Origin of the sequence: Thalassorhabdomicrobium marinisediminis (assembly GCF_003072065.1) — a bacterium.
Taxonomy (GTDB): domain Bacteria; phylum Pseudomonadota; class Alphaproteobacteria; order Rhodobacterales; family Rhodobacteraceae; genus Octadecabacter; species Octadecabacter marinisediminis.
The window spans coordinates 1-46,479 of sequence record NZ_QCYG01000013.1 but is presented as its reverse complement, the minus strand read 5'-3'; the positions used below and the strand labels follow the sequence as shown (position 1 = coordinate 46,479).

Here is a 46,479-nt window from a genome sequence, read left to right as displayed (position 1 = left end):
ATAAGCATGTGCTTAAGGCTATCCTTAAGCCTCCTTGGTCAGTCCAAGGTGTCCGGTCGAAATGGGGGCCAGTTCACTATGGAGCTGATCCAATAGCTCCAGTGTTCGGCCGATGGGAATTCCCTCGGCCGAACAGTTTCGATTTAGATCAGGACCAATCTGACAGGCGCGCAACGGCGATAGTCACAGTCAACTTCATGCAGACTGTGAGGCGGAATTAGCCATATCTGCGTAGGCCATAAGATGTTCTACGGCTTTGCGTCGCTCAGAGTTACTCGGCATTCGGAGCGAGTAGCTCTTCGCAAGTTCAGTCAGGTCTTGAGCTGCTTTTTGACGGTCAGCCGCACTGCTTTCAGTCATAGTGTCATACTCCAGCATCGATTCATCGGCCTTTGAATCACGAACGACAAGTTTTTCTACCTTGTGGTCTTCGCTCAATGTCACTTCTAAGTCCAACATGGTTTGACCGGCCAGGTGGCATTTGCGGATGACAGGGAATCCAAGCTTCGGATTGTGGCTGATCTCAAGTTTGAAATCAGCCTCATCGAGAGCCGACTTGAGCTGCTCGACGTTGTGTGCGGTGTAATGACAGTTAAGGATAGTGCCTTGCGAGTGGCCGGCGATGGCCTGCCGACGACCTTCGGAGACCCCCGCTTTGTCAAGCATGCTCGAAAGGGTTTTGCGGGAGGCATAGAAATCCTCATCGAAATCGGCCAGGCCAAGGTGATCAAGAATTCTGCGCAGATGCTTGCCGAAAGCGCTGACCACATCACCGCTTTCACTGCGCGCCAGAGCCTCGGGAAAAAGCATCATTTGATCTTCTGGAAGGTTCCGGAACCATTCTGCGAAACCAAGTTGCAACAACAGTTGGGGCACTGGCAGAATGCGCCGCGCACTTTCAGTCTTACCAGAATCTTCCGGACCCCAATTGAGTGCAAGGCAGAGTTCACCGTCTCGGACCCTCACGTCAAATTTCTTGAGGTGCAAAATCTCTTTGATGCGAGACCCGAGAGTGAGGACCAAAAGTGGAACCCAGTATGTCGCATCCCGCGTCACGACTTGCCCATTTTGCCAACGGCGGTGGATGGAAGCGCTGCCCGTGAACAACGGGCTGGTCAGGAACGCGGCGAGCCGCTCTTTGCTCCATGGAAGCCTTGTCTTCGGCTTGGTAACCCGGATAGACAATTCGTCTTCAGATTTCTGCTTTTTTATTATATTTTCCAACTTCTTATAGGATACGGCAACGGGTGCGTCCCCACCAAGCGCCCTTGTCGCTTTGAAGAGACGGTTGAGGCTATCTCTGTATTTCTCGAGCGTCTTCAATGTAAGTCGTGGCGTCAAGAGTTCAGCGAGCCGGGCTCGCTTCTCAGCTGAAGAAATGTCCTGCAAATCCCGTATCTGTTCTGTGACAATGTGGTCGTGAGCATCTGCGGCCGATATTTCTTCCGTTTTTGAAATATCAGTTCCTTGGGGCCCCTCGCCGTTTGCTTCTTTTCTGTTCGTCCAGGCATTCCGGCCGTGGGACCGCCCATTCGATCTTGGGAACCGAGAGAGCCACTCGAAGAACTCTTCTTGCCGAGCCAAGTTGATCGTCTGCGGGGGCACATTTCCGAAGAATTCGGTGTAGACACCTTTTAGAGTCTTGTTGATCCGTTTCATCCCATTGGATGGGTGCAACTCGTCAACCATCGCAAAGGCGGCATCTGCAGTTACTGGGTTGGTGACAAAGCTGTCGAAATCCGCTGCTCTATACTCTTCGAGCAATGGGCGAGCAGCATGTCGGACGTCGTCGCCGTCCAAGACGTCTATTTCGATTTCGTTGATACGCTTCTTCAAAGAAAGAGCTTGGCGTCCGAAGTCTGCGTCGATTTCGTCCGGAACATCGAGACCAACCTGCTTTGCTGCGGCGTAGAGCGAGTCTTGGACGCTCGTCCAATTTGCTTGACGTGCCGCTCGACGCAAGGACTTGTTTTCTGCCTCAAGTGCTTCAATCCGCGCGTCTAATTGATCTTCTGTTTGACCCTGGGTGGCAACAGGCAAATCCTGAATGCGCTTGAGTTGAGTGCGCAACTTCTCAGACAGGATGACTTTGATGTCTTCGGCACTCAGCGTGCCAGTAGTTAGGGCGTCCACGATATATTCTTCCTCTTGCTCGTAGACCGTGAGCAGCGCGGCTGCGCGCATCACGGCGTCGAACGGGAGGTCGGTTCCAAGTGAAAGACATAGAAAAAGGTTTGAGTGCCGGTTTGATCCGATGAGTGGGAGCCGTTTGCGAAAGTAGAAAATGCGGCCCCGGCGCATCAGGTATGGCCCGGCGGAGTAGGGGCGCTTTCGCTTGGGCTGGTATCGCGGCCGGGGCGCGCCCTGTGTCACAGCGTGTGTTACAGTTCTCTCGGACTGTGACACATGGCGCGACAAACGGGCCTTGGGAGGCCTGTCTTCTTTGGCTTTGTGGGAATAGTTGGCTGGGATGGTAGGAAACCCAGCTAACTTTGAGGGCTAACTTTAAATCATTAAAAATCAGTCATTTATGATTTAGGCAATATTCCTGAACAGTGATGTGTGTAACCTTTTGTGTAAACACCTGTGTAAACAAGCAGGTGCGGGAAAGTGTGTATTTCAAAGCGTAGAACGATGGTGTTTACATTGCCAGTCTCTTTCGGGAAGCACATCGAACAATGAATTTGCTGATGGACGTTTTGGGTTAGGCTGGCGCTAATCTTATTGTGGTGTGTCCTCTATTTTACTCGTTTGTCGTCTTTGAGGCCCGCCCCTATGGGGCCGGGCGATTTTTGCGCCGCTTGCCGCATCGCGGTTGATGGCGCGTTCGCGGGTTAGATATTGGGGGCGTTGCCCCGGTTTTTTCTTCAGCGGATTTTGGTGTTGGGGTTGGTTGAGGTGTTGTTTCTTCATGTATGTGAAAGAGGCGTTTAAGGCCGGGCCGGGTTTTTAAAGCTAATTTCGATGCCTCCTTCATGGCGGTGCATTTTCAGGCGTCGTAGTGGAAGTGTTCTCAGTAACGTGCTGAAGAAGCTGCGCAATTTCAGAGCTGCGCAACGATCTCTTCTCGACAAGCTCACTGGCGAGTGCTTCCAAGACCTGTTGATGCTGCCGCAGGATTTCTCCGGCGCGTTTTTCCGCCTTCATAATGCGCTGGCGGACACGGTCACGGATCGCTGGTGTCGCGAGGTGAAGTGCATCGGGGTTTGCGTGCCAGACCGGCCCTTCATGGCCGAGGCCGTATGCTGCCTCGATGTCCACGGCATGGCGGGTCGCAAGGGCCAGATCCGATGTTGCGGGCCCGCCCGCGCCGGCTGATACTTCGCCGAGCATGAGCCGTTCAGCTGCCCGTCCGCCCAAGGAATAGACGATTTCATCCTCGATATCGCAGAGGCGGCTTTCGCTTGATTGCGCGCGGCGATGGATTTGGCCGCCGTCACCTGTGATCATGATGCGGTCAATGGGCCCCAAGTCCAGAGCTTTGCCGATGACAGCATGCCCTGCTTCATGAACCGCAATTCGCCATGTGCGGTTGGGGTTCTCTTTGGCGGAGCCAATTTTCAATTGTTCTTCCAGCATTGCGACATGCAACAGCTTCCTTTCGTGCCGCGCGTTGGAGCGGGCAGCACGAATTGCAGCGTCAATGTCAGCCGCGCTGTGGCCCACGGCACGATGGGCGAGCTTCTGAAGCTCGTGGTCGGCAATGTCTTTGCTTAAGTCGTGGGAGAGGATCGCATACAGTGCTTCAGCATCCGGCAAGGGGACCTCGATCTTAACATCCATACGCCCTGAACGCAGCACAGCGGGATCCATGCGGTCGACATGGTTGCAGGTGCCAACGACAACAACACCTTCTCGCTGCGCGATCTGATCCATCTCTGCGAGAAAAGCCGTGATCACTTGAATGCGATAGTGGGAGGCATGGCGATCGTCATCTGTCCGCGACCCGACCGCGTCGATCTCGTCAATCACGAGGATGCACGGCGCATTGCGGCGCGCTTTGGCGAAAGTCGCGCGCATTTCGCGCAGCATATCCCCAAGATGGCCCGCTGCTTGCCATTCGCCGAAGCTGCCGGTCACTACGGTAAGCCCCGCACTATTGCCCATCGCGCGGGCCAACCATGTTTTGCCGGTGCCGGGCGCACCATACAGCAGCAAAGAATGGCTCAGCTCATGCCAAGCGGCTTTCCCGGCCTGCCAATCGAGCAGATCGGCCACGATGCGCCGCGCTGCAGTCAGTGCAATGTTGTCACCCGTCATGTCTTCAAGGCGGGGACCGTTCCCTTTGGCATCACGATGCGTCATCCTGCGCAGGCGTTCCACGGCTTGATGCAGCGCGGGGGCACGCGTGGCCGCGCAGACATCAACGGTGCCGAGAGCCTTCATGGCTGTTTCAGTCGGTAGTGCTGCTCGGACATTGCCAGCGCCAGCAAGCTGGTCAGAGAGATGCCCGCACTCAAGAAACTTCAAGAGCACATCATGCGTGACGTTTGAGAAAGCCAGAGTTGTTGGAGCAATGGCTTTCAGATGAAAGGGCAGTGTTATGCCGTCTGGTTGGAGAATAAGAACCGGCTCAATCTTATCGACGCAATCGACAAGAAGACGATCGAAGCGCGACTGTGCATTCTTCGCAAACGCAACCTCTGCCACGTCCGGCTCAATGATAAGCCATCGGGTTGGGAAGGCACTTTTCAGAGTGTCTTTGATCAGTTGCAGGTCCTCGATAGCAATGTCACGGATGATGGTAATGGCACCACATTGCGCGCTTTCCTGCTCTTGATCTTGCGAACCAAAGGCCGCTGCCAACCTGATGCCAGTCAAAAGCTGTCGAGCGGGCAGATACCGTGATGGAATATCTGCGCGCTCGGTGAATTGCGTTGCTGGAACAGGGCCTTCGAGTTTTTGAAAAAGAATATCCAGCTCGGATGGCTCTTCGTCTTCGTCGTTCAGAAAGCGCGCTGGAGCAAGGCCGTGGTGGCGGCGAAGGCGTTCAATCAGAGTGTCGGCGAATGCTGCCCAAGTGGGCGTTTTTTTGGTGAGATGGGGCATGATAAAGCCCTCCATATAAAATATGCATATGTGATCTCCGGCCGGATGACCGGAGAAACGAAAAAGATTTTCGGCATAGACTATGAGCCGCTCACGCTCGTCGGTTCAGCGAGCGCATCAAGCTCGGCGAGGATCACAGGGGTCATAGCAATATCGTAAATTTCGGATTTCACCTTGATCTGATCTGCAAAAACGGCGTGAGGGACTACGGCGTCAGGAAAGCTCTCCCGCAGCTTTTTGTGCAGGCGCTTTTCAAGACGAATGGCAAGTTGGCCAGAGTTCACGGACACCTTTCGCAAGAATTCGCAGGGCATGTCTGTGTCCCGCAGCAGCTGATGATATAGGCGACTTTCAGGATTGTTCGAATAGCCCAGCTTCACCAGCTCACGGCTGTTTGGTAGCGTGAACTGGATGGCGTAGAGATAGCTAGGTGCTGCAGGCCATTGCTCTCCGCACGCGCCACATGAGATACGCCCTGTCTGCAAGTTCGCGCGGGCGATCCGTTGTTCGTGCCCGCAGTCCGAATGGCGGTAGTGCCTGTAGTTCGGGTCGCTCTCTGGATCAGGCCCGATGAGTTCCCAGCCACGTGCAGCAGCTTCGCGCATTTCAGTTTCTTTATGGCAAATATCGCAACGAAGGTCGGTTTTACCCGCTGCCACACGTTCGGCAAATTCAAACTGACGGCGGATTTTATGACCGCACGCGGCCTCATAGAATGCGTAGTGGCGGTTATCAGGACACCGTTTAAGGAAGATCAGACCTGCGGCCTGTGCAGTCAAAACCCATTGTTTTTGCGTGCAAACAGAACACAGCGGTTGCGCGGAGATCAGCGTGAAAAGCCTGACCTTGATCAGTTCACCGCAATGTTGGCAGCGCAGCGCGAGATGAAAACGGTCAATGATGCGGGCGACAATATCGTAACCTTTGTCCCGTGCCGCCTCAATCCAGTGAGGCATGAGCTTGCCGGGGTAGATTGGGACGGGAGAGCCGGAGATCGCGAGGGTATTGGCGAAGTTGGACATGAGGAATCCTCCGAGAAACCGCAGCTACAGCGCACGTCAATGACGCGGCACAGGCAGGCGGCCTTTCTATAAAAATGTGATGAAGTGGCTCTCCCCAAATTTGAGGGGAGGGGAATTGGCCAGCTCGCTTTAGAGGGCCGTGCCCAAGTCGCTTTCCGGCGGCTCATCAGTATGTGGGCCATCGACAGGACCGCCGTCAAACAACGCCAAACTGATCATCGCATCGATAAGATGGCGTCCGTGGATCAAAAGTCCGTTGCGATGCATTGCCGTTGAAGAGATCCCAAGCACTTGAAACTTTGTGAAAAACGCTACCTGCATCTGTAGGTGTAAAGCCCGCGCGCCGCCAGGTTCTTCATGCCCGATCATTGCATCTGCAAGCAGTGCCATGCGGCGCAGCGGCTGATCCTCGCGGACCAAGACAGGCAAGCTATGCACGTTGACCAGAGCTTCCGCGAGTTCTTCATGCGCTTTTTCTGTATCCTCGGCCCAAATCGCGTAAGCCGGATCGCGGCTGTATGCGATGTCTTCGAGGTCACGCTCCGCGACGATGAACGCACGCATCGTTTTGAGAACATCACCGAATGCCAGAGACATTGGGGTTACGCGAGGGGGTTCATGCCCGTCACCGGGCGTGATAGTAAATTGTTTAGTCATCAGATTTCTCCTGTGGAATGACGATGATCAGGACCTTGGCGAGAGTTGCCGCTCTTGCCTTGGTCCGCTTAGTATGTAATTTTGTAATCAGATAGTCAAGCAGTTTTAAGGATGATTCGACATGTCTGAGCAGAAAAAGAAGATTGGCCGCCCGAAAACCGACACCAAACCGGTGATGATCCGGATGGAGCCTGAAATGATCGACGATATTGATGCGTATCGCCGAACCCTTGATGATATACCGACCCGGCCAGAAGCCATGCGGCGCATTTTGGCGGACTTTCTGGACGATTGGAAAGAGGGCGGGGGCTAAGAAGTCATCTCCGCTCAACCTTGTCAGATTTTGAAAAGCCCCGCGCTAATGCAAACGGCGACCGCATGTATTTTTGATTTCACGCCCAAGCGAGCACAAGCACGCCGCGTGTAAAATGCGACAGTCGCTTCTGACAAATTTAAAAGTTGAGCGGTCTCCCAAGTGGTTTTGCCTTGGGCGGCCCACTTAAGCACATCAAGTTCCCGTGGGGCAAGATACAGCGCGGCGCGCTCTGATGTATCACCTGCCGTCCGCGCACCGCCGGTTTGCAGAGGGGATACTTTGCCATCCTTGGCTCCGGACATACGGTGAAGGATAAGCGCCGCTGCGCCCACTGACCGTGAACCACTGATGGTCTGATCAAGCTGCATCGCCGAGCTTTGATTGATCCCAATTGGCGCTATCTGATGAGTAGTTCTGAAATCATGAAACATGTCTGCCCCTCCGTGGATTTGAGAGGCAACCCGGCGTAAAAAGCAGGGCGTTCGAAACTTTGCGCACGCACAAAGCGCCGCCACCTTTCGGGCAGAGCCTTGAAAATACGTGACAACCGCCCGGCCAGATGTAATCTTGGCGGGCTCGCGTGGTTTGGAGTTTCGACGCCCCGACGCCCCGAAGCACGGATTTGGCTGTGGACTGCCCGCAGTTCGCACGACCGCGACTCTGACGCAAATACGATACCTCTGTTTGGTGGTATTCTAATGTGAGTGAAGTGATGAAATAGTTTCGTTATTCTTTTCGAGCTGATTGGAGGGTCCGAAATGAAATTCTATTCTGCATTTTTCTGTATGGTATCTTCGCAGTCGACGGTGCTGTAACGCGGATGCCGATGATTTTCGTTCATTAATAGGTGCGCATCGCCTCACTAAATCAAGGCAGGGGGGACGCAAAACTGACCTGCCGGTAAGACGCATGCATAGTAGATGTCCCATCCTCTGATCGTCGAGAACGGCCCGGAGCCGTCACTCGACACGGTTTCGATTTTCTGCGGTTGCAGTCCGCTTTCCGGACATTCGGCACGGGAACAATATCTGGGTCAGTTCGAACTCAAGCGCTTATGCGTTGACTACGTTTGACTGGTCAGCACCCCAGCAGCCGTCAAGAGTGATTCTACAGAGACGGACGTGAACGAGCATACATCCGATTTAGACTGTGATCATGCCGGCTGCGAGAGCTGTGGCGGCGTGTCCCCAAACGAAGGGGTAGGACAATATTCACAGTTCCCTACTAAAAAATTTTACTTCACACTCTACTTCATACACTGTAAAGGCACCGAAAAACCGATGGGGAGAGACATGTCACAGCCAGCCGATGACCCACTTTTTGGCGAGGTCCCTGCAAGCGTGCCGTTGGCAGATGCTCCTTTGGTTCGCGTCCTCGCCCAGGTCAGGTTCTCCAAGATCTCCAAAATCAGTAATGAAAGCTACATCGCTGATTTCCAAGAGGCCTTGCGTTCCCAATATCCTCATGTCCGGGCTGACACGGTTCAATCTGTAGAGTTGCGTGTCTCTGGTAAAGAAATTCAACATCAGGCGGTCGAATCAACGGTGTGGAGATTTCTTGATCCTGAAAAGGTTATACAGATATCTCTGGCCACGGACTTCATAGCGCTGGAAACCGCCAAGTATATTTCAAGAGAAGATTTCCTTGAAAGAATGCACGTCATCTTGGCGGCCTTAACCACCAGCATCTCGCCGCCACTGGTTGAGCGCGTCGGTTTTCGGTATGTGGACCGACTTGTCGGGGAGGATTTTCTCGGCGAGCTCTCAACCCTCATCAGATCCGAACTTCTCAATGTGCTTCAGCCAAATTTGGCTCAGCACATAGAGATTTCGATGAGTGAAATTGTCGGCAAGACCGCTGAAGGCAAACTGATAGCACGCTATGGCTTAGCCCCGAAAGGCTTTAGTCATGATCCTGAGGTGGCGCCTCCTGTGGATGAAGCAAGCTGGGTGTTAGACGTTGACTCCTTCAGCGCCGACTGTGCTTCAACTCTACTGGAGCCCGATTCGCTTTGCACAGAGCTCGACAAAGTTGCAGCAAGGGCTTACGCTTTTTTTCGGTGGAGTATTACCGAAGAATTTATGAATCGCTTTAGGGGGGAATAGTTATGGGAATACAAGGTTCTACTATCACTGCTATGGCGTTATGTCTGCCGGTTGGTGCGATAGGTCATCCAAATTTTTCGGAAGTGATCCCCCATGAAAATCAACCGGGAATAGCTGCTCCGTTTCTTGAAAAAACGAGAGTTTCGATTTCGACAGAAGATGCAATTCAGCTGCTCAAATGGCAGAAGCTCCGCTCAGGCACATCGTCTGAAGGCATTCGCATTTCTGTGGCAGCCGACGAAGGTGCCATTGAGGCCATTGTAGAGTCTCCAAGTGAATTGACTGTCGAGCTCAAGCGCCTCAGTGGCCTTACATGGGCGCAAGTTTCTGAAGTTTTCAATGTCAAACCAAGGGCTATACATTATTGGAAAGCTGGGGAACCTGTTTCCGGTGAAAATCATGAGAAACTGGGCGCAGTTGTTGCCATGCTTCGTTTCATCGACCGAGGGACGATGGAAGAGAACAAGCGGCTGCTTCTGAGTGAGGCAGTTGACGGTAAAACGTTCTTCGAGCTCATGAAGGATGGTGCATTCCAAGCGATTAGAGATCGCGCAGGGGAAGGCATTGGCCGTGTTTCCTTTGGAGCCGTCATCACCGAGGAAGCGCGAGCAAAAAACGCACCGCTTGAATACTCTCCGTCTGAAGATCTCAGCGACGAATCTGAGGTCGAGCTTATGGCGCGTCCCAAGACCCGACGAAAGAGCATTCGCCGAGCCAAAGTATAAAGGAATATCCTGTTGCTCGATGAGGCATCTGAGGAGTTGAGCGTTGCAGATCGCCTTGCTGAATGGCAGCAAGGCGATTTCACGACTGACTGTAATGAATTTCTTTTTTGCTCTCCACCTTTTGATGCAGAGGACGAGGGGGCCGTTTTTTCGGCGGATGTCGAGGAGGAGCACCAAGGGCTCTGCGTAATTTCGCAAACCTGCGATATTGTCCGCGATCCTGAAAAGACCACCGTTTCCTATGTGACCGTTTGCCCTCTCGTTGAGCTCAAAGCTGCACATCTTTCCGCTGTTGGGAAAGGCGAAGTTCCAAGATTTGGAATGCTTGCCGGTGCGCCTGAGAATCTTGTAGTCGACTTCACACGTGCCATGAGTGTTAAGAAAGATCTCCTTGTGGAGTGGTCCAGGCAACGAGGTTGCCCCCGGGAGCTCGACTTGCAAAATTTTGCAAGATCTCTTGAGCGTTTCTATGGGCGCTTCGGCTTTCCGGATAAATTCAACGCATGCATGGACACCTTCAGGATTGCCGTGAACAAAAAGTATGGCAAGGGGTCCGATTTCGGTAAATCCCTGCGTTCGATATCGGAGTTCCGTGTTTTTCCGCATGCTGCTTGGGAAAATACAGAAGGGGTGTCGATCACAATATTGGCGATCCTCAAGGAGCCGGAGAACCGGGAAGTTAGAGATGTTGAAGTGATCAGGAAGGAGTTGAACGATCAGGCAAGCAAGATTTCTTGGTCAGAGCCGTTTTCTCCGTCTGATCCGGTGCTAAGAATTGCAACATTGCACGAGCTCTCAGCAGCAGAATACATCAACACCTATCCGCTCGAACTAAATGCTCTCTCGTTTGCCAAACGATATCGGGAAGAAGGCTGACGCACAAAAAATTTCGCCGGTCGATCATTCTCCTCGGTTAGCAACAAAATGGGATGATTGGGTGCAGTGACGTTGTAAGTGTCCGCTTTCTTCGGAAATGAGCCGCACCTTCGCATGTGCAGAGAACGACCGCTTTCCGCCCATTTCGAGGGTCCTGAAATCGCATTGGTCACCCCAGTCACACTTAGAACCCAAAGTCATCATGATCTGCGTCGGCATCTTTTTCTTGGGGGTGTTCTGGCAGATGCCTTAGATAATCCTCCTGAAACGCGAGAGCCTCTGCGCCGCCCCTCAAGACCTTCACGTCATAGGCCGAAACTCTGACAGCGCTCATATCATCAAAGACCACCACAATTGTGGTGTGGTCGCGTGCTATTTTTGATTTCCATCCGGGTGTTCGTTCAGCTGCTGCAGCGCATACGCGCCTCAAAAGCATCGCGAGTGTCAATCGATGGGATGTCCCAGCATCTTCATCAATTGGCTCATCTTCTTCTCTTGTCTGACCAGCCGATCTTGCATGGTGTTGGTCAGTGTTTCTGTTTGTCGACTCAACTCCGTAAACGCTTTGGTCATTTCCGCGTGCTGCGCCTGATACGTTTGCTGTGTTTCGATCAGCTCCCGCAGCAGGCTGGCCAAGCGTTCGCCCAGTGCTTCCCTCTGGTCGTCCGGCCTCGTCAGCAGATCGATCAGGGGGTAGAGCCCCTCCACCTTCTTGTGCGTCTGCAGCAGTTGATCGAATATCACTTTGGATGGTTCCGGCAGGTCGAGCGGTGCGTGTTGATCTAATGGCTTGGTCAAGGAGGCTCTCCATTTTTGGGGTTTGGAAGATGTCGATAAGTGCTTCGCAATCGAGGGCGTTTCGTAGTTTGCGAAGCGTGCCGCAGAAGGTGAGCCGCTCGCGTAAAGCGCGGGGTCGCCATGCTGGGCCAAGTGCGCCGCTAAACATCTGTGCGTCAGTTGAGGAAAATGCAAAGGCTTGGGTGCCAAAAGCGTTGACCTTTTCCTCTCCATGAAACGCACTATTTTGCTCCTCGAGATGTTGGTTCAAGTCAGCCAGAGTTTCGGGCTGCCTCCGAAGAAGGACTTGTTGCAGGTCTTTGTGCAACGCGGCGGGGATTGCTTCGGTTAGTCTGCGCCCTGGCGTGATGGGTTCCAGGCGGGGTAACGCATCCGGATCGAAATATGCCGGCGGGGGCAAGCCAAGCATCGAACACAGATGTTTGTGAGCGGCTTCGCTTTTCGCGGATGATCCTGTGAATGTGATAGGCCGCCCCGCGAAATCGCGAAGGACGATCGCGGTATGCACGTGATCGCAAGCCCCGTCTGTGTGGCGTTTGGCGAACCAAGGCGTCATTTCTGGATCGAGCCCAAGCATCTTCATCGCCGTTGCGACCGTCCGTTTCCAGATCTTCTTTGCCGCCTTAATCCCGACGGGTAGCGATAATGTCATGTGCAGAAATTGGGGTTCATCGGGTTGGGCGGCGGCCAAAACGCGAAACCGTTTGAACAAATCGCGATTGCTCCGGTTCGGGATCGTGCCGCCGATCGGCTCGGCTCCGTCCTTGTTGATGTAGCGATTGAGGCGATCTGGATCATTGTGAATTTGAATATACGGGCGCATGTCACTCCTCTCGAAGTCTGTCGGTAATCGCGTCACAGGCCTCAATGATTTTCCGCACCGCTTTATCGGCCCTACGTCCCGCCAACCGGCGATTGTAGCTTTCATCTTCCCCAAGGATTTCATTTGCGAGCAGTCCCAGCCGGCCAACTTGTGCCGCAATTCTGGAAAGGTCTGCAGAAGGCTCCTCCAGCACGCAGTCGATAATATACGCGGATCGAGTGCTATATCGCGCCGCCGTCTGCCCCGCCGTGATCGCAGCCTTCTGTTCAGCTGTCGGGTAAATCTTCCAAGGTGTTTCTCTCTTTGGCATACGGCTTGTCCTTCAGGGTCTGGCAATCGTCAGATGTTCAGGATGCCCACCCGGCGAGCTGTGATAACCTCACCGCTATGCCCGAGTATGGCTTCCCGAATGACCTCGGATCGCGCTCGTTTTCTGGACTTAAGGACGCAGTTCATTCTGTCATCAGTGAATATCGTCTATTCTGGACAGGTATGTCGCTTTTTTGTGGATAAAGGTCTGGGCCCACTTTGTTGCGCCATAGCGAAGGCACCGTGTTTGCCACGCTCTTCCATGAAGTTTATCTGCAACCGCTTTTTTGCACATCTGCGGCAAGGACCTAAGGAGGGGGCCCGTTTTTATGTTTTACCAAGTTTTGGTGCTGGAGGCCGTTTTTCTTTTCTGGCTGCGTTAGAAATATCGAACGACACATCACCACCCAGACGCACTGAACGGAACGCGTTTGGGTGGTGACGCGACAAAATAGTGGGGATTTTAACCATCATGCCTGACTTGCGGCTGCAAACTGTTCCATGGCTGCTTCAAGGTTTTCCAAAATTTCCGACATCAGAACTTCAGGTTCGGGCAAATTGTCGAGGTCTGTCATGGTGGCGTCTTTGAGCCAGAACAGATCAAGGCTGGCCTTGTCACGGCTGAGTAGCTCCTGCCGCGAGAACGCGCGCCACCTTCCGTCTGATGTTTCATCGCTCCATGTGGCTCTGCGCTTATGCCGGTTCTCGGGATTGTAACAGCGGACAAAATCTTCCAGATGCGCATGTGTGAGAGGCTTTTGTTTCAGTGTGTGGTGAACATTCGTGCGGTAGTCATAGAACCAGACCTGAGAGGTCTGCGGATCGGGGCTGGCGGGGCGGTTGTCAAAGAAGATCACGTTCGCCTTGACGCCTTGTGCATAGAAAATGCCAGTCGGCAGGCGCAGGATTGTGTGCAAGTCGGTGTTCTGCAAAAGCTTGCGTCGGATCACTTCGCCAGCGCCGCCCTCAAACAGCACGTTGTCCGGCACAACCACAGCCGCGCGGCCAGTGGTTTTCAGCATCGCGCTGATGTGCTGCACGAAATTCAACTGCTTGTTCGAGGTTGTCGCCCAGAAGTCCTGTCGGTTGTAAGTCAGGTCTTCGGACTCTTGCTCCCCTTCGGCATTGGTGAAACTCATCGAGCTTTTCTTGCCGAATGGCGGGTTTGCCAGCACGATGTCTACGCCCTCGGAAGGGGCCGAGATCAGTGCATCAGCAGGAGACACAAGGCTCTCGCCTGTCATTTCGCCGATACCGTGCAAATACATGTTCATAAGGCACAGGCGCCGCGTCCCCGCCACGATCTCGTTTCCCGAAAACGTGCTGTGTTTCAGGAATGCCTTTTGGTCTTTATCCAAAGAATAATTATCTGTGGAAGTCAGAAAATCACTGGCAGCCAGAAAAAAACCACCCGTGCCACAGGCCGGATCTGCGATGGTCTGGCCGGGGGCGGGGCGCATGCATTGCACCATTGCGCTGATCAAGGCGCGCGGGGTGAAATACTGACCTGCCCCTGATTTCGTGTCCTCGGCGTTGCGCTCAAGGAGACCTTCGTAAATGTCTCCCTTCACATCAGAGCCGAGCTGCACCCATTTCGTGCCGTCTACCATATCGATCAGCCGGAATAGCTTCGCCGGATCTGTGATTTTGTTTTGGGATTTGGTGAAGATCTGCCCGAGCATCCCGCGCTGTTCGCCCAGCTTGCGCAGCAAGGCCACGTAATGCGCCTCAAGGTCCGCACCGCGCTTGGTGGTGAGGGAGGTCCAGTCAAAACCCGACGGAATGCCGATATCGCGGCTATAAGGTGGTTTGCCGTATTCATCTGCCATTTTGAGGAAGATCAGATAGGTCAGCTGTTCAAGATAGTCGCCATAGCCCACGCCGTCATCACGCAGGGTGGTGCAGAAACTCCAGACTTTTGAAACAATAGGGGCGGTGCTCATGCTTCTACCTCGGTCTTATAGGCCACGCCAGACTGGTCGAGCTGTGCCGACTTGCCCATTGCACTTTCAACAATCTGGATCAGCTTGCTTTTACGGCCACTGTAAAATTGTTCAAAATCGTTCGCCCGCAGTTCGGCTTCCGGAATGTAGTGGCTGGTGAGGATTTCGTTCATCTCCTCGTCTGATAGGTTGACCTGTTTGTGCTTTTGTAGGTCGGCGAGGTAGACAGACGGTGCCTTACGCCCGATCATCCTGTTGGCCTTGTAAGCAATGGGTGTCTTGTTCACGATGGAGTTGTAAACGCTTTCCTTAATTCCCTGATCCTCACACCACGCTCGCGGGAATATGTGATGGATGTCGAGGCCCAGCTCTTCTTTATCGAGTTCTTGGATAGTCGCTTTCCAAAAGAAATCGCGCGCACCTTGCCGTATCACAAGCACATTCAGACCTTTGTAGGCGGCGCTGTTTCGGGAGCGCAGCGTGTCCAGACGGCTTTCCTGAAAAGCTGCCTCAGAAATGGTGCGGGGGAACTGATAGGTTAATTCGAAATTTTCGTCATCAAGGTCGCTGGTGAGCCATGGCATTAACTCTTCATAATCGTTTGCAATACGGGTCTCCACTGCGCCGCCGTAAAGTTCGCCAAGGACACCACACCAAAACCAACGGGACAGGCGGTCATAAATGCGCGGCTCCAACCAGCGTTCTTTGATTTGCGATAGAACTGCGGCCAATGGGATCAGCTGAGTGCGATAAGGTAGTTCGCGTGCGTTAAAGAAACACTGTTTTCGCATGAACTTTGCGACCAGCATTAAGCCTTCTTCAACCTCAGGCGCCCACTTTTGATAGTCTTCCAGGGTCAATGAGAGCACGGTTGCACGCTTTGCGCTGACGGCAGAAACGGCCTTGCCCTTTTTGCCAGCCGCGATATCGGCTTTCCGCATGCCCGAGCTTTTCAAAATCGAGATCACTTGCAGGAAATCCGCCGCCGCAAACCCTTTCAGCATCGGTTCCTTACTAAGACGCGTCGCGCGGCCCTCAAAGCCTCGCAACTTGCTTCCATACCAATCATCGCGCAGATTGAAGCCGTCGGCGGCAAAAGTAGCGGTCACCAATTCGAACACGGATAGTGGCACACCGCCTGTATTTACTTTTTCAAATACCAGGCAGACTGCCTCCTTAGACGTGGCCTTGCCTAGGGTGATAGCGGGCAGTTGATAGCTACGAAACGCGGTAAGGACCTTCTTTCGGAATGCCATAAAGTCGCTGAATTTCTCAGGGGCGTGTTCGTGCAATGCTTCCTCCCAAGCATCCGAACTGAGAATTTCCGAGCATGGGAAATGAAAGTTTGTCACCTCCAACTCGGTGGATGACAGGTCCAGCACAACATCGCGGTCGAAATTAGTCTTCAGTTTCTTGTCGGCAGGCACCGAGATAAATGCATCTTCCAACCCGCCGTCCTCCAATGCCGTGGCAATGTCGATATAGTAGTATCGGTCGATCTTCTTGCCCTTGGCATCAAAGGTCTGCACGGGTTTATTCAGCGCCAACACCTGAGTGAGCGATGTCAGGCGTTGCTGGCCGTCGAGGATCAGCCGCTCGGGTTCCGGCACCTTGTCCTTAAACGTGACATTCTCGATCGGGCGCACCTGAAACCGGACTTCTCCACCTGTGTCGAGCATCATCACTGCACCCACTGGGAACGACCGCGCGATGCTGATCAAGAGGGACTTCACATGCTCATCATCCCAGACCCAGCCGCGTTGGAAATCGGGTAGCTGGATAATCCCTTTGGTAATGTCGGCCAAAACCTGCGGCAGGGGGAGTTTGGTGCTGTCAAAAGTGCTCATATTTGGTCCTCAGGTCTAACAAGTGCGTCACTGTCGCGATCAAGTTCCCAGAACTCCACGTCGTATGGGATCATGTGAGCTTGTGTGCGGCGGAAATAACTTAAAAGGCTTTCTTTATAGCCCATGCGATGGCTGCGCTCGGCAAAGAAAATCTTGCGGTAGTCTGGCGGTGCCATGTGGAAATAGAACATGGCTTCGGCCCAGTTTTTCATCTTTGCACTGGGGATATTGCCACCTGATGTCCATGTCTGTGTTTTACATTCGACAATGATGCGAGGGTTGTCTGACCCGAGGTCAAAGGCATGGTTCTTTTTGAGGTTTCCCAACCCGCAAGGAACTTTGTGGTTGAGATTCAACTCCAGCCCGTGTCCCGCTAGAATCTTTTGTGCCCGCAATTCAAAGTCACGGCCAACTTGCGTGTTGCTGATTGCGCCTTCACGCTGGAAATTATTCATGCAGCGCCTCGCTTTTTTCGTTTCGGCTTTGGTGCGGCCTCACGTTCGGCCTTGATACGGGCAAGCAGGGCGGCGGCGGGTTCGTCGTCGGGGTCTTGGGGGGCCAACTTGCCGCTGAATGCTTGTTTGAGGATGGATTGGCGCAGGGCGTCGGCGCGTGTGAGCGCGGCGTCGATCTCGGCCTCCATCGTGTCGGCAGCAGAGAGGCGTTCGTCGAGGATACGGGTGATTTCGGATTGTTCGGCGGGGGAGCAGATGGGAATATTCAAGTCCTGCAATTCCTTCGCGCTGATATTATTCACCCCGCTTGTAGATTTTGCCTTTGCTTCGATCTGTCCGCGAATATGCGGCTCAGCCATTATGTGGGCGAGGTATTGCGGACGAAGCGAGTTAGAAATTGCTCTAAGCCGGATCAGGTATCCCGCAAATAGGTTTCCGGTATCCTGCGCAGTGACTAAGGCTGGTTTGCCAACGATGGACAGGCTCCCGTTGGAACGAACCGTAAGGATATCACCTTCAATAAGGGAGTATTGTTCTGCCTCGTTGTCGTTAAAGTCAGCTTTCTTAAGGTCGGTTGCATCTATTCGACCTGCGCCAATGTTTGGAATCCTGAGCACACCATATGCGCCGCCATCGTAGTCGCACTTCTTCGAGGTTCCATAGCTTGGGGTCTCAATCATCAGGCCAAGCGGAATTTTCGCCCAGCCGTTCAATCCCAAGTTGATGCTTGATACGGGGATGTCGCGTGGCCGTTTCGGCTTCGCAGGTTTCTTGCCTTCTTCTCCGCCGTTGCGCCACGCCTCAAGGGCGGTTTGCCAGTCGTCCAGCGCGGCCTTGTAGCGGGCGTCGCGTTCGGTTTGGATGCGGGCCAAGAGGGTTTTGGGATCTTCCAACTTATCCGCGTTGGCCGCGCGCCAATCGGCGGTCAGGCGGCCTTCAAATGCGGATTTGAGCAAGGATTGGCGGTAAAGCCCAAGTGCGGCCCGCGCCGCCTGCAAATTCTCGACCCCCTTGTCGATCCGCTCGAACATCGCCTCGATCTTGTCCACGATGCGGCGTTGTTCATTGAGGGGGGCGATGGGGAAAATACAACGCTTTAGGAATCCAAAATGGCGGGAATAGCCGCGATTGGGTAGCTTTATTGCCGAATAAAGATAGTAGTAAAATTTTGGCAATAGAAGCGGTGAGGCTGCCAGTATTTTGATGCCATCCGCACCGGGCGCAAAGTCGTTCCTCACAAATTTAAAGCAGCGGGTATGGTCTCCGAAAACAAGGAGCGGTTCATCCACATAGATAATCGTGTTTTCATCATCCGTATATCCACCGACAAACGATGCACCTTGGTCAATTACGGGCCACTTACCTTTTTTTAGATATAGCTTCTGTGGAATTTTCTTTTCCGAGGTTGAAATAACGCTGAAAACCTCATCGAATGACGCCTCTGCCCAACTATCTGGAACGACCGGTGCAACTGGGGTCCATTCGTCAGGCTTAGTGACCTGTGGCACATCAGTCATGCAGACAACGCCTCATTCATCTCATCCATCACGGCCTCCATGCCTTCGCCAAACAGCGCATACATCTGCCCCATCCCGCCCTTGCCGTCAAAGGGGGCCATGTCCAGATCGTCACGCTCGATGATGAAAGATGTCGCCAGATGGTCGCGGATCATGCGCAGCCAGTCCATCTGCTCCTCTGAAAACTTTTCGCCCGCGCCGGCGTGGTGTTTCAAAATCCAGTTCTGGAAGTTTTTGCGCACGCGGTCTGAATGGCGGGTCAGCGTGCTATCCAGCCCCGTCACCCGCCGCACCAGCGCCACCAGTGCCGTCAGATTGCCTGCGGGGCTATCGCCCTTGTAGCCCTCCAGATGCGCATAGGCGCGCCAGACGGTCAGCGGCGCAAGGCGGGGGCGGTCAGCAGTCAACCTCACCAGCAGCTCCTTGACCATGGCAAAGCTCACCTCGGCGCGGCGTGCAGGGGTGTTGAAATAGATTGTCAGCGCGGCGATCTGGTCGCGGTTGTCTTTCAGGTATTCCTCAAACTCCGATGTCATCGCCTCGGCGTTTTCGGTCACGTCCCCCGCAAAGTCGGCATTCAGCAGCGTGTCTTTGCTATCATGGTCAATCGTCTGGTCATAGTCACGGCGGATCGTGTCGATCATGTTGATCAGCGTGCCAGTGAATAGGGTTGAGACCTGTTTGATCCGCGCCTCTTGCGCCTCGTTCATCGCGGCATCGTCCGGCTCCGGGTGGCCAGCGGCCTTGGCGTCTTCCTCGACCCTATCCGGATCAATGGCATCAAACAGATCGCGCACAAGGTTGGACAGGGGCTGGCCCGCCTCCGCCGCGATCTTGTCTTTGTCCGCGGCGTCCAGTTTCGTATCCAGCCGCGACAGGCGGGAGGCAAGCGAGCTGACGGTGTCAGCGCTGCGATCACCCATCAACAGCCCCATGGCGAGGTCTTTGAACGGGATCGACGGCTTGGTGTCCAACGGCTGGCTGGCGGTCTTGATGGATTTCGTGACGCCCACGGCATCGACAATGACGTAATGGGTTTTCGCCTGCGCAGAAGGCGTAACCTTTTGCAGTGCATCAGCGGTGACGACACGGGTGCCGCGCCCCTTCATCTGTTCGAAATAGTTTTTCGATTTCACATCGCGCATGAAGATCAGGCATTCCAGCGCCTTCACATCCGTTCCGGTTGCGATCATGTCGACGGTTACGGCGATGCGCGGGTAATATTCGTTGCGAAAGGCCGCAAGGGTCGATTTCGGGTTCTTCGCACCGCCGGTAATCTTGCGGCAGAATTCATTGCCCTCACCAAATTCGGTGCGCACCATCTGGATGATGTCATCTGCATGGCTGTCGGTCTTAGCAAAGATCAGGGTTTTCGGCACTTCTCTGCGCCCTGGAAAGATCGTGGGCCAGGCATCGCGGTAGGTCGTGATGACGGTGCGGATCTGGTCGGGGGCAACGACAGAGCGATCCAGTTGGCTTGCCGCGTATTTCAGATCGTCATCCTGTGTCTCCCAACGGCGCGCGCGGGTTTGGCGCTCGCGCTTTTCCACCATCTGCTTGGCTTTTACGCTTCCTCCGCCTTTGGACATCTCGGTCTCTATCAAGAAGACCTCGTTGCCCACGTTCACTTTGTCAGCGACCGCATTCTCGTGGGTGTATTCGCTGACGACATTTTGCTGGAAGAAGCCGTAGGTGCGCGCATCCGGCGTGGCAGTCAGGCCGATGAGGAAGGCGTCGAAATATTCGATCACCTGCCGCCAGAGATTGTAAATGGAGCGGTGGCATTCGTCGATTACTACCACATCAAAGGTCTCGGGTGGTAGTTTCGGGTTATAAACAACGGGCAGGGGCTGCTTGCGCTGCCACTTTTGTTCTTCGGGGTGATCCTCTTCCGCCGCCTCGTCCAGCGGCTCGCCCTTGAGGGTCGCATACATGCGCTGGATCGTGGAAATCACCACCTGCGTGTCGCCAGCCATTGAGGGCGACGTCAGGCGTTGGACGTTGTAAAGTTCAGTGAACTTGCGGTTATCGTCGTTGGGCAGATAGGCCATGAATTCCCCCTCAGCCTGTTCGCCAAGGTTTTTTGTATCTACCAGAAACAAGATGCGCCGCGCGCCCGCGTGTTTAAGAAGGCGGTAGATTTGCGTGATCGAAGTAAAAGTTTTTCCAGATCCGGTTGCCATCTGCACCAAAGCGCGGGGTTTGACCATCTGAAGCGAGTTCTCCAGCTTGGTGATGGCAGTGATTTGGCATGCCCGTAGACCGTCTGTATTCAAGTCTGGCAGGTTTTGCAGGCCAGCGCGCAAGGATTGCGGAGCGTTCGCCCAAGCTTTGAGGGTTTCGGGTTGGTGAAACGTAAACACCTCTCGTGATCGCGGTGCGGGATCGCGCCCGTCAGTGAACCGTGTCACGACGGACGTGGCTTCGTAAACGAAGGGCAAAGGCTCGTTGTTCTTCACCCATTTCAGCTTGGCTGCCGCGTAGCCCGAGGATTGCTCTTCAACGGTTGTCAGGCGCTCGCCCCAACTGTCCGGCTTGGCCTCAACCACGCCAACGGCTTTCCCTTCGACGAAGAGGACATAGTCCGCTGGTCCAATGTCGGTCTGGTATTCCCGCACCGCGACCCCCAGCGACGCGTTGGGGTTCAGCGATGCCTTGTCCTGCACCTGCCAGCCAGCAGTGACCAAGCGCTTGTCGATTTGATCTCGAGCGATCTGTTCGGGGGTTTGGTTGATTGGATGGGGCATCGATACTGCAATTTTCTGTTTTTCAGATCATTGCCCTAAACAAGTGTGAGGGCAATCCGTATGGCCTTTTTTGGGAGCCTGACCTGACTAATGGTTTCATTTGTATAAAAGTATTGGGCTGCAAAGATGGAAAGGGTATTTTCTGAATTCGTGTGATATAATACGAACTTGTAGCGGCTCATCACTCGCATATCTAGAACAACCTCGGGAGCAACTTAATAGCCACATACAGCGGTCCCAGAGGCTTCGCATCGCGGCGATAGGTCCCTTCATTCACATCCAAGGGCCTGTGTCCCATGAGGTCGCGCCGATCGATACCGGGAACGACAAGGGTGCTGCCATCTTCCTGGCGCAGATTGATAAGCGTATCGTTTACGTAACTGCGCAGACTGGCTACACAATATTTTTCGGGATTTCCGTCGAGGCTCCGAAGCAGGGATTGGCGCCAGACGTGATCGAGACTGTCTCCGAATTTCTTATCATAGGGCGGGGGGCGACCATCCGCTTGTAAGCACATCTCTCTTACTTTCGCGGGGATTGCTTCAGGGAAAAGGAATGACTGGTGAGATGAACGTCTTCCATTAACGAATTCCATGAATCCAAGCTCGATCAGGTGTGGATGGAGCGGGACGCGCCGTTGGCTGAACCTCGTCTTGAGGCCACGCACTGTATTTTCGCGAATATGCACGAAAGGGATATCATCGTCATACCCAACATCGCTCTCGCGAAGCCCTGCAATTTCTGAACGGCGCGCGCCTGTATAGGCGAGCAGAAGGTTGATCCAGTAATGGTGATCCTTAATGAGAATCTTACCCACCTCATGCCGTCGTCCCTTGCTTTTGCAGCCCTGCCAAAGTGGATGCGCAAAGACCCGTTGGACGTCTTCCAAAACGAACACCGACCGCTTTTGAGCGTCTGAACGTTTGTCGATGGGGATCAAATCGGTCGTTTGCGGCGTAAACGGCAGCGTATTCCCCTCATTGGCGGCAAATCTGATAATACCAACGATGGTCGTCAGATGCCGTGCGATCGTTGGAGGGGACAGGCCCACAGCGATGTCCGTCCTGTTCTGGATAGTTTCCACCAGTTCCCTAAAAGTCAGGTTCTTCTGCGCATCTGATTTCCAGTAATGTTTGGGAAGCTGCTTTTCCAAAGAATGCCCGAACATATCGATATGATGCTGGCGCACATCCGTGACCATCTGCACCCCCGTGAGGTAGAGGAAAAGGCTTACGGATTTCAGTTTTTGCAGGGAGGTATCTTCTTGGGACTTTGATCTTCGGATCATCCGGACAGCCGTGCCGAATAGATCAGCACCATATGTCCGCTCAACCACGACATTCTGCGCTGTGCCGTCAAATTCGGGCTCCTCCGGCTGCTGCATGGCCTGTTCGCGTTGGACATGGATTGTTTGTGCCGTGAAGCGATCCTGGATCAAATCAACACCTTCGGTAACGCACGGCTTTTGTGTCGGTGCAGTTGCAACAGGTTCGGGTGGTATCGGGGGCAGTGCGGGCGCTTCGGAGCGTTCGGGTGTTTGATGGCCCGACAGAAGGTCTATTGCTGCCGTGCGGGCTTGCTCGCATGCGTGAACGGGAACGGCTCCCAGCGCTACATGCGCGGCCATATGCGCTTCCAGAGTGGCTTTGCGCAGGAAAAGCTTGTCGTATTGAGCAAAATCGGAACGCTTCAGGATGTCCGTAGCGCGTTGCTGAATATCCGCGTTGAACCGATCGGACATGAAGGTTGCATAGGTTTCACTGTGCAAAGACAGTGCTTCATCGCGCAGGGACGGATCAATTTGCGCCAGCCTCATCTGCGGCATCTCTTTGCACAGACCATCTTCGGCCATGCTGGACAGAATAACTGCTTTGAGATGATTCTGGCGGGCCTTGCATGCTGTCATGGACCCGTCGACATGCTCGACCGTGCGTTCGACCCTGAGGTCGCGCAGGACACGGCGTAGCTCGGCCTTGAAAAAGGCGGCTACCTCCGTTTCGGGCAGTGTCATATGAAGATCGTTGTCCAGCATTTGGTCCATGTGCGCGGTGAGCTTTGCACAGGATTTAAGGGCCAATTTGCGATCTGTCGTCCCTAAGGACAGCATCACCGGGCGTTTTTCTGTGGACAAACCGGGGAGGCGACGGCGGTAAAACCACGTTTCTCGCCGTCTGGTAAGGTAAAAAAATCTGTCCATAGTGACCTCGATTCTGGTCACTGTTCAGGAGGGAAAATTTGATCCCAAGGCGCCTCGGGCGGCTTTTTGTGTGAGCACTTGTGTAAACGCTTGTGTAAACACCTGTGTCGCAAAACCTCAGATCATCCCAGCTAATAAGGCGGGCTGCCTGATCTAAAACGATAAATCCGGAAAGTTGGCTGGGATGGTAGGATTCGAACCTACGGTACACTGTACCAAAAACAGTTGCCTTACCACTTGGCTACATCCCAGCAGCGACTTGGCTGATACGAAAAACCGCAGGGGGGATCAACCCTGAAAAACGGGTTTCTGTCATTCCGTCGCCGCGTCTTCGCGCAGCAGGTCCTCTTTCTCTTCCGACTGGCGTTCGGCGTCGATCATGCGGTCCAGCGCGCCGTCTTCTTCCGAGGACACCTCGGCCACGGCACGGCTGCCTTGGGGTTTGGGCGGCGGCGTCGGGCTGGCGGGGGTGGGCGTTTCGGCGGAGGCCTCGGCGGGCAGGAAGGGGCCGGGAAGGTCCAGCGTGTAGGTGGTGTTGGGCAGGGCGATGCCTTCATGCTCGAGCGCGAGCTTGACGAGGCGCAACGCCTCTCCCCGGGCCAGCAGGAGCGAGGTTTCGGTCTGGTCGATCCAGCCCGCCACGTTCAATTCGGTGCCCGCATCGGTGATGTCGCCCAGCCAGGCGTTGGCCTTGGGTTCGGGTAGCACGAAGGGCAGATCATGCACGATGGATTTCGCCAGATCCCGCGCTTTCGCCAGATCCGTCGCGCTGTCGATGCCCACGGTGAACAGGAACCGGCGTTCGCGGTTTTCGCTGAAGTTGATGATTCGCGCTTTGAAGACCGTCGCGTTGGGGATCCGGATGTGGTTGCCGTCGAAACTGAGCAGGATGGTCGCGCGCGAGGTCAGGCGGATCACCTTGCCCTGATCGCCGTTGATCTCGACCACGTCGTTGGGGCGGAACGGCTGGCGGATCGACAGCATGACCGAGGCGATGAAATTCTCGACCGTATCGCGCACGGCAAAGCCGATGGCCAGACCGATCAGGCCGGCGGCGCCCAGGATCGTCGAGAGGAGCGCGGTCGCGTTGAGGATGTCGAGCGCCACGACAAGGCCGATGATCACGAAGGCGATGCGCACGAACTGGCGGAAGACATCGGCGATGAAGGCATTGGGGGCAAGCCGGTCCCACGGTTGGCGCATCCGGGCCACCAGAAAGCCGATGATGGTGATAAGGCCCATCACCAGCGCGGCGATCACCAGCAGGGGCAGCACCACCAGCAATTGGTTGACGCGGGCCATGAACCGGTCGACCGCCGGATCAAGGCGGCGGGCAAGCTCGGCGGTTTCGGTGACGTCGTTGCGCACGGCGACGACGCCTTCGACCCGCGAGACGAGCGGCTCAAGCGCCTGCGCTTCGGCCATTGAGGCGGTGGTGCCGCGCAGGCGCACGATACCTTCGCGGACTGTCACGGTGACATCGTCGTAATTGCCCAGCTCGTGCAGGATTTCGCGGATGCGCACGGCGATATCGGCGTCCTGCTGGCGGGATTGCTCCGTGGTGATCGTGCCCGACGGCCCCTCCTGTGCGAGGGTCGTAAGCGCCGGGAAAAGCAGCGTGAGGGTCAGCAGACACAGCCGGAGAAAGGACATCGGATTACCCCGTTGAGGACGATTTTCGCCGATCCTAGGGGGAACGTCTCCGCCTGACCAGAGCCGCGCCTCAGATACGGGCGGGGTCGGCCTTGGCCACGGCATCCAGCGCCATGAGCGTCCGGATCACGCCGTCCATATCCGCAAGCCGGATCATGTTGGGCCCATCCGACGGCGCGTTGTCGGGGTCTTCGTGGGTTTCAAGGAACACCGCCCCGATACCAAGCGCCACGGCAGCCCGTGCCAGCACCGGCGCAAACTCGCGTTGGCCGCCGCTGGCGCCGCCCAGACCGCCGGGTTGCGCGACCGCGTGGGTGGCGTCCATCACCACCGGATAGCCGGTCTTCATCATCTCGGGCAGGGACCGCATGTCGGCCACCAGCGCGTTGTAGCCAAAAGACACGCCGCGCTCGGTCAGCAGGATGCGCCGGTTGCCGGTGGATTCGACCTTGTCCACCACGTTCGCCATGTCCCAAGGGGCAAGGAACTGGCCCTTCTTGACGTTGATCGCAGCACCGGTCTCTCCGGCGGCGAGCAACAGATCGGTCTGGCGGCTCAGGAAGGCCGGGATTTGCAGGATGTCGCAGACCTCGGCCACGGGGGCGCATTGGTCGGGCGCGTGGACGTCGGTCAGCACGGGGCAGCCGAACTCCTTGCGGATGGCGGCGTGAATCGCCAGCCCCTCGTCCATGCCAAGCCCGCGTTTTCCCGACAGGGACGTGCGGTTGGCCTTATCATAGCTGCCCTTGAACACGAATTGCGCGCCGTGCGTGTCGCAGACGCGCGCCATTTCGGTGGCAATCATGCGCGCGTGGTCCAGACTTTCAAGCTGGCACGGGCCGGCGATGATCGTCAACGGGCGGTCGTTCGAGGCCGTCACAGACCCAATTTCGACGTCTTTCATCAAGAGCTTACCTGTTCGCGAAGGATTGAAGCGGTGAGGGAGATCATCAAGTAGATGCCCGACAGGATCAAGAACGCCAACAAGGTATTTTCGAAGGCTTTGGGATAGGTCGCCTCATCCGGGGCGATGGGTGCGACGGAAATTGACATGTAGCGCACCTGCCGGTTGGCCTCGATCCGCGCGGTGTCGAGCGAGGCGCTGGCCGCCTGCACCTTTTGCACGGCGATCAGGTAATTCTCTTCCGCCTGCCGCAGCCGCGCGTTGTTCGACACGATCGACCCGCCGTCGCCGCTGGACAACTGACCGCGCAGATCGTTGATCTGGTTTTCCAGCAGGGTGATCTGCGATTGCGTGGCGTTGACCTGAGCCTCATTGGGGCGGCGGTTGTTGAGCAGGCTGGCAAGGCTGAGCCGTTCCTGATCGAGCTCGATCTGCAAGGTGGTGATCCGCTGCTGGAGCGAGGCAGTGGCACCGGTGGCGTCGGGTTGCTGGATCTCTTCTTGCACGGCGACGAGCGCGGCGAGCGCCTCCTGCCGCCGCTCTTCCGCCTGTTCCGCCTCAAGCATGGCGCCTTCCATCTGGTCCGAACGCACCCGCTGGGTCAACTGGTCCACCTGCTCTTCGGCGTAGCCGATCAGGGCTTCGGAAAACTCCTGACTTTTCTGCGGGTCGGCGGCGATAACCTCCATTTTCAGGATGCCTTCGGTGGGGTCGTAGCCGATTTGCACGTGATCCTGAAAGACCGCATAGGCAGCCTCGTTCGAGGCGCCCTCTTCCAGCCGCTGGATCGGGTCGATCGACGGGTCCGAGAAATGTTCGATGAAGCCGTGATCCTCATCCAGCCGCAGGAACGCTTCGCGGCTGGTCATGTAGGATTGCACGGTGGTGCTGTCGGTCTGGGTGGCAAGGCCGGTGCCCTGAAACAGACCGCCAAGGCCCGAGGCGCCGGTGCTTTCCGCCTGCTGGATCACGAATTCGGATTTCGTGCCATACATCGGGGTGGCCACGACGTAGAAATAATAGCCCGCGGCCAGCGTCGGCAGGATGACGAACATCGCCAGCCGCCCCATCAACGCCAACAGGTTGCGGCGGCGGCGTTTGGCGATGTCGCGCTGGATGCGGCTGATCTCGCTCGCGCGGCGTTCGGCGGGATTGTCCGGCGCGCCAAGCTGGGTCGAGGGCAGCGCGTTGCTCCGTTTCACGGTCTGCGGCAGTTGCACCCGCGGCTGTTCGGCCGGTTCCTTGGCGGTGGTGGTCTGCAATTCAGTGGCCGCGGCGCGGGTCTGGGCGTTGTTCGGGGTGACGAGTTCGAGCACGTTGGCCCGCTGGAACGGGTCGATGCCCTTCTGGCGAAGCTGTCGCACCGCGTCGAAGTCCGAGGTCACGGCAAGGCCGTTCTTCTGCGCCACCCGCCGCGCCATACGCAACTGGCGTCCGGTCAGACCCTCTTGCCGGATCGCGTCGATGTCGGTTTCGGCGGCGACGGTGCGCGCGCTGTCCACCGCGCCCGTCTTGGGCGTGGGGTCCGGTTGCGTCTTTGGTGTCGGTTCAGGGGACGGGCGCGCGTCCGGCTTGCCCTGCGCGTCGGATGTTTGCGGCGGTGGAGTCGCGGGCGCGTCTGCCTTTGGCTGGGCAGAGGCGCGGCGAACCCTAAATTTCTGCGCCTTGGGCTTCGTAGTCATAGAGCTGTTTCGCTTCTTCCAAGGTGTCAAACATAACCAACTTGCCGTCCTTCAGGACCGCCGCCGATCTGGCGAATCGTTCAAGCGTCTTCGCTTGGTGGGACACGATGATCACCGTTGTGGTCTCAAGGCGCTCTTTGAGCACTTCCCCCGCCTTGCAGTTGAACTCGGCATCCGTGGTCTGGGGCATTCCTTCATCGATCAGATAGATGTCAAAATCCAGCGCCAGCATCAATGAAAAGGTAAAGCGCGCGCGCATGCCCTGGGAATAGGTGCCCACGGGCATGTCGAAATATTCGTTGATCCCGGCCATCCAGCGGCAGAAGGCTTCGACGTAGTCCGGGTCCAGCCCGTAGAGCCGCGCGATATAGCGGCAATTCTCGCGCGCGGTGTGGCGGCTGACCACGCCGCCCATGAACCCCAGCGGAAAGGAAATGCGGCTTTGGCGAATGATCTCGCCCTCGTCCGGTTTTTCCAGCCCCGCCATCATGTTGATGATCGTGGTCTTGCCGGTGCCGTTGGGGGCAAGGATGCCCAGCGAATTGCCCAGTTCCACGCGAAAGCTGGCGCGGTCAAGGATCACCTTGCGCTGCGTGCCGGTCCAGAAGGACTTGCTGACGTTCACAAACTCGAGCATTTCCGCAGCCGACCTCATCTGATGTTTGCCCCTTGGGGGCGGGGGATCCATGGATTGCGGGTATAGGTTCGCAATCTGGCTACAATATGTCGATGGTCGGGCCATTGTTGCAATGGCGAATGGGCGCGCCGCTCCGGGCGCCCCGTTGGAGATTTCGCCACCGCACCTTACATGACGGGGATGACCCTGCGCGACGAGATCACGAATTGCCGCATCTGCGCCGAGCGGTTCGCGGCAACCAAGACCCGCCACCAGCCGCGCCCGGTGCCCTGGTTCACCCCCACCGCGCGGGTATTGATTGCCGGGCAGGCGCCTGGCCTGCGGGTGCATCGCAGCGGCAAGCCCTTCACCGATGCCTCGGGCGACCGTCTGCGCGACTGGCTGGGCATGCCGCCCGAGGTCTTCTACGACCTGTCGCGGGTGGCGATCGTGCCCATGGCCTTCTGCTTTCCGGGCTACAATGCCCAGGGCTACGACCTGCCGCCGCCCAAGGTCTGCGGCCAGACATGGCATGACCGGGTGATGGCGGAACTGCCGCAGGTGCGGTTGCGGGTCCTCGTCGGGGGGGCGGCGCACCGGTATCATCTGGGGACGAAAGCGGGGGTGACGGAAACCGTGCAGAACTGGCGCGCCTATGCGCCGGACACCTTTGTCTTGCCTCATCCGTCGTGGCGCAATACCGGGTGGCTGACGAAGAATCCCTGGTTCGGCGAAGAGGTTTTGCCCGCGCTGAAGGCCCGGGTCAAAGAGGTTCTGAATGACTGACGAGACTGAGATCACCGAGATCGACCGCGCCCACGGGGCGATGGCTGCCAACGACGAAGACGACATCGCCCGCCTACGGTTCTATGAGCGGCTGGCCGAGAGCGAGGTGTTTTTGTTGCTGGAGAAAGAGGCCGAGGGCGACCGGATCACCCCGGCGACTTTCGAGGTCGAGGACCAGTCCTATGTGCTGATCTTCGACCGCGAGGCGCGGATGTCGGAGTTCTACGGCAAGGACATCGCGCCCTATGCCGCCCTGTCCGGCCGCGCGATGGCGCAGATGCTGGAAGGCCAGAACATGGGCATGGCGCTGAACATGGGTGTCGCGCCTTCGGCCATGCTGATCCCCGCCGAGGCGGTGGACTGGCTCGCCCAGACGCTGGGCCGCGACCCGGAAGAGGTGGAGGGCCAGATCACCGAACTCACCCCGCCGCGGGGATTGCCCGACAGCTTGCTGCAGGCGCTTGACCGCAAACTTGCCACGGCGGCCGGGCTGGCGGTCGAGGCCTATCTGTGCGGCGTCACCTATGAAGGCGGCGGGCGCGGGCACATGCTGGCTTTTGTCGGCACGATCGAAGGCGCGGAAGCGGCGCTGACCGCCGCCGTGAATGAGGCTTTGGTGTTCTCGGGCATCGACGCGGGCATGTTGGACGTGGCGCATCTGGAGGGGGGCGATCCGGTGTCCGAACGCATCGCCAAGGTCGGGCTGCGGTTCGACTTGCCGACGCCGCAGATGCCCAGCCAGCCCGGTGCGAACCCGGGCATGGACCCGGCGAAGCCGCCCAAACTGCACTAGCCTGTAACGCGGCGGGCTTTGCGGGCGGGGACGGGGGCTCTGCCCCGCCGCGCGCGGGCGCGCGCGACTCCCCGGGATATTTCTTAAGCAAAGATGGGGCTGCTCAGTAACCTCGGGCGCGATCTACGAGGTGCGCGAAGGGGCGTCCGGCTTCGCCGCGGGCGATGTTGTCGGCGATGCAGAGCGCCGAGGTCTCGGGCCGCGTGGCCGAGGCGATATGCGGCGTCACCGTGACCTGCGGATGGGCCCAGAACGGGTGATCGGCGGGCAGAGGCTCGGTGCGGAACACGTCCAGCGTGGCATGGGCGATGTTGCGATCCAGCGCGGCGAGAAGCGCGCCGTCGTCAATGAGCGGGCCACGGCCGGGGTTGATGACGAAAGCGCCGTCGGCCAGCAGCGCCAGTGTTTGCGCGTTGAGGATGTTTTCGGTCGCATCGGTCAGGGGCAGCAGAAGCACCACGATTTCCGCATCCTGCAGGGCGGGGGTCAGCCCTTCATCCCCGGACAGGCAGGTGACATTGTCGATGGATTTCGCCGTCCGGCTCCACCCCGTGACGGGAAAGCCAAGCTGCGCCAGCGCCTGCGCGCAGGCGGTGCCCAACTCGCCCAGCCCCAGTATGGTGACCGGGCGGTCTTGTGCCAGGGGCGGCACGTGATCGCGCCATTGGCCGTCCTGTCCGTGGATGTGCAGGTCGATGCCCATGTGATGACGCAAGGTGTGGGCGACAACCCATTCCACCATCCCCGCGGTCAATCCGGGGTCGACCATCCGCGCCAGCGGCTGCGTCAGGGTCCGGTTCGGGGCGATATCCTCGACCCCCGCCCAGAGGTTCAGCACCGCCTTGCAGCGCGTGTAGGGGGTGAAGTCGCGCACCGGGCCGTTGGGGGCGGCGACGATGTAATCCACCGTCCCGGGCGCATGATCGCGGGCCAGATCGACGTCGAGGTTGTGTTGCGCGAAGGCCTTGGGCAGGGCTTTGCGGTAGGCGGGCCAGGCGGCATCGCCTGCGGAGAACAGCACCTTGATCGGGGTGGAAGACATGCGGGGAACCTATCGCGGCTTGTGGACGTGGGCAGACTGGACGAGGCCGAAGGCGACCATCAGCACCAGCATGGCAGAGCCGCCGTAACTGACAAGGGGCAAGGGCACCCCGACGACCGGGGCCAGCCCCATGACCATGGCCATGTTCACCGCGAAGAACAAAAAGAAGGCCACCGCCACGCCCATGGTCAGAAGCGCCGCGAAACGGTCCTTGTTGGTGACCGCCGATTGCACGCAGAACAGGATGATCAGCGCATACAGGATCAACAGGCCGAAGGCGCCGAGAAAGCCGAATTCCTCGGCCAGCGTGGTGAAGATGAAGTCGGTGTGTTTTTCCGGCAGGAAGTTCAGCCGGCTTTGCGTGCCCTGCATGAAGCCCCGTCCGGTCCAGCCGCCTGAGCCCAAAGCGATTTTCGCTTGCGTGATGTGGTAGCCCGCGCCCAGCGGGTCCTGCGTGGGGTCCAGGAACGTATCGATCCGGCGATACTGGTAGTCCTTGAGGATCTGCCACGCGGTGCCGCGCGACTGGAACACCGCCGTCACGAGCGCGACGACGGCGGCGATGACCGTCGCGAAATAGCCCCAGTGAACGCCGGCCAGAAACATGATCGCGCCGCCGCCCGCGACCATCAGCATCGTCGTCCCAAGGTCCGGTTGTGCCAGCACGAGGTAGGCGGGCGCTGCGATGAACAGCAGCGGCACAAGGATCCAGAACGGGCGGCTGACCTTGTGCAGCGGCAGCCAGTCGTAATAGGCCGCCAAAAGCATGATCAGCGAGATTTTCATCATCTCGGAGGGTTGCAGGTCCATTGGGCCAAGGTCGAGCCAGCGTTGTGAGCCGTTCCTCTCAACCCCGATGAGGTCCACCAGCACCAGCAGCACCAGCGCGATGCCGTAGCTGACCACGGACATGTTGCGCCAGAACCAGATCGGCACCATCGCCATGGCCAGCATGATCACCATACCAAGGCCGAAACGCTGCGCTTGCGCCACCGCCCAGGGCCGCATGGACCCTCCGGCCACCGAATAGAGCATTACAAAACCGAAGGCCGAGACGGCGGTGATCAGGAAGATCAGCGGCCAGTTCAGCGCCAGCAGCTTACGCAGACCGGAGGGGACGGATTTGACCTGATATTCAAGATAGGACATGCGGCGTCAGGCTTCTTCGACGGTCGGGCCGGGCCGGATGTCGCGCAGCATGGTTGCAATGTGTTTCTGCTGCTCCGCGATCCGGCCGCGCACGGCCGACGGATAGGCCTCAAGCGGGGGAGTGCCGTCATAGAGCGCCTGCAGCATCACGTCGCGGGCGATCGGGGCCGCAACGGTCGACCCACCGCCGCCATGTTCCACCACCACCGCGACCGCATATTTCGGATTGTCCGCCGGGGCGAAGGCCACGAAGAGCGCGTGATCCCGGCGGTTCCACGGCAGGTCGGCGTTGCGGGTCACCCCGGCGCGGCGTTCCTCGGCGGTGATGCGGCGCACCTGACTGGTGCCGGTCTTGCCCGCCATCTTGAATTCCTCGACCGCGATGCGCGACCGGTAGGCGGTGCCGCGATTGTTGTTGGAGACGTCGAACATCGCGCGCCGCACCCGGCGCAGGTTGTTTTCGTTCAGCCCGAGGCTCTCGCCCGCGCCCGAGGGCTGTTCGACCCCGCCGATGGAGCGCACCAGACGCGGCTTGACCGAACGTCCGGTGGCGATCCGCGCGGTCATCACCGCCAGTTGCAGCGGCGAGGTCGCCACATAGCCCTGACCGATGCTGGCGTTGACCGTATCGCCGATGCGCCAATCCTCCCCCCGGGCCGCGCGTTTCCACGCCTTGTCGGGCATGATGCCCGACCGGATCGCGGACAGCGGCAAATCGTGCCGCTCGCCCAGTCCCAGCTTGCGGCCCATGGCGGCCATCTTGTCGATGCCCACGCGCTGGGCGATGTCGTAGTAATAGACGTCGCAGGAATGCTTCAGGCTGTCGTTGAGGTTCATGTTGCCGTGTCCGGCCCGTTTCCAGCAGTGGAACCGGACGTCGAACACGTCGATATGCCCGACGCAGCGCACCGTATCGTCCGCCTGAATCACGCCATCCTCAAGCGCGGCAAGGGCGGTGACCATCTTGAAGGTCGAGCCGGGCGGGTAGGTGCCCTGCACCGCCTTGGCCGCCAGTGGTCTGCGGTGCAGCTGGCTGTCGATGTCACGCTCGTTCAGCTCATTCCAGAGGCTGGTCGAGATGCCCTGCACGAAGACGTTGGGATCGAAAGCGGGGGTTGAGGCAAGGCCCTTGATGTCGCCATTGGTCACGTCGATGACGATGGCGGCCGCCGATTCCCCGTCAAGCCGCGCATGCATGTAGTTCTGTAGCCGCGCGTCGATGGTCAGTTGCACATCGGCGCCGGGGATGCCTTCCACGCGGTCCAGTTCGCGCATCACCCGGCCGGCGGCGTTCACCTCGACCCGTTTGGTGCCCGCCGATCCGCGCAGTTCCTGCTCAAGCTGGTTTTCCACCATCGTCTTACCGATCTGGAACCGGGGAATCTGCAACAGCGGGTCCTGATCGTCGATCCGGCTGAGGTCATAATCGCTGACCGGGCCGACGTAGCCGACCACATGGGCCAGATCGGCCCCTTGCGGGTAGTGGCGGCTGCGCCCGTGTTCGGCCACGACGCCGGGCAGGGCGGGGGCGTTCACGGTGACGCGGGCGAGATCCTCCCACGAGATGCGTTCGGCGACGGTCACCGGCACGAAGGCCGAGCGCACCTTGAGTTCTTCGCGCGCCTTTTCGAGCTTTTCGGGGTCAAGGGAGATCAAGCGGCCCAGCCGTGCCAGAACCTCATCCACGTCGCCCGCGCCCTCGCGCGTCATGACGATGGAATAATGCTGCTCATTGTCCGCCAGCACGACGCCGTTGATGTCGTAGATGATCCCGCGCGCGGGGGGTATCAGCCCGATGTTGATGCGGTTTTCCTCGGCCAGCATCCGGTAGGTGTCGGCCTGATCGACCTGCATCGAGCTCATCCGCGCGCCCAGCACCCCGACGATGCCAAGCTGCGCCGTGCCCAGCAGGATCGACCGCCGTGTCAGGCGGCGACTGCTGTCTGCCGTTTCCCGTGGCCCGCGCTTCATAATCTGTGCCCCAATGCGTCAACTTCGCCCGGGGCGGGGCGGCTTACGCCAAACAGGGCATAAGACAGGAACACCGCCGCCGGATAGAGCGCCAATGTAATCATCAGGTGCAGCAAAGTCAGCCCCAGAGGGGGCTGCGGCACCACCGCCAAGGACAGGACAAGGCGATAAACCGCCGAAATGGCGATCACGCCGCCCGCGACGGTCGCCCATTCCAGCATGAACGGCAGCGTCCAAAGGCTGCGCGCACGGCGGCGCAGGGTCTCGGTCAGGATCAGCACCAGCCCGGACCAGAGGCCGGGGGGCCGTTGCAACAGCATGTCCGCCAGAAGATAGACCGCCGCGACGGCCAGCGCCGAAACGAAAGAGGGTCGCCGCACGACCCAGGCCAGCGTCAGCAGCAGCAGCACGTCGGGGCCGATCCAGCGGGCCGGATCGAACAGCACCTCGGTCTCGGTTCCCGCAAGGGCGCGGGGCTGGGTGATTGGCAGCAAAGAGGTGCCCCCAAGGCCGGGCGGCACCGTGTCGAGCGGGATCAGCTGCACGAAAAGGATGAGCAACGCCAGCGCAAGATATGTGATGCGGCCGATGATGCGGCGGCGGGTGACCGAAGTCTCAGCCATCGGTGCTGTCCGCCGTCTCGGTGCCATCCGGCGCGTCGGAGGTCTCGGGCGTCTCGCCCTCGGGGGCGGGGGGCTGCGGCGGGATCATCGGGGCCAGAAGCGTGCCCGCATCCTCGATCCGCGCGGTGGGTTGCGAGCGCAGGACGCGCAGGAACTCGAGCCGTTCCAGATCGGCCGAGAGGCGCGCGCGGAACCGGCCGTCGGTGCCCCGCGCCAGTTGTCCCACCAGCAGGTCCGCCGGAAACACGCCGCCATCGCCCGAGGTCACCACCCGGTCGCCGGGCTTCACAAGGTCGGGGTCCTCGATGAATTCTAGCAGCGGGTTGATCGTGTTGTCGCCGGTCAGGATCGCCCGCTGCCCCGAGGGCTGGATCGACACCGCGATCTGGCTTGAGGTGTCGGTCACAAGGATCACGCGCGAGGTTTCCTGCCCGACGCCGGAGATCCGCCCCACCAGCCCGATCCCGTCCATCGCCGGCCAGCCGTCAAGGATGCCGTCGCGCGCGCCCACGTTGAGCAGCACGGTCTGCCGGAACGGAGAGCCGGAGTCGGCCATCACCACGCCGGTGATCCGGGTCAGTTGCGGGTCCATCTGCACGTTGATCAGATCCCGCAGACGGGCGTTTTCCTGATCCAGCTGGATCGCCGCCTCGCGCCAGCTTTTCATGTCCTGCAATTCCCGCCGCAGATCCACGTTCTGTTGCGCAAGGCGTTGATAAGATTGGAAATCCGCCAGCAGGTTGGCGATGCCGGTCACCGGGGCCATGGCCCAGTCGAAACTGGGCACGACCCGGTCGATGACCATCATGCGGAACCGTTCCACCCGCGGATTGTCGATGCGCCAGATCACGAAGGTCCCCAGCAGGAACAGCACCAGCACGCCGACCAGCAAGCGCCGGACGGGGCTTACGTAATCCTCGCCTGTTTGTCGGTCCCGGGCCACGGTCGTCCCCGCAAACTCTAGCTATCGTAGTCGATAACGTGCCGCAGTTGGCTTTCATATTCCAGCGCTTTGCCGGTGCCGAGCGCCACGCAGTTCAGGCTCTCGTCCGCCACCGAAATGGCAAGGCCTGTCTGCTCGCGCAGGGCCAGATCCAGCTCACCCAGCAGCGCGCCGCCACCGGTCAGCATCACGCCGCGGTCGACGATGTCGGCGGCCAGATCGGGCGGTGTGGCTTCCAGCGCGGTCATCACCGCTTCGCAGATCTGCTGCACCGGTTCGGCCAGCGCCTCGGCCACCTGCGCTTGACTGATCTCGGTCTCTTTCGGGACTCCGTTGAGCAGATCGCGGCCGCGAATGTGCATTGACTGGCCGCGCCCGTCGTCGGGCATCCGCGCGGTCCCGATCGAGGTCTTGATCCGCTCGGCGGTGGCGTCGCCGATCAACAGGTTATGCTGGCGTCGCAAATAGGAGATGATCGCCTCATCCATGCGGTCGCCGCCCACGCGGACCGAACGCGCGTAAACGATATCCCCCAGCGAGAGGACCGCAACCTCGGTCGTGCCGCCGCCGATGTCGACGACCATGTTGCCCGTAGGATCGGTGATCGGCATGCCCGCGCCGATGGCTGCGGCGATCGGTTCGGCGATCAAACCGGCCCGCCGGGCGCCCGCAGACAGCACCGACTGGCGAATCGCCCGTTTTTCCACTGGCGTGGCCCCATGGGGCACACAGACGATGATTTTCGGCTTCGAGAAAGTCGACCGGCGATGCACCTTGCGGATGAAATGCTTGATCATCTCTTCCGCGGTGTCGAAATCGGCGATGACGCCTTCGCGCATGGGGCGGATCGCCTCAATACTACCGGGGGTCCGGCCCAGCATCAGCTTGGCATCCTCACCAACGGCGAGAACCTTTTTTTGTCCGTCCTTCGTATGATAGGCGACGACCGAAGGCTCGGACAGAACCACGCCTTTGCCCTTGACATAAACCAGCGTGTTCGCGGTCCCGAGGTCGATCGCCATATCGGACGAAAATAGATTGCCTAAGCCAAACATCGTAAAAGCCGTTCCCATCGAAATTGGGCCCGCGACTCCCCCATGGGCGCGGACATTGGCGGCTTATATGGCGATGACGCCCTGCGCGAAAGGGGGGCAGCCGGTCCGATGGCGTTATTCCGCCGCGCGGGGGGCCGCGGCGACGGGCGCCGCGGCTGGAACGGGTGGGGCAAACGCTGCGCCAAGACCCGCTATTCGCCCGCATCCGTATAGCGGATTTCCCTGGCATCCGCGCCCGGGCCAGTGCGTTGGCGACGCAGGATCAACCGGTTGAGCGCGTTGATATAGGCCCGCGCCGAAGCGACGACAGTGTCGGTGTCGGCGGATTGACCCGTGGCGATGCGGCCTTCTTCCTCCATCCGGACAGACACCGTCGCCTGAGCGTCGGTGCCCTCGGTCACGGCGTGGACCTGATAGAGTTGCAGGCGCGCGGCGTGGGGGTAGAGTTCCTTGACCGCGTTGAAGGTCGCGTCCACGGGGCCATCGCCGGTGGCCTGAATGGTCTGGTCGGTGCCGCCCACTTCCAGCACCATCGTGGCCTTTTGCGGGCCGGACATGCCGCAGATCACGGTGAGGTCTTTCAGCTTGAGGTGATCGTCGTCGCTGCTGTTCTGGTGTACCAGCGCGATCAGGTCTTCGTCGAACACCTCTTTCTTGCGGTCGGCCAGATCCTTGAACCGGACGAAAATGTCCTTGAGCTCATTGTCGCCCATCTCGAAGCCCAGTTTGCCCAGCTTGTCGCGCAGCGCAGCCCGGCCCGAGTGCTTGCCCAGCGGCAGGGAGGTTCCGGTCAGGCCCACATCCTCGGGTTTCATCACCTCGAAGGTCTCGCGGTTTTTCAACATGCCGTCCTGATGGATGCCGGACTCGTGGGCGAAGGCGTTCTTGCCGACGATGGCCTTGTTGAACTGCACCGGAAAGCCCGAGACGGTGGCGACACGGCGCGAGATATTCATGATCTTCGTGGTGTCGATCTTCGTGTCATAGGGCATGACGTCGTTGCGCACGCGCAGGGCCATCACGACCTCTTCCAGCGCGGTGTTGCCCGCCCGCTCGCCCAGCCCGTTGATCGTGCATTCGATCTGCCGCGCGCCGCCGTTCACAGCGGCGAGGCTGTTGGCCGTCGCCATGCCCAGATCGTTGTGACAATGGGTCGAGAAAATTACCGTCTCGGCGTTCTCGACCTCTTCCAGCAGGCGGCGGATCAGATCGGCGCTTTCGCCCGGTTCGGTGTAGCCCACGGTGTCGGGGATATTGATCGTGGTCGCGCCGGCTTTGATGGCGATGTCCACCGTGCGCTTGAGGAAATCCCATTCGGTGCGGGTGGCATCCATGCTGGACCATTGCACATTGTCGCACAGGTTGCGGGCGTGGGTCACGCAGTCGTGGATGCGTTCGGCCATCTGGTCCATGTCGAGGTTGGGGATCGCCCGGTGCAGGGGCGAGGTGCCGATGAAGGTGTGGATGCGCGGGTTGCCCGCGTGTTTCACGGCCTCCCAACAGCGGTCGATGTCCTTGAAGTTGGCGCGGCTCAGCCCGCAGATCTGCGCGGATTTTGCCCGTTTGGCGATCTCGGCCACGGCGTTGAAGTCGCCTTCGGAAGCGATGGGAAAGCCCGCTTCGATGATGTCCACGCCCATGTCGTCGAGCATTTCGGCGATTTCCAGCTTTTCCGCGTGGGTCATGGTCGCGCCGGGGGATTGCTCGCCGTCGCGCAGCGTCGTGTCGAAGATCAATACATGATCGGTCATGTTTTTAAGTCCTTGTTTTTCCTAAAAGTGTCGGCGCGAAAATCCCCCTGAGCGGTCGCGCCAACCGGCACGCTCAGAGGCGGCTAAGGAGGAGGCCAAGGAGGGCCGGGGTATGGGCGATACGCGTCATGGGGGCGACTATACGGATGCGGGGACGATTGAAAAGGGGGCAGCGCGGGAAATTTTTGCAGCGGGGGCCGCGGCATGGCAGGGGGCGCGGCCCCCGGCCCGGGCCAGAGGCCCGGCCCCCCCCCGAGGTATTTTTGAACCAAAGAAGTAGCGCGGGCCGCGGGATAGGTTAGTGTTGGGGCATGAAGAACGCATTGGTGATTGGCGCTTCGGGCGGGATCGGAGCCGCGCTGGTGGCGGAGTTGCAGGGGCGCGGGTTCGCGGTCACCGGGCTGTCGCGCAGCGCGGATGGGCTGGAAGTGACCGACAAGGCTTCGGTCGAGCGGGTGCTGGGGCGGCTGAGCGGCCCGTTCGAGGTGGTGTTGATCGCGGTCGGCACGCTGGCCGTGGGTGCCACACCGGAGAAGTCGCTGGCGGCGTTGGAGCCGCAGAGGATGCTCGATGTCTATGCGGTGAACGCGGTGGGGCCGGCCTTGGTTCTGGCAGAGGTGGCGCGTTTGTTGCCGCGTGAGGGGCGGGCCCATGTGGGCGTGTTGTCGGCGCGCGTGGGGTCGATCGGGGACAACCGGATCGGCGGTTGGCATTCCTACCGAGCCTCGAAAGCGGCCCTGAACCAGATCGTGCGCGGCGCGGCGATCGAGATCGGGCGCAAGGCGCGCGACGCGGTGGTGGTCAGCCTGCACCCGGGCACGGTCCAGACAGGGTTCACCGCCGATTATGGCAGCTATCGGAAGGTGACAGCACAAGTCGCCGCGCGCAATCTGTGCGACGTCCTGTTGCGTTTGGAGCCGTCGCAATCCGGGCAGTTCTTCGACTATGCCGGAATGCGCGTGGACTGGTGAAGCGCATACGAAAACGGCCGGAGCGATGCTCCGGCCGTTGGTTTGAAAGCGGAAGGATTTAGCCTTCGTATTCAGGCTGTGCTTCCAGCGCTTCCTGCGAGCTTTCGATATAGACGCGCAGGTCCATACCGGCTTCGTCGCGGATGATCTGCAGCTCGTCCATGGGGACGGCGACAGAGTGCTCACCCAGGCCCAGGAAGCCACCGATGTCCAAAACGGCCTGTTCGATCTTGCCGTCTTCGGAGAGGATCAGCTCGGAGACCTCGCCGATGTCTTCATCATTGGCGCCATAGACGTTGGCCCCTGTCAGGTCTTCGGTCGTCAGGTCGTCGTAGGCCACGTCGGCATAGCCTTCACGCTCAACAGCCGGACGGGTCAGGGCCAGACGTTCCATTTCGGCGTCCGCTTCGGCCAGTTCCTGCTCGGTTTCCGCTTCAACGGTTTCCAGCTCGGCTTCGGCCTCGTTCATCTCCGTTTCGACTTCGGCTTCAGCCTCGTTCATCTCGGTTTCGATCTCGGCCTCGGCTTCGTTCATTTCCGACTCGGTCTGGACCTCGAGCTCATTCATCTCGGTCTCGGCCTCTTGTGCGGCGTCGTCCATCTCGTCGTCCATGTCGTCCATGTCATCGTCCATACGGTTGGAGCGATACTCGGGCGCATCCTCAACACCGGCGGCGCTGGCGTTCACGACGAGGAAATAGTCATCCGGGTCGTCTTCACCCTCTTCCATGACGAAACGAAGCTGGTCCATCGCGATGGCGACGTCCTTTTCGCCCATGCCAAGGAAGCCACCGACGCCAACAACGACGTTCTGGACCTGACCGTCACGGGTCAGCACGATTTCGTTGATCTCGCCGATGTCGTCCCATTCCTTTTCACCGTCTTCGGCGATCATGGAGTTGTTCTCGATATCGGCTTCGGAGGCATAGACGCGCTTGCCAATCAGCTCGGACGCGTTGAGGTTCATCGCCTCATCGAAGGTCATTTCAGAAAAGGCGGCTGTGTGGCTCTCTGCGTAAGCGGCAGACGCGGTCAGAGCAATCACTGTAGCGGTGCTTGTCAGTAGGTTCTTCACGGCATTCTCCTTCATTCGTTTGGCAAGGCTGTTGTGCCCTGCTTCACTGTGAAAACACCGAAAAGGCGGATTGGTTCCGGCGGATATTTTTGCAGCAAGCGGGAACAAATCCGCGATACGCGGGAGTCGGATCGCGCCTGCGCTGCCGGTCTAGCCTGCGAGCTGGGTGGGGCTGGTCGAGTCGTAGAAGACGACCCGTGCCCGGCCCGAATGCTTTGCCTGATACATGGCGTCGTCGGCCTGTTTCAGAAGGTCGATAAGGGATTTTCCGGGCAGGTTCATCACGCCGCCCACGGACATGGTGACTTCAAGCGCGCCCTGCGGCTTGCCGTCCGCGTCCGTGATCTGCACGCGGACCGGGCGGCAAATCCGTTTGGCCACGTGCTGTGCGGTCTCAACCATTGTATTCGGCAGCACGACTGCGAACTCTTCTCCGCCCAGACGCCCGACAATGTCGCTGGCCCGAACCGATGTCTGCAGATGTCGGGCCACCTGCTGTAACGTCAGGTCGCCCACGTAATGGCCGTAACGGTCATTGATCGCTTTGAAGTGGTCCAGATCGATCATCAGGGCGGCCACCGGTTGGTCGCCCCCAAGGTGCAGTGCCGCCACTTTGAGGAACTGCGCGCGGTTGCGCAGACCGGTGAGCGCATCGGTTTCCGCCAGACGACGCAGGCGGGATTTCAACCGCCGCTGGACGGACATGATGCTCATCACGAACAAAGAGAAGGGTGCGCCGATGAGGAAGGTCAAAAGCACCTGCGTGTGCAACGTGTCGTCCACGCGGGTGGCGACGGCCTGGGTCACGGTGACATGGGTCGCAGTATAGACAGAGACCAGAATGAAGGATTTCACCAGAAAATTGGTCAGGTTGGTCGGTGCGATCACATCGACAAGTTTTTCCACGTCCGTTCCCCCGTCTGCTGCGTCGGGGTGTTCTGCAAGAAAAACCTGAAAAAGTGGTAAGCGCGGGGGCAGAGGGGGGCGGGCGGTGGTTTGGTGCGACTACTATGCAGATCGGGGAACGGGCCGGCGGCTTTGTGCGTTGGGTCAGGCACACATCACAAAAGGCCGCACCATGTCCCCGATCAAGTCCCTCATCTCCCTTTGCGCTACGCTCCTCGTCACCTCGGCCGCGGCGGAAGAAGTGGGGCGCGTCGGCGTGGACTGGGTCGGGAACGATATCATCGTTGAGGCCATCGACGATCCGGATGTGCAGGGCGTCACCTGTCACATCGCCTATTTCGAGCGCAGCCTGATCGACCGGCTGTCAAACGGCAACTGGTTCGAGGACCCGTCGAACGCCTCGATTGATTGCCGTCAGACCGGACCGATCGTCATCGGCGACATCGATCGTTCGGACGACGGGGAAACGGTGTTCCGAGAGGGGCGGTCGATCGTGTTCAAATCCCTGCGGCTGACGCGCATTCTGGACGAGGACAATCAGGTGCTGATCTATCTGAGCCACGCGAACGAGCTCAGCCAAGGGTCGGCCAAGATGTCGATCTCAACGATTCCGCTTTATGACACGCAGGCGGTGCAGAATTAATTGTCCGCGCCCGCGTCTGCGTCAGGTGCTGCGTCGTCCGTTTCCACGCCCTCACCGGGGGTCGGGGTGGCCTCTGGCGCGTCGGCAGGCTCGGGGGTGACGGTGTCCGATCCGGGGGTGGCGGTGCCGCGCGTCACTAACGCGCCGTCTTGCCATTCGCCTTCGGCCACCTGTCCCGAATCCGCATAGGTCATCGTGCCTTCGCCCTGCCGCCGGCCTGAGCGGAACATGCCCGAATAAACATCTCCGTTGCTGTAGGTCGCCACGCCGACGCCGGAAATCTCGCCCATGTCCCATTCGCCTTCATAGGTGAAGCCGTCGGCCATGGTGATCTTGCCGGTGCCGTGACGTTGGCCGTTGCGGAACTCCCCCTCATAAACCGTGCCATCGGCATAGGTGGCGACGCCGAAACCTTCCCGCTGGCCGTTTTCCCATGCGCCTTCATAGGTGTAGCCGTCCGCATAGCGCATGATGCCCTGACCGTGGTTCTTGGCGTTCTTGAACTCGCCTTCATAAACCAGCCCGTTGGCATAGGTCGCGACGCCGGTGCCGTTGATCACGCCGGCCTCCCACTCGCCTTCATAGGTGGAGCCGTCGGGATAGGTGATCTTGCCGGTGCCGTGGGCCAGATCGTCCTTGAAGGTGCCCACATAGACCGAGCCATCGGGATAGGTCACTTCCCCCTCACCCTGCATCATGCCTTCGGACCAGTCGCCCACGTAGCGATAGCCGTCCGCGCCGGTGAACGTGCCCTCGCCGTGGCGCAGGTCGTTGTCGAAGGTGCCCTCATAAACGTCGCCATTGGCATAGGTGACGGTGCCCGCGCCCTGACGCTTGCCCGCGACAAGATCGCCTTCGTAGATGTCGCCGTTGGGCTGGATCAGCCGGCCGCGCCCCTCGATCTGGCCGTCCTTCCACGTGCCTTCATAAACCAGACCGTCAGGCATGGTCAGGGTGCCGAGGCCCTCACGCTCGCCATCCGCAAGCGTCCCCTCATAGACCGCGCCATCGGGGTAGGTGACTTTGCCTTCGCCTTCCTTGACGCCATTGACCCACGGGCCTTCGTAAACATAGCCCCCGGGCGAGCGCATGGTGCCTTGGCCGTGGTGCATCGCGTTGCGGAAGTCGCCTTCATAGACCACGCCGTTGGCGTAGCGCGCGATGCCGCGTCCGGTGATCTTGCCGTCGGTCCAGTCGCCTTCGTAGGTGCCGCCGTCCGCGAAGTTGATCACGCCGAAGCCTTCGGGCTTGCCCGCCGCGAACTGGCCTTCATAGATCGAACCGTTGGGGAACTGCGCCGTGCCCTGACCGCGGATTTCCCCCTCGAACCATTCGCCTTCATAGCGGTAGCCGTTGGGCAGCGTGTAGATGCCGCGCCCGTGCTGCAATCCGTTCAGGAACTGCCCTTCGTAGATGCCGCCGTCGTCGTACTGTTTGGTCTGGACCGATTGCGCCAGCGCGGGCGTGGCGAGCATCAGGGCGGCGATCAGGTGCGGTGTCAGGCGCATCATTAGGGGCGGCTCTTTCTTGGTAAGGTTTCGGGGCACGATACGGGGAAGGCGGGGGTAGGGCAACGGCGCTTTGCGCGCTTCGGCTTCCCCTTGCCACCGTTGGGCTTTAGATGGGGGGCAAAGGCATGAAAGGCACCGCTATGAGCACCCGATTCCGTCTGACGATGGCGCAGCTGAACCCCACCGTGGGCGACATCGCCGGCAATGCCGAAAAGGCGCGGATCGCGTGGGAACAGGGCCGCGACGCCGGGGCCGATCTGGTGATGCTGCCCGAGATGTTTCTGGTGGGCTATCAAACGCAGGACCTTGTCACCAAGCCGGTGTTCGAACAGGACGCCATGGCCGAGCTTGAGGTGCTGGCCGCCGCCTGCGCCGACGGGCCGATGCTGGCCATCGGCGGCCCGCTGCGGGAAGAGACGCGGTTGCACAACGCCTATTTCATCCTCAAGGGCGGCAAGATCCACGCGATCACCCGCAAGTTTTTCCTGCCCAATTTCAACGTCTTCGACGAAGTGCGCCTGTTCAAGCGCGCGGATATGCAGGGCCCCTGGGACGCGGGCCCGCTGCGCATCGGCACCCCGATTTGTGAGGATGCCTGGTATCCCGACGTGCCCGAAGCCATGGTCGAAAGCGGGGCCGAGCTGCTTTTGGTGCCCAATGGCTCGCCCTATTTCCGCGACAAACATCAGCTTCGCCTGAACACGATGATTTCGCGCGTGGTCGAGTGTGAGGTGCCGCTGGTCTATCTCAACATGGTCGGCGGGCAGGACGATCAGGTGTTCGACGGCGGTTCCTTCGTGCTCAACCCGGGCGGGGCGCTGGCGGTGCAGCTTCCATGGTTCGAAGAGGCTGTCGTCCACGTCGATTTCACCCACGAGGGCGACGGATGGGTCGCGCAAGAGGGCGCGCGCGCGCTTGAGCCGGACACGCTCGAGACCGATTATGCGGCCATGACGCTCGCCCTGCGGGATTACATGGGCAAGACGGGGTTCAAAAAGGCGCTGCTGGGCCTGTCCGGCGGGGTGGATTCGGCCATCGTCGCGGCGATTGCCGCAGATGCGCTGGGGCCGGAGAACGTGCGCTGCGTGATGCTGCCGTCCGAATATACCTCGGAAGCATCGCTCACCGATGCCAAGGACGCCGCCGCCGCGTTGGGCGTGACCTATGACATCGTGCCTATTGGCAAGGTGCGCGACGCAGTGACCGACACGCTCGCCCCCTTGTTCGCGGGGCTGGAAGAGGGGCTGACCGAGGAGAACATCCAGAGCCGCATCCGAGGGCTATTGCTCATGGCGCAGTCCAACAAGTTCGGAGAGATGCTTCTGACCACGGGCAACAAGTCCGAGGTCGCGGTGGGCTATGCCACGATTTATGGCGACATGGCGGGGGGCTATAATCCGATCAAGGACCTTTATAAAACGCGGGTGTTCGACATCTGCCGCTGGCGCAATGCCCATCACCGCCCGTGGATGAAGGCCCCCCAGGGTGAGGTGATCCCCACCGCGATCATCGACAAGCCCCCCTCGGCCGAGTTGCGCGACGACCAGAAGGACAGCGACAGCCTGCCGGAATACGAGGTTCTCGACGGGATCCTGACGATGCTGGTGGACGGCGAGGCCAGCGTCGCGGAATGCGTCGCCGCAGGATATGATCGCGAGACGGTGAAGCGGGTCGAACACCTGCTTTATATCAGCGAATACAAACGGTTTCAGTCCGCCCCCGGGCCGCGCCTGTCGATGAAGTCCTTCTGGCTTGACCGGCGCTACCCCATCGTGAACCGCTACCGCGACGACGGATAGGGCCGCGCGGCGGGGGGCGTCACGGGTTGCGCACGGTGCCGTTATAATTTGGTCATAGATCTCTGCCAGTCTGGGCGCGCCCTGTCAGGATGCGCCATGGACCCGATTGCCCTTTTCCCAGACACCGGAATGCTCAGGCGCTATGCCGTGGCCGGCCTGCTGTGCCTGTGCGGTGCGGTGCTGTCTTGGAGCATCGGCAACGGGAGTCTTTGGGGGGCGGTGGTGTCCGGCCTCACCGGTCTCATGCTTCTGGGACCGGTTGCGCGGGTGATCTGGTGGCCCCGCGCCAGCTTTGCAGCGGGGGCGCAGGGCTTCAGTGTGATGGGGCACGGTCCGACTTCTTGGCCCTCGTACTCGGGGGCCGAGGTGCAGCGGGTCCACTGCGGGCCGGTCCCTGTGACCGCTTGGATTGTGGTGCAGGTTCGAAGCAAGGGGCAGGTGCGCAGGCTGCATATTCTGCCTTGGCGGCTGAGCGCGCGGGCCGATGTCATGGCAGACCGGATGAACGCCTATGCCCGCTATGCGCAACGGGCCGAAGACCTCGCCGTGGCCTTCTCCGCCCCTGCTGCGCACGACTCCGTCAGCGACCTGGATTCCGCACTGGCGGCACGACTCTAGGGTGGGCGTGACGGGTGACAGAAAGTTACCCGAAATCAGCTCGTTACATTAAGATTGTTCTGTTTGGCAGAGGTTGGCCGATGGACAGCGCGCCGTCGGGCGGGTTCCTGCCGAAACGGAAAAACACGCGGGAACGGAAGGCCCCGCACCCCGTTTGTCCCCCAGCGGTCGGGCAGTGATGCAGACGCATCTGCCTGCGACCAGACAAGAAGGAGACGATCATGAAACTGACTAAAATGTTCCTGACGAGTGCCCTTATCGGCGGTATCGCCGCCCCCGCCTTTGCCGCGACCGAGGGGTCGACCTCAACCGCGTTGAACCTGCGCACGGGCCCGAGCGAGTTCACGGAATCGCAGATGGTTCTGGACGCCAATGCCAGCGTGTCGATCGAAGGCTGCCTTGAAGACCTGACATGGTGCAAGGTGACGGCCGATGACAACACCGGTTGGGTGTCCGGCGACTACCTCACCGTGGGTGAGGATGCACAGGCCGTGGCCGCCCTGAACGCCGACGGCACCGAAAAGGGGCCTTGTTGCATGGATCGAATTTGAGACGAAATCGCCCCTTTCCCCGGCGACATCACGACACGCGCTGAAATTCCG

Annotated in this window: 38 protein-coding genes and 1 tRNA gene; 11 read left to right on the top strand and 28 right to left on the bottom strand. The window is 59.0% G+C overall.

The genetic code is table 11. The features are described 5' to 3' along the window. Positions 1–195: 195 nt before the first annotated feature. The 4 genes from DC363_RS16315 to DC363_RS16300 form a co-directional block, all read right to left on the bottom strand. The gene (locus DC363_RS16315; protein WP_241963051.1) at positions 196–2,184 is read right to left on the bottom strand and encodes a site-specific integrase; all 1,989 of its coding nucleotides are present in this window, start codon (positions 2,182–2,184) and stop codon (positions 196–198) included. A 789-nt stretch (positions 2,185–2,973) separates the two neighbouring features. Then, positions 2,974–5,049: an AAA family ATPase gene (locus DC363_RS16310; protein WP_158270896.1), complete on the bottom strand. Its 2,076-nt coding sequence runs from the start codon at positions 5,047–5,049 to the stop codon at positions 2,974–2,976. 80 nt (positions 5,050–5,129) lie between these two features. Then, positions 5,130–6,071, bottom strand: a complete 942-nt coding sequence (locus DC363_RS16305; RefSeq protein WP_241963050.1) for a GIY-YIG nuclease family protein — start codon at positions 6,069–6,071, stop codon at positions 5,130–5,132. Between the two features lie 129 nt (positions 6,072–6,200). Further along, positions 6,201–6,728, bottom strand: a complete 528-nt coding sequence (locus tag DC363_RS16300; protein WP_146180814.1) for a hypothetical protein — start codon at positions 6,726–6,728, stop codon at positions 6,201–6,203. A gap of 121 nt (positions 6,729–6,849) precedes the next feature. On the opposite strand from DC363_RS16300, the gene DC363_RS16295 reads away from it, so the two are divergent. Further along, positions 6,850–7,041: a hypothetical protein gene (locus DC363_RS16295; RefSeq protein ID WP_108642222.1), complete on the top strand. Its 192-nt coding sequence runs from the start codon at positions 6,850–6,852 to the stop codon at positions 7,039–7,041. A gap of 23 nt (positions 7,042–7,064) precedes the next feature. On the opposite strand, the gene DC363_RS16290 is transcribed toward DC363_RS16295, so the two are convergent. Further along, positions 7,065–7,475, bottom strand: a complete 411-nt coding sequence (locus DC363_RS16290) for a response regulator transcription factor (protein ID WP_196778452.1) — start codon at positions 7,473–7,475, stop codon at positions 7,065–7,067. Between the two features lie 690 nt (positions 7,476–8,165). Between DC363_RS16290 and DC363_RS16285 the strand changes: the two genes are divergently transcribed. Genes DC363_RS16285 through DC363_RS16750 form a run of 3 tightly spaced genes read left to right on the top strand, consistent with a single transcriptional unit; the run spans position 8,166 to position 10,750 of the window. Continuing rightward, positions 8,166–9,149, top strand: a complete 984-nt coding sequence (locus DC363_RS16285) for a TIGR04255 family protein (RefSeq protein WP_146180813.1) — start codon at positions 8,166–8,168, stop codon at positions 9,147–9,149. A gap of 2 nt (positions 9,150–9,151) precedes the next feature. Then, on the top strand, positions 9,152–9,874 hold the full coding sequence (locus tag DC363_RS16755) for a hypothetical protein (RefSeq protein WP_146180812.1): 723 nt from the start codon (positions 9,152–9,154) through the stop codon (positions 9,872–9,874). 12 nt (positions 9,875–9,886) lie between these two features. Further along, entirely contained in the window at positions 9,887–10,750 is an 864-nt protein-coding gene (locus DC363_RS16750; protein WP_146180811.1) for a hypothetical protein, read from the top strand. Between the two features lie 184 nt (positions 10,751–10,934). Here DC363_RS16750 and DC363_RS16745 read toward each other — a convergent pair whose 3' ends face one another. The 13 genes from DC363_RS16745 to DC363_RS16210 form a co-directional block, all read right to left on the bottom strand. Then, entirely contained in the window at positions 10,935–12,371 is a 1,437-nt protein-coding gene (locus tag DC363_RS16745; RefSeq protein ID WP_146180810.1) for a relaxase/mobilization nuclease domain-containing protein, read from the bottom strand. Position 12,372: 1 nt separating this feature from the next. Continuing rightward, positions 12,373–12,681, bottom strand: a complete 309-nt coding sequence (locus DC363_RS16265; RefSeq protein WP_108642217.1) for a hypothetical protein — start codon at positions 12,679–12,681, stop codon at positions 12,373–12,375. Between the two features lie 469 nt (positions 12,682–13,150). Further along, positions 13,151–14,623 (bottom strand): class I SAM-dependent DNA methyltransferase, encoded by a 1,473-nt coding sequence (locus DC363_RS16260; RefSeq protein ID WP_108642216.1) that lies wholly within the window; start codon positions 14,621–14,623, stop codon positions 13,151–13,153. Continuing rightward, positions 14,620–16,470 (bottom strand): DUF262 domain-containing protein, encoded by a 1,851-nt coding sequence (locus DC363_RS16255; protein WP_108642215.1) that lies wholly within the window; start codon positions 16,468–16,470, stop codon positions 14,620–14,622. The genes DC363_RS16260 and DC363_RS16255 overlap by 4 nt, the downstream gene beginning before the upstream one ends. Beyond that, positions 16,467–16,925 carry a hypothetical protein gene (locus DC363_RS16250; protein WP_108642214.1) on the bottom strand — a complete coding sequence of 153 codons (459 nt, stop codon included), beginning with the start codon at positions 16,923–16,925 and terminating at the stop codon, positions 16,467–16,469. Before DC363_RS16250 ends, DC363_RS16255 begins: the two co-directional genes overlap by 4 nt. Beyond that, positions 16,922–18,442 (bottom strand): restriction endonuclease subunit S, encoded by a 1,521-nt coding sequence (locus tag DC363_RS16245; RefSeq protein ID WP_108642213.1) that lies wholly within the window; start codon positions 18,440–18,442, stop codon positions 16,922–16,924. Before DC363_RS16245 ends, DC363_RS16250 begins: the two co-directional genes overlap by 4 nt. Beyond that, positions 18,439–21,189 (bottom strand): type I restriction endonuclease subunit R, encoded by a 2,751-nt coding sequence (locus DC363_RS16240; protein WP_108642212.1) that lies wholly within the window; start codon positions 21,187–21,189, stop codon positions 18,439–18,441. Before DC363_RS16240 ends, DC363_RS16245 begins: the two co-directional genes overlap by 4 nt. A 193-nt stretch (positions 21,190–21,382) precedes the next feature. Next, positions 21,383–23,386, bottom strand: coding sequence for a site-specific integrase (locus tag DC363_RS16235; protein WP_146180809.1), 2,004 nt, complete (start codon positions 23,384–23,386; stop codon positions 21,383–21,385). 176 nt (positions 23,387–23,562) lie between these two features. After that, positions 23,563–23,637: transfer RNA gene (locus DC363_RS16230), tRNA-Gln, on the bottom strand. Between the two features lie 61 nt (positions 23,638–23,698). Further along, complete coding sequence (locus DC363_RS16225) at positions 23,699–25,039, bottom strand: mechanosensitive ion channel domain-containing protein (protein WP_108642210.1); 1,341 nt, start codon at positions 25,037–25,039, stop codon at positions 23,699–23,701. Positions 25,040–25,109: 70 nt separating this feature from the next. Next, positions 25,110–25,943, bottom strand: a complete 834-nt coding sequence (gene kdsA, locus DC363_RS16220; RefSeq protein WP_108642209.1) for a 3-deoxy-8-phosphooctulonate synthase — start codon at positions 25,941–25,943, stop codon at positions 25,110–25,112. After that, positions 25,943–27,625 carry a capsule biosynthesis protein gene (locus tag DC363_RS16215; protein WP_108642208.1) on the bottom strand — a complete coding sequence of 561 codons (1,683 nt, stop codon included), beginning with the start codon at positions 27,623–27,625 and terminating at the stop codon, positions 25,943–25,945. The genes kdsA and DC363_RS16215 overlap by 1 nt, the downstream gene beginning before the upstream one ends. After that, positions 27,594–28,262, bottom strand: coding sequence for an ABC transporter ATP-binding protein (locus DC363_RS16210; protein ID WP_108642207.1), 669 nt, complete (start codon positions 28,260–28,262; stop codon positions 27,594–27,596). The genes DC363_RS16215 and DC363_RS16210 overlap by 32 nt, the downstream gene beginning before the upstream one ends. Positions 28,263–28,442: 180 nt before the next feature. Between DC363_RS16210 and DC363_RS16205 the strand changes: the two genes are divergently transcribed. Together DC363_RS16205 and DC363_RS16200 are read left to right on the top strand one after the other, a co-directional pair. After that, positions 28,443–29,027, top strand: coding sequence for a uracil-DNA glycosylase family protein (locus tag DC363_RS16205; RefSeq protein ID WP_108642206.1), 585 nt, complete (start codon positions 28,443–28,445; stop codon positions 29,025–29,027). Next, positions 29,020–29,820, top strand: a complete 801-nt coding sequence (locus tag DC363_RS16200; protein ID WP_196778451.1) for an SseB family protein — start codon at positions 29,020–29,022, stop codon at positions 29,818–29,820. The genes DC363_RS16205 and DC363_RS16200 overlap by 8 nt, the downstream gene beginning before the upstream one ends. Positions 29,821–29,923: 103 nt before the next feature. On the opposite strand, the gene DC363_RS16195 is transcribed toward DC363_RS16200, so the two are convergent. The 7 genes from DC363_RS16195 to DC363_RS16165 all read right to left on the bottom strand — a co-directional run bounded on the left by DC363_RS16195 (position 29,924) and on the right by DC363_RS16165 (position 38,354). Then, on the bottom strand, positions 29,924–30,862 hold the full coding sequence (locus tag DC363_RS16195; RefSeq protein WP_108642205.1) for a 2-hydroxyacid dehydrogenase: 939 nt from the start codon (positions 30,860–30,862) through the stop codon (positions 29,924–29,926). A gap of 9 nt (positions 30,863–30,871) precedes the next feature. Then, positions 30,872–32,011, bottom strand: coding sequence for a rod shape-determining protein RodA (gene rodA, locus DC363_RS16190; protein WP_108642204.1), 1,140 nt, complete (start codon positions 32,009–32,011; stop codon positions 30,872–30,874). Between the two features lie 6 nt (positions 32,012–32,017). After that, positions 32,018–33,982: a penicillin-binding protein 2 gene (gene mrdA / locus DC363_RS16185; protein ID WP_108642203.1), complete on the bottom strand. Its 1,965-nt coding sequence runs from the start codon at positions 33,980–33,982 to the stop codon at positions 32,018–32,020. Then, entirely contained in the window at positions 33,979–34,605 is a 627-nt protein-coding gene (locus DC363_RS16180; RefSeq protein WP_108642202.1) for a hypothetical protein, read from the bottom strand. The genes mrdA and DC363_RS16180 overlap by 4 nt, the downstream gene beginning before the upstream one ends. Then, entirely contained in the window at positions 34,598–35,548 is a 951-nt protein-coding gene (gene mreC / locus DC363_RS16175) for a rod shape-determining protein MreC (protein ID WP_108642201.1), read from the bottom strand. Before mreC ends, DC363_RS16180 begins: the two co-directional genes overlap by 8 nt. Before the next feature lie 17 nt (positions 35,549–35,565). Further along, the gene (locus tag DC363_RS16170) at positions 35,566–36,603 is read right to left on the bottom strand and encodes a rod shape-determining protein (RefSeq protein WP_108642200.1); all 1,038 of its coding nucleotides are present in this window, start codon (positions 36,601–36,603) and stop codon (positions 35,566–35,568) included. 191 nt (positions 36,604–36,794) lie between these two features. Next, positions 36,795–38,354 (bottom strand): 2-isopropylmalate synthase, encoded by a 1,560-nt coding sequence (locus DC363_RS16165; protein WP_108642199.1) that lies wholly within the window; start codon positions 38,352–38,354, stop codon positions 36,795–36,797. A gap of 311 nt (positions 38,355–38,665) precedes the next feature. On the opposite strand from DC363_RS16165, the gene DC363_RS16160 reads away from it, so the two are divergent. Continuing rightward, positions 38,666–39,325, top strand: coding sequence for an SDR family NAD(P)-dependent oxidoreductase (locus tag DC363_RS16160; protein ID WP_108642198.1), 660 nt, complete (start codon positions 38,666–38,668; stop codon positions 39,323–39,325). A 58-nt stretch (positions 39,326–39,383) separates the two neighbouring features. On the opposite strand, the gene DC363_RS16155 is transcribed toward DC363_RS16160, so the two are convergent. After that, entirely contained in the window at positions 39,384–40,400 is a 1,017-nt protein-coding gene (locus DC363_RS16155) for a PRC-barrel domain-containing protein (RefSeq protein WP_108642226.1), read from the bottom strand. A gap of 150 nt (positions 40,401–40,550) precedes the next feature. Beyond that, positions 40,551–41,306, bottom strand: a complete 756-nt coding sequence (locus DC363_RS16150) for a GGDEF domain-containing protein (RefSeq protein WP_108642197.1) — start codon at positions 41,304–41,306, stop codon at positions 40,551–40,553. 172 nt (positions 41,307–41,478) lie between these two features. On the opposite strand from DC363_RS16150, the gene DC363_RS16145 reads away from it, so the two are divergent. Then, entirely contained in the window at positions 41,479–41,949 is a 471-nt protein-coding gene (locus DC363_RS16145; protein ID WP_108642196.1) for a CreA family protein, read from the top strand. On the opposite strand, the gene DC363_RS16140 is transcribed toward DC363_RS16145, so the two are convergent. Next, positions 41,946–43,460: an MORN repeat-containing protein gene (locus DC363_RS16140; protein ID WP_108642195.1), complete on the bottom strand. Its 1,515-nt coding sequence runs from the start codon at positions 43,458–43,460 to the stop codon at positions 41,946–41,948. The genes DC363_RS16145 and DC363_RS16140 overlap by 4 nt on opposite strands. 140 nt (positions 43,461–43,600) lie before the next feature. On the opposite strand from DC363_RS16140, the gene DC363_RS16135 reads away from it, so the two are divergent. The 3 genes from DC363_RS16135 (at position 43,601) to DC363_RS16125 (ending at position 46,428) form a co-directional block, all read left to right on the top strand. After that, on the top strand, positions 43,601–45,259 hold the full coding sequence (locus DC363_RS16135) for an NAD+ synthase (RefSeq protein ID WP_108642194.1): 1,659 nt from the start codon (positions 43,601–43,603) through the stop codon (positions 45,257–45,259). A 96-nt stretch (positions 45,260–45,355) separates the two neighbouring features. Further along, the gene (locus tag DC363_RS16130; RefSeq protein ID WP_108642193.1) at positions 45,356–45,877 is read left to right on the top strand and encodes a hypothetical protein; all 522 of its coding nucleotides are present in this window, start codon (positions 45,356–45,358) and stop codon (positions 45,875–45,877) included. 221 nt (positions 45,878–46,098) lie between these two features. Then, positions 46,099–46,428 (top strand): SH3 domain-containing protein, encoded by a 330-nt coding sequence (locus DC363_RS16125; RefSeq protein ID WP_108642192.1) that lies wholly within the window; start codon positions 46,099–46,101, stop codon positions 46,426–46,428. The last annotated feature ends 51 nt before the right edge of the window (positions 46,429–46,479 follow it).

What these genes read in the sequence shown, in the direction of transcription:
- DC363_RS16315 (WP_241963051.1), bottom strand. Translation starts at nt 2,184, where the DNA reads ATGCGCGCAGCCGCGCTGCTCACGGTCTACGAGCAAGAGGAAGAATAT.
- DC363_RS16310 (WP_158270896.1), bottom strand. Translation starts at nt 5,049, where the DNA reads ATGCCCCATCTCACCAAAAAAACGCCCACTTGGGCAGCATTCGCCGAC.
- DC363_RS16305 (WP_241963050.1), bottom strand. Translation starts at nt 6,071, where the DNA reads ATGTCCAACTTCGCCAATACCCTCGCGATCTCCGGCTCTCCCGTCCCA.
- DC363_RS16300 (WP_146180814.1), bottom strand. Translation starts at nt 6,728, where the DNA reads ATGACTAAACAATTTACTATCACGCCCGGTGACGGGCATGAACCCCCT.
- DC363_RS16295 (WP_108642222.1), top strand. Translation starts at nt 6,850, where the DNA reads ATGTCTGAGCAGAAAAAGAAGATTGGCCGCCCGAAAACCGACACCAAA.
- DC363_RS16290 (WP_196778452.1), bottom strand. Translation starts at nt 7,475, where the DNA reads ATGTTTCATGATTTCAGAACTACTCATCAGATAGCGCCAATTGGGATC.
- DC363_RS16755 (WP_146180812.1), top strand. Translation starts at nt 9,152, where the DNA reads ATGGGAATACAAGGTTCTACTATCACTGCTATGGCGTTATGTCTGCCG.
- DC363_RS16745 (WP_146180810.1), bottom strand. Translation starts at nt 12,371, where the DNA reads ATGCGCCCGTATATTCAAATTCACAATGATCCAGATCGCCTCAATCGC.
- DC363_RS16265 (WP_108642217.1), bottom strand. Translation starts at nt 12,681, where the DNA reads ATGCCAAAGAGAGAAACACCTTGGAAGATTTACCCGACAGCTGAACAG.
- DC363_RS16260 (WP_108642216.1), bottom strand. Translation starts at nt 14,623, where the DNA reads ATGAGCACCGCCCCTATTGTTTCAAAAGTCTGGAGTTTCTGCACCACC.
- DC363_RS16255 (WP_108642215.1), bottom strand. Translation starts at nt 16,470, where the DNA reads ATGAGCACTTTTGACAGCACCAAACTCCCCCTGCCGCAGGTTTTGGCC.
- DC363_RS16250 (WP_108642214.1), bottom strand. Translation starts at nt 16,925, where the DNA reads ATGAATAATTTCCAGCGTGAAGGCGCAATCAGCAACACGCAAGTTGGC.
- DC363_RS16245 (WP_108642213.1), bottom strand. Translation starts at nt 18,442, where the DNA reads ATGACTGATGTGCCACAGGTCACTAAGCCTGACGAATGGACCCCAGTT.
- DC363_RS16240 (WP_108642212.1), bottom strand. Translation starts at nt 21,189, where the DNA reads ATGCCCCATCCAATCAACCAAACCCCCGAACAGATCGCTCGAGATCAA.
- DC363_RS16235 (WP_146180809.1), bottom strand. Translation starts at nt 23,386, where the DNA reads ATGGACAGATTTTTTTACCTTACCAGACGGCGAGAAACGTGGTTTTAC.
- DC363_RS16225 (WP_108642210.1), bottom strand. Translation starts at nt 25,039, where the DNA reads ATGTCCTTTCTCCGGCTGTGTCTGCTGACCCTCACGCTGCTTTTCCCG.
- kdsA (WP_108642209.1), bottom strand. Translation starts at nt 25,943, where the DNA reads ATGAAAGACGTCGAAATTGGGTCTGTGACGGCCTCGAACGACCGCCCG.
- DC363_RS16215 (WP_108642208.1), bottom strand. Translation starts at nt 27,625, where the DNA reads ATGACTACGAAGCCCAAGGCGCAGAAATTTAGGGTTCGCCGCGCCTCT.
- DC363_RS16210 (WP_108642207.1), bottom strand. Translation starts at nt 28,262, where the DNA reads ATGCTCGAGTTTGTGAACGTCAGCAAGTCCTTCTGGACCGGCACGCAG.
- DC363_RS16205 (WP_108642206.1), top strand. Translation starts at nt 28,443, where the DNA reads ATGACCCTGCGCGACGAGATCACGAATTGCCGCATCTGCGCCGAGCGG.
- DC363_RS16200 (WP_196778451.1), top strand. Translation starts at nt 29,020, where the DNA reads ATGACTGACGAGACTGAGATCACCGAGATCGACCGCGCCCACGGGGCG.
- DC363_RS16195 (WP_108642205.1), bottom strand. Translation starts at nt 30,862, where the DNA reads ATGTCTTCCACCCCGATCAAGGTGCTGTTCTCCGCAGGCGATGCCGCC.
- rodA (WP_108642204.1), bottom strand. Translation starts at nt 32,011, where the DNA reads ATGTCCTATCTTGAATATCAGGTCAAATCCGTCCCCTCCGGTCTGCGT.
- mrdA (WP_108642203.1), bottom strand. Translation starts at nt 33,982, where the DNA reads ATGAAGCGCGGGCCACGGGAAACGGCAGACAGCAGTCGCCGCCTGACA.
- DC363_RS16180 (WP_108642202.1), bottom strand. Translation starts at nt 34,605, where the DNA reads ATGGCTGAGACTTCGGTCACCCGCCGCCGCATCATCGGCCGCATCACA.
- DC363_RS16170 (WP_108642200.1), bottom strand. Translation starts at nt 36,603, where the DNA reads ATGTTTGGCTTAGGCAATCTATTTTCGTCCGATATGGCGATCGACCTC.
- DC363_RS16165 (WP_108642199.1), bottom strand. Translation starts at nt 38,354, where the DNA reads ATGACCGATCATGTATTGATCTTCGACACGACGCTGCGCGACGGCGAG.
- DC363_RS16160 (WP_108642198.1), top strand. Translation starts at nt 38,666, where the DNA reads ATGAAGAACGCATTGGTGATTGGCGCTTCGGGCGGGATCGGAGCCGCG.
- DC363_RS16145 (WP_108642196.1), top strand. Translation starts at nt 41,479, where the DNA reads ATGTCCCCGATCAAGTCCCTCATCTCCCTTTGCGCTACGCTCCTCGTC.
- DC363_RS16140 (WP_108642195.1), bottom strand. Translation starts at nt 43,460, where the DNA reads ATGATGCGCCTGACACCGCACCTGATCGCCGCCCTGATGCTCGCCACG.
- DC363_RS16135 (WP_108642194.1), top strand. Translation starts at nt 43,601, where the DNA reads ATGAGCACCCGATTCCGTCTGACGATGGCGCAGCTGAACCCCACCGTG.
- DC363_RS16130 (WP_108642193.1), top strand. Translation starts at nt 45,356, where the DNA reads ATGGACCCGATTGCCCTTTTCCCAGACACCGGAATGCTCAGGCGCTAT.
- DC363_RS16125 (WP_108642192.1), top strand. Translation starts at nt 46,099, where the DNA reads ATGAAACTGACTAAAATGTTCCTGACGAGTGCCCTTATCGGCGGTATC.